The sequence below is a fragment of the Desulfonatronovibrio magnus genome (assembly GCF_000934755.1).
Classification (GTDB): Bacteria; Desulfobacterota; Desulfovibrionia; order Desulfovibrionales; family Desulfonatronovibrionaceae; genus Desulfonatronovibrio; species Desulfonatronovibrio magnus.
In genome coordinates this window covers 1-57,671 of record NZ_JYNP01000039.1, presented here as the reverse complement: position 1 = coordinate 57,671, position 57,671 = coordinate 1, and the positions used below count along the sequence as shown (strand labels likewise).

The window sequence follows — 57,671 nt, the reverse complement described above, 5'->3', positions numbered from 1 at the left end:
CCGACTTGAGGGGATTGAGACTCATGGTGAGTGACCCCCTTGTTAAAAGTTAAAAAAAGTCAGAAACATTGCCCCGACTTGAGGGGATTGTTGAAGAAGGAGCCAGGGGACAGGAATCAGGGATCAGCAAAAAAAAGAGATGCTTGACCTCTATCCACAAGTATATTGATTGAACTATTGTACATGCTGACATTGATCAAAAAAATCCAGACAGGAATAGATATACCGCAAGCAAACTGCTTAGTGCTTTACATGTGGCACTGGAGTTGGCTCTTCTTGGACCTTCTTGCCCCAAAAAGTAAATCATTTTAACAGAAACATGCTCAAATGGATTCCGGATTGCCTGCCCCCTGCTTTCATGTAAAAGGGGCCGAACCTGTGAGTAACTCTCATCAATAATCCAACACCATCTCTCCTTCCCTGATTATCTTCATTCAATCCCCCCCAGATCCCAAAACCCTCACTTCCCCAATACTCATTATCGACAGGGCTAAAATGTTGACTTTATTGTGTTGAACCAAGTAAACAGTAAGCAGGATGTTTGGCAGTTTTAAATTGACGGCCCTATTTGCAATGAGGAATTTTTTATGACGTATTTAAAAGATCGGTATGTGAACTTTTTTACTGACTATGGGTTCAAGAGGCTTTTTGGTGAAGAACATAATAAGGATTTACTGCGGGACTTCTTAAACGAGCTGCTCAAGGATGAACAAGGTGCAATCGTTGATTTGACTTTTTTTTAAGGACAAGCATCTCGGTGCCACAGGTCTTGACCGCAAGGATATTTTTGATCTGTACTGTGAAAATGAGCGCGGCGAAAAATTTATTGTGGAACTGCAAAAGGCCAAACATAATTTTTTCAAGGACCGCAGCATGTTTTACGCTTCTTTTCCCATCCAGCATCAGGCGCAGCGCGGAGACTGGAACTTTGAACTCAAGGCCGTGTACACCATTGGCATTCTTGATTTTATTTTTGACGAGGACAAGAATGATCCGGACAAGTACCGGTACTATATCAAACACCAGAACATTGTCACCAACAAGGTATTCTGCGAAGAACTGACCTTAATCTATATAGCTTTGCCCAAGTTCCGCAAAAATCTTGATCAGTTGGAAACGAGGCTTGATAAATGGCTTTATGCCATCAAGCATCTTGACCGGTTAGACAGGGTTCCTGACGCATTAATGGAACAAATTTTTGAAAAATTTTTCCAGGTGGCTGAAATCGCCAACTTCAGCCGAGATGAGGTTCTGAAATATGAGGGCAGCCTTAAATATTATCGGGATTTGAAAAATGTAATAGATACGGCATGGGAAGAAGGCTGGAAAGAAGGACGCGAAGAAAGACGTAAAGAGGCTTTAAACATGGCGAAAAACCTTCTCGATATTCTGGACGATGAGACCATTGCTTTGAAAACCGGTCTTACCGTTGAAGAAGTTGCTGCTTTGCGCGATTAAGTGCTTCTAAGCGCTGCACCCGGGCGGCCCGGGACCGAACTTGTGAGTAACTTGCACCACTCGTTCCCAGGCTCCAGCCTGGGGAAGTCTTGTTCTTGCGGCTCCAGCCGCTTCTTTGAAATGTGGCTGGAGCCTGGGAACAAGAAAAAACCTGGATTCCGGCTTTCGCCGGAATGACGACAAAGAGTAATAGTTTGCTTTAACCGTCACCCCGGACTTGATCCGGGGTCCAGTCTTTTTGAAGTTACTTGTAAGCGCTAAACAGATACATCAAAAATTTAAGTCAAGGAGTGATCCGGCCAGCAACAAAGTCCTTTGCCCCATAGTCTCCTTGATGATATATTCTTTATCACTGTGATCAAGGTCACCGCATGGTCCAAGACCGTCAAGCACGGGAATGGACATTGCAGCTATAAAATTGGCATCTGATACCCCACCCCTGGTCTCGCTGCCAATGGGCAAACTGTATTTTTCAGCAACTTTCTTGACAAGCACATATAAAGCTTCATTGAGGATGTTGAGTTTCATGGGAGGCCTGTTAGAGACAATATTGTACTTTCCAGTCACACCATGCACCACACTTTGTTCGCAAATCTTATCCACTGCTTCAATAATCTGTTGCTCATCCTGTGGTTTGGCATAACGAATATCTATTAGAAGTTCAGCTTTTTCAGCTATAGCATTGGGAACCATCCCCCCATGCGCTGCTCCCACATTAATTAGAATATCAGGAGGAGAGTTCAAATTCTCCAGTGCGATAATCTTATGAGCTGCCTCAAGCAAGGCGCTTGGCTTGTCAATCCCGGCAGCCCCGGCATGACCGGCTTGCCCGGACAAAACCACTTTAAGACCGATTTTTCCTTTGCGGGCAACAACCACCTCAGACCCAAGGCCTCCACCTTCCAACACAAAAGCAGCCTTACAATCAACAGCTTCCTTTTCAATAATTGCTTTTGAGTAAGGCGATCCAATCTCTTCGTCAGAATTAAAAAAAATTTTAACCGGGATATCCTTTAAAAGCCCCATATCTGAAAGTGCTTTAAGAGCAAAAATCCCAACAACCAGACCTCCCTTCATATCCATGACTCCAGGTCCATAGGCATGGACATCATCTTCCCTGTAAAAATTGAACGGGGAGTCAAAAGGAAATACAGTATCCATATGCCCCACAAGCAAAAAGTGCGGTGCTTCTAAAGCTTTGTCCGTCCAGGCGCTAAGCATGTTGCCACATCCCTGCATGGGCAAAATTTCTGTATTTAAAGAAATACCTGCAAGAATCTTTTCAAGTAAGTCAGCCATGCGGTCAATACCGGACTTGTTGCCAGTACCGCTTTGAATCAGCACCAGTTTTTCCAGCAAAGAGAACATTTCATCCTGTAAACCCTGGATATGGGCAGTCAGATTATTATCCATAAGAACATCCCGAGCATTACTCATTATTTTTTTTCTTAAAATAAGATTCAAAAGCAAATCGCTCATCAGCATACATTTCCGGATCTGCATCAGGATAAAGCACTTCCTCTCCACTCCACGGTTTTTTAAGCAAAACCTCATTATCCTTTCTGTCCACCACATTGGATCGATGCAAAGGAATTTTACCTCCTGCAGTGGCAATATATCTTGGTATGGCATCTCCGGATATATTTCCATACATACTTTCCACTATATCACGGCCCTTTTCCACAGGAACGCGCAGGTGCGTAAACTGAGGATTGCGATAACTGCAGTTAAAGATATAGTAAGGTCTTACATATGCTTCATGTATTGTTTCACACAACTTCCACATCTTGACCTTTGTATCATTGATACCTTTAAGAAGCACAGCCTGGTTCATAACAGCACTGACACATTTGGAAATCTGCTTGAAAGCTTCTTTTGATACTGGAGTTATTTCCTGAGCAGTGTTGATCTGAGTCACTACCCTGACCGGTTTTTTATCATTGCTTTCAGTTAAAATATCCAAAAGTTCCTGGTTTATTCTCTGGGGAGTGGTCACAGGAATCCTGGTACCAAGACGCTTCATTTTGACATGTTCCATATCGTCCAGTTCTCTTAGAATTTTCCTCAGCATATCATTGGGAAGCATAAAGCTGTCACCGCCGGTAATGAGTACATCCCTGATTCTGGTGTCTGATCTGATATAGTCCAGTGCTTCCTGATAGGCATCACGGCTGTAAATGCGGTCTTTTTTTCCAATATGGGCAATTCGCAAACAATGAGTACAATACATGGCGCACATATTTGTTGCTTTTATAGTCACAACTCTAGGGTAGAACTGATCAATAAGCCTTGCAGGTGAATGATCGGCTGCTACAGGAGGAATCTCAATGCCTGCATTGTCCACCATTTCTCCGGTAGGCACAGACTGTAACAGGACCGGATCATTAATGGTCTCGGGTATAATAAGACCAGCATAATAAGGGGTTAATCTCATGCGGTAGTCAGCAGTAACACGGCTGACTTCCTGCATGGCTCTGGCAGAAAGATTTAAAATTTTGCCCAGGGTATCTAAGGATTCGATTGCATAACGTAATTGCCCGGAAAAAGAATTCCAGTCTTCATCAGACATACTCAAAATCTTTCTGATGCGAGAGTGATTTTCCTGGATTCTATCCCAAAGTTCTATTCCACTGGGTGCAATCTCATCTTTCTGCTTAAGATATGAACTGACTCTGGCACCAGCATCCTCCACTATGGTCAATGCCTTATCCACCCTGCCGCCAATGCTGACCTGATGCTCATCAATATCCTGATGTTTTACAGCCAGTTCCATCAGTTCCTGACGGGATATATCAGATGCAAGCGGACTCAATCCGGCTGCATTTCTTATCTTTAACAGCAGCTTGAACAATTTGACAATATTGCCAGTCAAATTTTCCTGTTTGCTTCGTTCCAATAAAACTGCGATCTTGTTTTTACTTTCTAAATCAATACTTCCACTGTCTGATCCGGAAAATAAATGATCTATCAACTCCTTAGTGTAATTATCCAGCAAGTTTAATGTACCCATAATTTATTCCATATTGGTTATAGATTCTTCCAGCATTTGCCTGCCAAACTTGATTTCCCTGTCTAATATCTCCCTGCTTCTGGAAACCGCCACAACTCGCCCCAGAAAGGTTCCAGGCTTTATGGAGCAGCCATGTCCAACATGTTCCAGGATTATCATTTTATGCTCAATACCATTTCTCTTAACCTGACGGAAAAGCTCACGTTCGTCTTCCTCGAGAGGCAGAAAATGTTTGGTAACAACCTCTCTGTCCACCTTGAAGTTATATGTCCTCCAATTCAAGTCTGAAATAGCATCGGATATTTCTACTTTATTGGATGGAAGCCTGTTTTCTGTAACAGCATAATATTCCAGTTCCATCAGTGAAGGAGCATCCTCAGGCAGCAGGTTTTCCAAGGTACAGCACATTTCCATAGTGGTTCCCTGTTTGCGGGCATTGACTTCCACAAAAAAGATATTGCCCTGTTTGTCCACTATATAGTCACACCCGAATATCCCCCTGTACCCGCTTCTCCCCAGAACTTTTCCCACCATGCGGGTATGTTCCTTAATCTCCAGCTGCTCTTTGTAGGACAAAACAGATGGAAAAGTGGAACCACGAAACATGTTGCCGCCCTCTATCTCCTGATCTGCAATGGCTGCAATAAAGACATCATCTTCATTACCCACCACCCCAAGAACAGTTGGGTCATGCACATGGGGCACATAACGGCTTAAGAAATAAGTGGCCTGAGGAAGAGGCAGTCTTTGAGCAAGATCTTCCATGCTATTGACAATAAAGCTGTTGGTTCCGGCTGCGGAATAGGGTTGAGATACAAAAACTCCGTCTGGCCAGTTGGTCAGACTTTCTTCTATGTTTTTAAGCATTTCATTGACTCCGCCGGATATTTTATAGTCAATGACGGGCACAACGTCCTTAAGCATTTGAAGCTGGTAGAGTTTGTTATTCCACATGCCGGCCACCTGGCCATTGGGGCCCAGCAAGGTAACCCCGGGCATTCTGGTAAATGTCAATTCCGGCAATGATTCAAAAACATGAACATACAGATTGCCCTGCCTTTTGATAAGCATGCGTACCAATTGCAAAACTGTCATGGAATAGGAAACCACACCGGCAAAATCGCCCGGGGACATACGGCAGCTGAACTTACGGCTTGTCTGGTGGTAAAGATTGCGGGCCAGAGGATTGATGATTAATATATTGCGATGCGGGTAGGATTCCATTACATCTGGAAGAATGGAAATGTAATCAAATTTTTTATTGTGTATTTTTGAAAGATTCTCCTTGACGAACTCATTGAGTCCATCAGTCTTGAGTTCTCCAATATAAAGAAAATAATCAGTGCCATCTTCAAGCTTTACATCAGAAAACAATACATCATCTTCATCGGAAAACATCACTTACCCCCGGAATTAAAATATCAGAGTCAAAGCCTTCATGCAGCATTAACGTTCAAGCCTTAAGTTTTGGTTTGTCAAAAATACTGTTCTTCGGTGTTTCCAGTGTTTTCTGCTCAGCTTTACTCCACCTTGAACAACTGACAAAAGAACTGATAAATTAATTTTCTACAGGTACACAGGAAAGTCAATGAAATAACTGTGAGTGGTTGCACTCCAGGTAGCCTTGGCGTGGCTTTTTTTCCAGCTCATTATCTCTGCCTGCACTGCGAAATAAAAGCTCAGCGAATATTTGTAACTCACCGCTCCAATCCTGTAACAAAAAACAAAAAAGTTTATATCAGTTTTATTAACCCTGACACATGGGGGTAATAGCCAGGCTCATAACTCTTCTGCCTTCAGCCTTCAGCCTTCAGCCTGAAAAGTACAGTTCTTGCCACAAATTAGCGATCCTTGTTAAATTTGGGTTGTGTGCACATATCGTATCAGCAATATCTCCAAACCATGCATGCCTTTCCTGTAATTTGACAATATCTAATAATCAGTTATAGTATTACCTATGAGTTAGTTTTCATCCATTTTATCAGCAAATACCATCATACAGTTAAGGGGTGTTCATCCTTTAACTCCCGTGTCCCCCTCTTCAGCCATTGCCTGATCTAAGCAAATCCCAGGCTGCTTACACTTTGTTGCAAATATATTTTTATCAAGGAGGAATAATGCGAGCACCAGATTATATTAATGATATCAAAAAAGTAAGTGGAATGTCACCCCAGGAACTTGAAAATCTCAAACCAGTTATGGATAAATTTGAATTCAGGTCCAATGATTACTACCTCTCACTCATCGACTGGAATGATCCATCTGATCCCATCAGAAGAATCATAATCCCATGTCAGGAAGAAATGGATCAGTGGGGTAAGCTGGACCCTTCCAACGAAAAAAAATATTCAGTTTTGCCCGGTCTTCAGCATAAATACAGAAGTACAGCAGTTTTTCTGGCCAGTGACGCTTGTGGTGGCTATTGCAGGTATTGTTTCAGAAAAAGGCTGTTCATCTACCCGGAACAAAGAGAAACCCTGACAGATTTTGAAGCTGCCTTTAATTATGTCCGTGAGCATAAAGAAATCAACAATGTACTGATTACAGGCGGAGATGGTCTCATGCTTTCTTCAGGCAAACTGGAAAACCTGATCAGCAACCTTAGAACTATAGAGCATGTCAAAATCATTCGCATTGGCACTAAACTACTTTCATACAACCCATATCGGGTCATCAATGATCCTGGACTGCTTGATCTGGTCAGGAAGTACAGCAGGCCCGACAGAAGAATTTATTTCATGCTCCACTTTTCCCACCCCAATGAAATCACTGAGGTCAGCTTAGACGCCTGTGACAGGCTGATTAAGGCTGGAGCTGTTTTGTGCAATCAGACGCCGATTCTAAGAGGTGTTAATGATGACCCCAAAGTAATGGGTGAGTTGTTCAACCAAATATCATACATGGGTATTGCCCCGTATTATGTTTTCCTGTGCAGACCAACTGTGGGCAATCTTACATTTGCTGTCCCGGTTGAGGAAGCTTTCCATATTTTTCAGACTGCTCGCGGCATGTGCTCAGGCCTGGGCAAAAGAGCCAAACTGACCATGTCTCACGCGGATGGAAAAATTGAAGTCGTTGCCATGACCGATGATAATATAATATTTCGCATTCACAGGGCAGCAGACCCGTATGACAGTGGAAAGATCTTTATCTGCAAACGAAACTCCAAGGCCTATTGGTTTGATGACTACCAGGAAATATTAGAAGTTATTCATCACCAGAAACTGGAGTATTAATGCGGGCTTTTCCTGCAACCTGCCACATTTTGACGATTTTGCTCATGATTGATGCACATTTGCCAGAAAAGTTCCGTCAAAGATGAGAGCTTTACGCCTGGCACAGCTTCCTGCCCGGAGGCTTACAGCCCGGAGGGGGACTGTCCCTCGCTGTGTAAATTTTATCATTAAAGCAAATTTCTTCCAGGAACCAATGCAGTATCAATCTTTTTTATAGTACCTCGCGGGGACTGTCCCAATTTCCAAATACGGGACTGTTCTTCAATGTGGAGGCGGCTTCCAGCCGCCTGGAATTAAATAGCCTGCAGGATGCAGGCTCCACTTTAAAGACAGTTACTCACAAGTTCGGTCCCGGTCCGCCCAGGTGAAGCGCTTCTAAGATGAACAGCAGGGAGCAGTCACAATTGCCCCCTGCTGATAAATTTGCAACCTTATTTTTTATCCAGAAGCTTATCAATCCTGTCCCGGTTAAATCCACTTACCATAACCCTGTCAACAATAATCAGGGGTGTTCCAGTAAGTCCCATGTCCCGCATTACACTCATTTCCTCGGCAAGCTTGTTTTGGTGTTTGCTTTGCAGATATTCAAAAACATCTTCAGGAGAATCATCAAAAACCTGGAATTGTTCATTAAAAATATCAATAACGGAATGGTCAGCATTGCCTGAAAGCTGACCCCTGTCTATTGTGTAGGCGAATTCCACAACATCCTGAAAATTATCCTCACCCTTGTGCTCCATCATCAGCAATGTCAGGGCGACTGCTCCTGAAGTAGGGCTGATGGGAAAATGAGCTATTTTAAACTTATTAATCCTGCCTTTCTGCTCAATAAGGTAATCATACGCATGCCTGCAGTATGGGCAGAAAGGATCGCTCAAAAAAAGCACATCTATCTCACCCTGACCCTGGAAAAGGACATCCCCTACTTCCATCTCCCTGTCCAGCCTGTTAAGCTCATCCATGGCTTCCTGATGGACTGATGAACCAGTTGCCAGGTCTACAAGAGCACCATCTAACTGAATGGCACCGGTACTGTCTACAATCAGAGTAACATTTTGTTTCATGCCGGATGCTTCATCCTGCAGAGCAACTTTGATGGCATACAGTTCAATATTATGTCCGCTCAAGGTCACCTCAAAAGGAACCTTTTTTTCAATCTCAATACTCTCTGCAGATAGTGAGTCCGCGTTGCCTCCCTGCGCTGCCATTAGAGATTGAAAGCGTTTCAAGACATTGTCCATCAATGCGTCCTGATTTAGCCCTGCCCATGACAGGCAAGGCATTGCAAGCACGCAGAACAGGACAAAAACTGATAATTTTTTCATACTTTCTCCATTTTGTAACAGATTATCCTTTCATTTGCCGCCTGCCTTGTTAAACAAACGTAGTTTCCGTCGCAGACGGGTTTAACTGGGTTACCCTGCAAATGAGAAAACTTCTTTCTTCCATTGCGCCCTCAGCCTGCCCGGTTAAACAACGCTGCAAACGTTCCTGCGCAGCAGGGTTTAACTGGGCGTCTTGAGCTCATCCGGTTGAATAGACCTTCGGTCTAAGGCAAAGCCGTATTAAACTGGGTAAATCTTCGAACGGGCGGTTAAAATCTCTTTTTTAGGTTGCGGGTACAGCCCGCGTTAGACCTGCTGATTTTTTGTATTTTGTATGCCTGACATGGATCACTTTAGTGTCAAAAATAAAAAAGCCCAGCTTCGTATAAACAAAGTGGGCTTTAGATTTTCGATTCTTAACTAAAAATTAGAATCTGGAATCTCTTTTTGGCTTGGCAACATTCACCTTGATACTGCGTCCATCCAAGTCAGATCCGTTTAATGCTTCAATAGCCTCTTCTGAGCCATTCTCCATTTCAACGAACCCAAAACCGCGGGAACGACCGGTTTCACGATCTTCAATAATCTTGGCTGAAGTAACTTCACCATACTGAGCAAAAAGGTCTTTAAGCTGGGTCTCAGTTGTGCTCCACGGCAGATTGCCAACATACAGATTGGTCATAAGAAAAAAACTCCTGAAAAAAAGTAGAAAACCACCAACCCAGGCTGCTACGTTCCAGCCCGTCACTCAAGTTGATGAGTTGTGATTCAAAGAAAATATTCTATCACAAGATAAAAAGCAAGATATTTTTTTACCAAAATTATAATTTGTTTCACTCGATGTTCCTTTGGCAAACTCTTTTGCCTAAAGACTCAACTTAATCAACCTGGAAACATAAACAACCATGGATCAGTCAATGATAATCATGAACATAAACACCGTTATCTAACTGAAGTTGGGGATATCACATATTTTTTAACCCTTTCAGGATCATCCGGCCTGGTAACAAGACTTACTCCTGCAAGCAGCATTACATTTACTGCCAGGCAGTATATCCCTTCATGCACTGGCAGAGGTTTAATTTCAGGGAAAATCAGGAATTTTCCAAGCAGTGGAGACTTTTTGATAGTAATTATTTGGGTTTGTAGAACCTCAGCCGTAAAGCATTGGTTACAACTGAAACTGAACTCATGGCCATGGCTGCACCTGCAAACATGGGGCTTAAGGTTGGCCCTCCAAAAAGTTTCAGTAAACCAGCTGCCACCGGCAAGCCGCAAACATTATAGATAAATGCCCAAAACAGGTTCTGCCTGATATTTCTTACAGTTGCCCTGCTCAAATCCAGCGCGGTTAAAACGCCTGTAAGATCACCGCGCATAAGCACCACATCGCCGGACTCTATGGCCACGTCAATGCCGGTACCCATGGAAATGCCTACGTCAGCCACAGTTAGAGCCGGGGCATCATTTATGCCATCACCAACCATTGCTACCTTATATCCCTGCTGCTGGTAAGCCTGGACCTCACTGGCCTTGTTTTCAGGCAGAACCTGGGCCCTGACATCATCAATACCGGCTTTTTTGGCAATGGCTTCAGCAGTGACAGCATTGTCTCCGGTGAGCATGACCACCTTGATTCCAGCTGACTTTAACTTTTGAATAACCTCGGGGGCCTCTGGCCTTATTTCATCCGCCACACCGAGAGCCATGACTATTTTCTCATCAAGAGAAACCAGCAATGGTGTTTTACCCTGGGCACTCAGGGTCTTTCTGGTTTCCTCAAGGAAAGACAACCTGAGAACCTCAGGCATCAGCTCTTCAAATAAACCAAAGCTGCCCACAATTATTTTACGATTATTAATCCTGGCACTGACCCCTTTCCCTGGAATGGATTGAAAATTGTCCGGTTCAATACCTTCTCCTTGAATCTCATCCTTCAGGCTTTCCACTACAGCTTTAGCCAATGGATGCTCAGACTGATCCTCCACAGCGAACAGGTATCTGAGCAGTTCATCCCGGTTTTCTTTTTCATCTACCAAAATGGTATCAGTTAAAGAAGGCTTGCCCTTAGTCAAGGTCCCGGTTTTATCAAATATTACCACTTGCACACTTTTAGCTGCTTCAAGCACTTCACCGCCTTTAATCAGAACTCCAAGTTGTGCGCCTCTTCCTGTACCCACCATTATTGCTGTTGGAGTGGCCAGTCCCAGTGCACAAGGACAAGCGATAACAAGAACAGCAATAAAAATCCTGAGAGCAAAAGTAAACTCTGCCTGACCGATAAACAGCCATGCAAGTCCTGAAACAAATGCCAGGATGATGACCACCGGAACAAAGTACAGGCTGACACGATCCACCATGGAGGCGATGGGAGCCTTAGATCCTTGAGCATCTTCAATCATCTTAATTATTCTGGCCAGGGCGGTTTCAGAACCTACATTCTCCGCTTTAAACCTGATATTGCCGTTAGTATTCAAGGTGCCACCGTATACCCGGTCTCCCTCTTCCTTGGTCTTGGGTATACTTTCTCCTGTGAGCATGGACTCATCCACAGCCGAACTGCCCCGTACCACAATACCGTCTACAGGTATTCTTTCCCCGGGGCGAACCACCAAAACCTGCCCTTTCTGTATATCTTCTACATTGATAGTTATCTGCTCACCGTTTTCCAGCACCACAGCTTTATCAGGCCGTAGTTTGATGAGTTGTCTTATAGCATCGGATGTTTTGGTTTTGGCCTTTTGTTCAAGGTATTTACCAAGGGAAACCATGGCAATAATGACAGCAGCGGATTCATAATACAGATCCATGGCTCTTTGGTGCGGCATGTGACCCAGAAATATTTCCACAAGATTCCATGTACTGTAGACCAGAGCTGCTCCAGTGCCTATGGCTATCAATGAGTCCATATTGGGAGCACCGTGTATGAGATTTCTGAATCCATACCTGTAGAAATGCCTTCCAGACCAGACAATGGGCAGAGTAAGAAAGAGTTGTGCCAGGGCAAAGTTAAGCGGATTGGCATGGTGACTTATTATTCCAGGTAATGGTATGCCCACCATTTCTCCCATGGAAACCACCATCAGGGGTATGGCAAAAGCCATGGCAAGAATAGCCTTGGAGCGCATTTCATTAAGCCGAACAGATTGATCCTCCTGATAGTCAGGCGATTCATCTTTCATAACATCTATTGGATAACCGGCCTTCTCAGAGGCCTGGGCTATCGATTTCATATTTGCCCGGGAGGTGATCTTCACCGTAGCTGTTTCACCTGCAAGATTTACAAAAGCCTCACGCACACCGGGCTGTTTTTTCAGAAGATTTTCAACTCTTGCCACGCAGGCAGCGCAGGTCATGCCTTTAACTTTTAAACGAACAGTCCGGACATCATCTTCCTGAAGCGTGGCTTCATAGCCAGCTTTCTGAACAGCACCAAGAATTTCTTCAGTATTCAATTCCTGACCGGCCTCAACATGTAAAACTTCCGTAGCCTGATTAATTGATGCTTTTTCTACACCATCAACCCAGGCAGCCGCCCTTTCTACTCTTGCGGCACAAGCTGAACAAGTCATGCCTTTAATTTTGAACTTGTATGTCTGATTGTTCATAAGCCACCTTTAAAAAATATTGTTGCAAGTAAGGACAATCCCTTTTACTATCTATGTTTAATAATTTGGTTCCTGCACATCACTGGTTGTCTTGTTTTCCATGATAACAGATAACTATCCTGCGGGCTCAGGCCTCATTAAGTTTTTACAGAAAAGATATCACTGGAGAAAAGATTATGAAAGAGCGAATTATTCTCAACACAGATGAAATAAAAAAAACCTTGGAACGTATGACTTTTGAAATACTCGAAAAGGTTGATAATTGCAATGATCTTGCCCTGATAGGGATCCAGAGAAGAGGAGTGGACCTTGCTGCAAGGATAAAGGACATAATTAAAAGGAGAACCGGGTACGATACAAGACTGGGTAAACTGGATATCAACCTTTACCGGGATGACTGGACCAACCTTTCTTCCACTCCCACTATAAACAGCACTGAGATTACCTTTTCTATCACAGGAAAGACTCTGATTCTTGTTGATGACGTTCTGTTCACCGGCAGAACCATCAGAAGCGCCTTGGAGGCCCTGCTGGATTTTGGCAGGCCGAAAAATATCAAGCTCCTGGTTCTTATTGATCGGGGGCACAGGGAGCTGCCCATTCATGCCGACTTTGTGGGAAAAAAAGTCAATACGTCTCTTTCTGAAAAGGTGGACGTTCTGACTCAGGAAAGAGATAGTATTGATGAAGTTCTTCTGCTTGAAGCAGAAGATGAATAATGCCTACAAGCAGGCTGAAGACTAAAGGCTAAAGACTGAAGGCTGAAGATTCAGGTCCATGGACATTATTGCCTTTGTCAGTGTCGAAAAAATTTCTTGTTTTTTGCTACAGGATTGAAGCAGTAATCCTGATAGCTATTTATGTATAATCTTAGGACATACCTTAGTTGTGCTTTGGGTGCCGGTAAGCAGCATGGACTGAATAAGTTCATTTTTCATTTTGTTCAGCACCATGCCAACTCCTTCTGTTCCACCCCCGAAAAGACCGGCAATCAGAGGTCTGCCCACCATGACAGCGTCAGCTCCGAGAGCAAGCAGTTTTAATACGTCAGCTCCAAAACGAACTCCACCATCTGCCATGACAATCATCCTGCCTCGAACCAGAGAGCTGATTTCCGACAATACATCGGCGCTGCCTGGAGTATAATCAAGCACCCGACCACCATGGTTGGAAACAACAATGGCACTGACACCGGCTTCCAAGGCACTCAGAGCATCTTCCGGAGTCATGACCCCTTTGAGGATAAATGGCAGAGAGCATTCCTGTACCAGCTCTTTCAGCTCAGCAGTACTTTTGGGGCCCACTGCCTGGCCTTTCAAAGCCATGGTCACCAATCCCGCACCGTCAATGTCCATACCTACAGCTATGGCTCCTGCTTTTTCAGCAGAGCGAATCCGCTTGATAATTTCGTCCTGAGCTCTGGGCTTGATAATGGGAATGCCTGAGCCATTATTTTTTTCTATGGCTTTCAAACCGCTTTCAAACATGGCCGGATCCGCACCATCACCTGACCAGCCAATGGTGCCTGCATCCATGCAGCCTTCAACGATTCCGTCAATAAAGCTTTCCTCAGACATATCCCCACCCATGTTATAGGATACTCCGGTCATGGGTGCGGCCATAATGGGCATGCTCAGAATCTGGCCCCATAAATCAAGCTTTGTATCAGGTTCGCGCACGTCATGAATAGTTTTCATTCTGAGTCTGTAACGGGCTAAGGCATGTAAATTCTCTCTGAAGGCAGTTCCGCTTCCCACGCCGCCCATACCTGGCACCTGTCCAGAGCAGTGTCGACCGTCGCATACAGGGCACACCCTGCAAAAACCCTTGAGACGTTCTCTTGCCTTGGCGTTTATGGTATCAAAATCAAGACTCATAATTATCTTTCCTTGTATCTGTTAAGACGTTTGCAAATGGCACGTGGGCTGATTCTTGCTGAACCTACTTGCCCAGAAAAGTGATTTTCATCTACGTAAATTGGGAAGGTACCTGCGAGGAAGCATTCTTCACCCGGGGGTATCTGGACCAAACCTGTGAGTAACTTATACCCCTCGTTCCCAGGCTCCAGCCTGGGGACATTTTGCTCTTGCGGCTCCAGCCGCTTCTTCAAAATGTGGCTGGAGCCTGGGAACAAGAAAAAACCTGGATTCCGGCTTTCGCCGGAATGACGACAAAGAGTAAAAACTTGCTTTAACAGTCACCCCGGTCCCGGATCGAGTCCGGGATGACGAATCCGGGGTCCAGTTTTTTTGAAACTCCTCACCCGGGCGGCCCGGACCGAACCTGCGAGTAACTCGAAATAGCCTTAATGCGAGATTGCTTCGCTTCGCTCGCAACAAGGATTGCCGCACTCGAAGACTCGCTCGCAATGACACCTGAACTGTAAGGGATGTGGTTGCTGAAAACCTGTCATTGCGAGGGAGCCTAAGCGACCGAAGCAATCTGTATGGTAAAACCATAATATTTTGAATTTATTGATTACACGGTCAAGCTACCTGCAAGCGCCAACCATATACTTTTCCATCAATCAATAACATAGCGCAGAATCAGTGCAATCTTATATAAGCCCTTTATCTTTCAGAACAACCTTGAGCTTCTCCTGATTTTCAGGACGCATGGGGACAAGAGGCAGTCTGAATTCAGGCTGAATTTTACCCATCAAAACCAATGATGTTTTTACTGGTATTGGATTGGTCTCAAAGAACATGGCCCTGCAGAGAGCAGCCATTTCAAAATGAATACGTTTAGCATTATCAAGATCTTTTTCAGCATAGGCCTTGCATAAAGAATGCATCATATTGGGAACAATATTGGAGACAACAGATATTACACCATGACCTCCCACTGACAAAAGCGGCAGAACAGTGAAATCATCTCCAGAAAGAACAACAAAATCAGGTCCGCATTCTTCTACCACATCAGAAACCTGCTTCAAATTACCAGTTGCCTCTTTGATTCCTATTGCCTCAGGCACCTCTTTGACAATCCTGGCTATAGTGTCCGGCATAACATTTAATGAAGTGCGGCCTGGAACATTGTAAATAAAAAATGGGATTGAAACTTCTGCTGCAATGGCCTTGAAATGTTCAACTACTCCATCAGGTGTAGGTTTGTTATAATAAGGAGTAATGAGCAGTGCCGCGTTTGCACCCGCATCCCTGGCATATCTGGTCAGTTCGATGGCTTCCTTGGTGCAATTGGAACCTGCTCCAGCCACAACCGGCACTCTTCCCTTGACCTGATCAACACAAATGCTGATGACTTGTTTATGCTCTTCATGAGAAAGTGTTGCTGACTCTCCTGTTGTTCCACAAGGCACAACTCCATCAATGCCCTGCTCCAGCTGCCATTCTATCAGCTTTCTGTAAGCTTCTTCATCAATTTGATTATTTTTAAATGGAGTAACTAAGGCTGTAAAAGCGCCGCTGAATTGCATATATTCTTCCTCCTTGGAAGCTGTTTTTTCGTAAGACCTCACTTGGATATGTTCTTACTATCCGTCAGGGTATACGTTAGTTCATATTCTGAGAAAATCGGTATCTACCTGTCCTTTGTAGACAATTTGCGCCTTGCCGGAAAGAAAAATATCCTCACCTTCCAGATCAATAATAAGTGTTTCACCGCCAGTGGTAGTTACCTCAACTGAAGACTCCACCAGTTTTTGAACGTTGGCAATGGCTGCTGCTGCAGCAGCACCAGTGCCGCAGGCATGAGTTTCGGCTTCAACCCCGCGTTCATATGTTCTTAACTTTATGGAATTATTGCTTGTTATCTCGATAAAATTGACATTGGTTCCAGCAGGGGCAAACTCTTCATGCATTCGAATGAACCTGCCAAAAGCCGGAACATCAACCTGACTCACATCATCAAAAATAATTACTGCATGAGGTACTCCGGTATTTACAAAAAATACATTGTAAGACTGCCCTTGATAGTCCACAACAATATGCTGCCTCATATCCCTGGCTGGAGTCAGTTGCACTTTGACCAGGCCTGAATCGAGAATACCTGCTTTTACCGGCCCTGCATCCGTGCCAAAGACATGGTTTTTTCCTGCCAGACCGATTTTGAAAGCGAGAAGCGAAGCACAACGAGATCCATTACCGCACATTTCAGCTCTGGAACCATCTGAGTTAAAAAAATGCCAGACGAAATCCAGGTCGGCATCAGGAGAATCTTCAAGAAAAATCATCCCATCCGCACCAACAGCAAAGCCTCTGGGACAAAGTTTCTGTGCAAGGTTGGGCATTTCTTGAGGCGATAAACGCAATTTGTTATTGTCGATAACAATAAAGTCATTGCCGCTACCCTGCATCTTGAAAAAATTTATTTCTGAAACATTGATAGATGGCATAATATAACTTGAGATGAATACCTGAGTTAAAGTTTTTTTAACTATTTAGAAGCGCTTCACCCGGGCGGACCGAGACCGCACTTGTGAGTAACTTATACCACTCGTTCCCTGGCTCCAGCCTGGGGACGTCTTACTCTTGCGGCTCCAGCCGCTTCTTTGAAATGTGGCTTAAGCCACAAAAAAAGAGGTAATAGCCTTAACGCGTTAGAGATTGCCGCGCTCGCCCCAGTTGAATGGCTGCGCCTACACTGCGTGTATTCAACGAGGTAAAAAGACTCGCTCGCAATGACACATGAGGTGTTACAGATGTAGTTGCTCAAAATTTGTCACCGACGAAGGAGCCTAAGCGACCGAAACAATATGTGTGGTAAAACCATAATACTCGGAATTTATTAACAAAACGATTGTAGTTACTTGTAAGCTCTTCACCAGGGCGGTCCGGGACCGATCTTGCGAGTAACTTTACGAGTCTGTCACTTTTCTGGAAATTGGGACAGTCCCCGCGAGGTACTATAAAAAAGATTGATGCTGCACTGGTTCCTGGAAAAATTTGCTTAAATGAAAAAATTTACACAGCGAGGGACAGTCCCCCTCCGGGCTGTAAGCCTCCGGGCAGGAAGCTGTGCCAGGCGTAAAGCTCTCATCTTTGACGGAACTTTTCTGGTAATTGAGAATCAATCATATGTAAAAATCTTAAAATTGTGAAAACTATAACCGTCTGATTTTGTTGATAATTTGATTTTAGTTACTTATAAGCGCTTCACCAGGGGCTTGACTGTAAACGAACTAACACTTCCATATCTGAATAGTAGCTATCAGGAGTTGACATGTTCCTTCAAGTCCTTTCCAGGACGGAAAAAAGGCAACCTCTTGGGAGCAACCTGAACCTTCTCACCAGTCCTCGGGTTTCTGCCTTCATAACCTTCATAATGCTTCATCTGAAAGCTGCCAAAACCTCTTATCTCTATGCGTTCTCCTTTGAGCATGGCCTCTTTTATAGAATCAAAAAAAACCGAGACTATGTCTTTTGCCTCGCTGGGGTGAATATTTAATTCATCAGCCAGAACTTTAATGAGTTCGCTTTTATTCATCTGAGCCCTCCTTCAGTTTTTACCTGGACCTGGCATGCTTACTTGTGTTTAAACAGATACATATATTTATATCCTCAATTTCAGAATAAAATCAAGGTCTTTTTAGAACGTGATAATTATAACAAGAAAGTTAAAACTCTTCACCCGGTCCAGGAACCGAATCTCTTACTCTTCAGCCTTCAGCCTATAGCCTTCAGCCTTCAGCCTACACAGCCTTCAGCCTTCAGCCTTCAGCCTTCAGCCTTCAGCCTACACAGCCTGAAAAGTACGGTTATCGCCCCAATTTACAGATTCTTGTTTAAATTGGGTTGTGGGCACAGCCCGCATTAGCATAAAAATAGCTGTAACTAACAGCGCTTATTTATCAAAACTATCCATTTTGAGCACTGGAGATGAGGAAATGTAATCTAAAGAAAACTTTCTGAGGTCAACAACACGACGGGCGATAGTTGCTATATCTTTGGACGGCAAGGACTTGGGGGCAAAGCGGATAAAAGGCTTCTGGCTTCTTACCGCATCAGGAACTGACTTGTCCTGTCTTACAAATCCAAGGTAATTGACTCTAAGATTCAAAAATTTATCACAGGCAGCTCTCAGCCTTTCAAATCCAGTTTTGGCCTCTTGTTCAGAGCCAACCATATTTACCAGAACATGAAAATTTCTGGCTTTTTTCTGAGTATATAAAACCTTAATAAGGGCGTAACCATCTGTCAGAGATGTCGGTTCTGGAGTTATGACCACAATCTGATGGTGCGTCATGCTCGCGAATGCCTGCACAGTGGGGCTTATTCCTGCCCCAATATCAAGAACGAGACATTTATACCTTTTGAGTATTTTATCAAGTTTATTAATAACATGATCCTGCTGGTCCTCATCAAGTTCAAGAAGATCAGTCACTCCGGAAGCGGCTGGAATAAGATCAAGACCTTTTTCTCCAAGGTTGAACAAAATATCCTCAATTTCCGCATCCCGGCTAAGCAGATCATGCAGACTGCCTTCTGGTGCAATACCCAGCATGACATCAAGATTAGCCAACCCCAGATCACAATCAATAAGCAGGGTATTTGCACCCTCATCATGCAGGGCAAAAGCCAGATTCAGTGCAATATTGGTTTTTCCAACTCCACCCTTTCCACTCATTATGGAAATGCTCAAGGTTTTGGTTTGATTGTCCATACTTATCCTTTTAATAAGAAATTCTTTTCATCATGTCTGACCATGGCAGTATCGTCAGCCACATCCATAACAGATGACATACTTAAACCATCCTTTCCAGAAGACTTCACAGTGTAAAGCTGCCTGTCTGCCAGAGTCATCATTTCTTCGGGATCAATGGGAGATCGACCTCTGTAAGTAATCGCTCCCACAGAGACAGTATAGGCGATTCTGCGCTCTTCCAGCTTGCAGGACAGGGACCTTGTCCTGACCCGGTCAAGAACTCTTTCAAGCAAAGGCTTTGACTGCACCTTGCCGGTACCAGGCAATATCAATGCAAATTCCTCGCCACCTATCCTGGCCGCGTAATCTCCGCTGCGCAGCTCTGACGTAACAATACCTGCCAGGCTTTTGATCACTTCATCACCACAGACATGACCAAATGTATCATTCACCTGTTTAAAGTCATCTATGTCCATTATGGCCAGGGTTAATGGGATCTTGTAACGGTAGGACTTTTCAATTTCACGATGCAGAATCCTCTGGTAAAATCCCCTGTTCTTTAAACCCGTCAATGGATCTAAATCCCTGGCAAATGAAAGACTTTCTATCTTTTTTAAAAGATGCAGCAGAGAGGGAAATTCTTTTCCATTGAGTGACAGTGGTATCCAGGAAGAATCAATACTCAGCTTTTCACTTATTTTTTGCCACTCTTTCTCAGAGATTCCCGGAAAAACCTTTACAAGAGCCATGCTGTCTTCTGCAGTCTCTAAACCATTGTGCTCAGTTTGCTTTGAGGCTTCCCTTTCTAAGCTTTTAAGCTCCTGAAGGATAATGGCGATACTTTCCTTGTTGATTGTAGCTTGCTTACTCATGATTGCTCAACAGATAGCTATGGATCAGGGAATTGAGATTACCATCCAGCACAGAGTCAACATCTCCAACTTCAGCATTGGTTCGATGGTCCTTAACCAGCCGGTAAGGTTGCAGTGTGTAGGTTCTGATTTGACTGCCCCATGCAATGGCATCTTTGGCAGCATATTGCTCCTGTCTTTCCTCCTCAATTTTTTCCATCTCTATATCATATAGTTTGGCTTTGAGGATTTTCATGGCTGATTCCTTGTTGCGACGTTGAGATCTTTCTGTCTGACACTGAACAACAAGTCCTGAAGGAGCATGCGTAATCCTGATGGCTGAACTGGTCTTGTTGACATGTTGGCCTCCAGGACCACTGGCCTTGAAAACGTCAATGCGCAAGTCTTCTTCATTGATTTCAATATTTATATCATCAGAAACCTGGGGATAAACATCTACTGAAGCAAAAGATGTGTGCCGACGCCCAGAAGTATCAAAGGGAGAAATCCGAATCAGGCGATGTATGCCTCTTTCTCCTTTGAGCTGCCCAAAGGCATAATCGCCGGTAATCTGCAAGGTCACACTCTTAATGCCTGCACCATCTCCCTGAATGTAGTCAAGGTACCGGGTTTTGTAGCTGTTATTTTCCGCCCATCTTAAATACATGCGCAAAAGCATTTCCGCCCAGTCCTGAGCTTCAGTTCCACCAGCACCAGGATGAATTTCAAGGATAGCCGCATTTTTATCATCAGGCCCGCTCATGAAGGCCTCCAGTTCTATCTGTTCCTGCATCCTGGAAAAAGCCGAAAGGTTATCCTTTAATGCTTCAAGAATATCCTGGGCAGGATCGTGTTCAGCAAAATCAAGCCACTCAAGTACATCTTCATGGAGTTTTTTAAGCTCTGAAAACTTGGCGACCCGCTCTTCCAGAACACTTTTTTCTTTTAGAACCGGAGTCAGACTTTCAGGGTTGTCCCAAACTCCTGGCCTGGAAAGCTGGTATTCAATTTCCTGCAGTCTTGTCTGTTGGCCTTCCAGGTCAAAGACGCCCCCAGAGTGATTCAAAACGCTCGAGAACTTTGACTGACTGTGTTTTTAGATCTGAATATTGTATCATAGTAAATAAGTTAAAAACGTTTTACCCGGACGTGTCCGGTTGATATATTTCCTGTTGAATGTATAGATTAATGCTGACAAAACGATAAAAACCATTGTAAAATTTATATACCAGTACATATAGTTAAAAACCGTTCGCCCCTCGACTAACCCGGCCTGTTCGTTAATAACAGCATCCTCAAAAATATTCGTTGCAGCATATATATTGCCCTGATTGTCAATAAACGCTGAAATACCTGTGTTGGTCGACCTCAAAACGAATCGGTTCTGCTCAATTGCCCGCAACACACTCAAATGCAGGTGCTGTTCAGGAGCTGAAGTATTGCCGAACCAGGCGTCATTGGAAATGTTAACAAGAATATTGGCCCCTGAAGCCGCCCTTTGCCGGGCCAGTCCCGGGAATATTATTTCATAGCATATGAGCATACCCAGGGCAAGTTCACCATTTTTCAATGGTTCACCGGGTTCTCCCTTGGAAAATTCGAACTCACCATGTACCAGTTTGTCAAGAAAAGGAATATACCTGCCCAAGGGTATATACTCACCAAAAGGTACTAAACGCTGTTTGTCATAGTAATCCAGAACCAGTCCATCCTCAGAAATGAAATACGCCCTGTTATAAAGGGAGTAACTCATTTCATCTTCACTCATTATGTAAGCAGGTGCACCAGTTAGCAGTTTAATCTCATTTTCAATGGCAAAGTTTCTAACCATGAACGACAGTTCTGTAGGCTCCTGAAAATAAAAAGGCATGGCTGTCTCGGGCCAGATAACAAGATCTGGTCTGGCAACCTCCAAACCCCTGCTGGTCAGGTCCATATACTTTTCAACTGTCATATGCTGAACATCCTGCTCCCACTTGATGGTCTGGCTCATGTTGCCCTGCACTATAACAAAGGTTTTTTCCATGTGTGCTTCATTGTGCTGTGGAAAAGTATAGCCATATCCCATTACAACTGCCAGAATCCCTGCCCCTGCAATTCTCCAGATTTTTTTTTCAATGCACATCCAGAGTGTACATGAAGCCATGATCATAGCCAGACCAGTGCTGCCAATATGACGGATAACAGCTATGCTCTCGGGCCATATGGCAAAACTCTGGGCGCTGACAAGCCAGGGAAAACCAGTAAAAGCATACTCCCTGATAAATTCAAGCCCACCCCAGGCACATCCACAAAGTATCCCCAGCAATGCCGGGTTGAAATTGTTCTTTGTAACATGCAGAACAAAAGCATAACAGGCAACAAAAAGGCCGACACAAAACCCAAGAAGCAGTGGACAGAAAATGGCCAGCACCAGGGGCACGCCGCCATACACATTAACCGGAACCACTATCCAGTAAAGGCAGAGAGAATAAGCCAGTCCTGATAGAATCAGGGCTTTTGTAAAGGCTGATAAACCGGAAGATGACCTGAAACCCAGGTGATTCAGTCCAGTTAGAAACAGAAAAAAGAACGGAGGAAAATGAATGACAGGATTGGCAAAACTCAAAAAAAGGCCAGGAATGCACAAAAAAGCTGCCAAAACCACATCCTGAAAATCAGTCTTAACTTTATGGATCATAAGGGCCATCAAATAAATACTGCTGCTGCGAAACAGCACGCCAAATATTTCTAATGCGGGCTGTGCCCGCAACCCAATTTAAACAAGAATAGTTAAGTTTGGGCGATAACCTTACTTCTCAGGCTGAAGGCCGAAGAATAAGGATTTTGGGCATCATTGCTCTTTCAAGGTTAAATAAATTTCTTGTTTTTTTTACAGGATTGAAACGCTAAGTTACTAGGCTTTTTCCGCGACCCTGCGCGGGAAAAGAGGCCCCTTCGGGACAAGAGAGACTGCCCACGGAATACACTGAATTTCACGGAATATGCGTTGCTTCGCAACGCTTGAAAAACACTTCCGTGCCCTTCCGTATGTTCCGTGGGCAAAAACTCCTGGCTTTCTTTGAAAATGAAACAACATTTTGGTTTGAAATTTCCAATAAGCGCCTAAAATAAATCCTTAACCCTGCCAGCATGCAGCGGGCTAAATCAGTAACTAAAAACTATCTGTCAGCTTCATCAATGCTTATCATGTGGACAGGAGTTATAACCAGCCATTGAATGTGTTTGGCATCAGCTTCCCTGACTGTAAATCTGAACCTTCCATCAGAAAACTCTTCCTCTTTTTGTGGCACTTTCCCGGCAATATGACATACATAACCGCCGATGGTTTCAACCTGCTCCGAATGAATCTCAATACCCAGTTCATCCTGCAACTCATCAAGGGATGTTCTTCCGGAAACATAGTAAGAACCATCCTGCTGCACCTGTATTTCCTGTGGCTTTGGAGGGTCATATTCATCTTCTATCTCGCCGACAATTTCCTCAAGCACATCCTCAAGGGTGACAACTCCTGAAGTTCCTCCATATTCATCGAGAATAATGGCCATATGAATTTTTTTAGTCTGAAACTCCAGCAGTACATCTTTAATATTTTTGGTTTCCGGTATAAAATACGGAGGACGCATTATATTGGTCAGAGAAGCATCATTGTCCTCGTCAAGAAAGTACTTTAAAAGATCTTTGGCGTGGACAAGGCCTACCATATGGTCACGATTTTCATGATAAACAGGAATTCTGGAATGGCCGCTTTCTATTATCATCCGGGCCACTTCCTTCATAGACTCATCAACCTCACAACAAACAAGGTCAGTTCTGGGAACCATGATTTCAATGGCCTGCTTCTGACTGAGCCTCAATACGTTCAAAAGCATGAGTACTTCTTCACTCTTTAACTCTCCATCTTCTTTGGCTTCCATAATTATTTCTTCCAAAGGAGATTCGCAGCGTGATCCGAAAACCTTACGCAAAACCGACCATAATTTGCTTTCCGAACCATCTTCCAAAACCGTTGCCTCCTGTTTAGTGTTACAAGTTGATTATTCGGACATTAAAAATCGTTTCAAGGCATTTATCAAGTCAGACCTTTTTCCCGGTAAAGTCTGATATGAGTTTTGACAACCCAGGTTGTGATATCCTCAACTCCCTCTTCCAGCGAGACCTGCTCCCAGTTCGCGATAGCCTGTGTCTCAGGATCAAGCCTTGCTTTATGTGTAAACTGCATGCCGAGAACGTGATTACCCATGCCGTCATAATAATGCTTACGGACCCTGCAAACCACATGAAACAGTTCCAGGTCATCACTTTGGTCTGGATCCTTTATAAACTCCATGGTAATAACCAGGGATGGATTACTTTTGATAAAATCCGCGCCACCTTCCAGCTCCCTGGCATCCACCCTGACCCTCAGGCCTCCCCCGGATATGTCCATAAGGTTGAATACCTGTTTGACAGCTTCAGGGTCGTGTCGCCAGATAACATCTCCAAATTTCTGAACATTCCTGTATAAATGCCCTTTCTCATCAAATGAAAAGGGACGTACTTCAAATTTTTTAATATAACTTAGCGGAACTTCCAGCCTGAGATGTTGCCTTTTCTGCTCCATACGCAGACTGGCAGGAATTTGCAGGGCAATCAGTTGTGAGACGGAAGCAGGGATGATATCTTGAACTGATGACTCAAACTTATAAAACTGAAGTTTCTGGCCGGGGGGTCTGAATTTAAAGAACCCTTCCACCTTGCGGCCAATCCAGTTTCGGGAAGCCTTGACTTTGGCAGGCAACTCCAGAATCAAAAAATTTTTATCAATATCTCTGAACACACAGAATAGTTCCCGGTTGGTGCCTTCCAGTCTGATGTCGAATCTACTGTTTAAGGTCAGTGCTGACTGCAATATTTCGTTAATGTCTTTTCTGGCTCCGACATCAGTCACCCTTGGTGCATTTTTTTCCCTTTGTCTCTGGATGCGCTGATTAATGATATAGTAGACAATCAACCCTGCAATCAGTCCCAGAACAATAAACAGAAAAATAATTCCCTGTGGTGAAAATACAGTTTGGGAGAAGCTGGAGCTGATTTGTGGCCAGAATTGCTGATTCATTAACTTTTGCTATATGCTGGTAGAAATTATGAAAAAAAAATCTTCTGACATTACAGTAACGAGTCGCTGAAATAATGGACAATTTTTCTGCAACTTTCAACAGATATTTATCTTAGCAGGTGGCAGACAGGTATACCTGATAACCGGCCTGCACCATTAAACTTTAAGGGGTTTAATCTAAAATCAATAATTTCTGGCCTTGATATAAACTTCTAAACAAGACAGCGCAGCCGGAGTTACACCGGAGATTCTTCCAGCCTGTCCAAGAGTCAGGGGCCTGATCTTATGTAATTTTTCCACAACTTCAGTGGAAAGTCCCGGGATAGAACTGTAATCCAGATCAAAATCCAGTTTGTAATTCTCAAGATATCTTGATTTGCGGACCAGTTCTTCCTGTCTGCGCAGGTATCCGTCAAACTTAACCTCGATCTGAACCTGATCCAGGATTTCGTCTGCATAATCAAGCAATTGCGAGTTAAAGGCTCCGAGAGACTTAATGTCAAGCTGAGGCTGCCTTAATATTTCTGACAGTCTGACCGCTTTACCGGGAATGGAGGCATTGATGCTTTCCAGCACCTTTCTGGTCTGCTGGTCAGGACGGATGACAGTGGAATCCAGTATATCACGAACCACTCTTTTTTTGTCCTGCTTTTCAGAAAAAACAGCCCATTGCTCATCACCAACCAGGCCGACTCTTCGACCGATGGGGGTCAGTCTCTGGTCTGCGTTATCCTCACGCAGCAAAAGTCTGTACTCTGCCCTTGATGTAAACATTCTGTAAGGCTCCATAGTGCCCTTGGTCACCAGATCATCCACCAGCACGCCCATGTATGCATCACTTCTGCTCAGAATCAGATTTTCTTCACCTCTTATACTCAATACAGCATTTACTGCCGCCCACAGCCCCTGTGCTGCAGCCTCTTCATACCCTGATGTACCATTAATCTGACCTGCTGAGTAAAGCCCTTCCACCATCTTGGTTTCAAGGGTCGGCTTAAGCTGTGTGGGGTAGATATAATCATATTCAATGGCATATCCCGGTCTGACAATAATTGCCTTTTCCAGACCAGGTATGGTGGCAAGCATTCTTTTCTGAATATCAAGGGGCAAACTGGTGGGAATTCCGTTGGGGTATACCTCAAAACTGTCCAGACCTTCAGGCTCCACAAACAGCTGGTGGCGATCCTTTTCTGGAAACCTGGCCACCTTGTCCTCTATGGAAGGACAGTACCTGGCTCCTGTTCCAGTAATTACCCCCTGAAACATGGGAGAACGCTCAAACCCCTCTCTTATTACTTCATGAGTTTTTTCATTGGTGTATGTTATGTGACATGGCAGTTGAGGAAGAAGCTGAGATTCAACTTGAAAACTGAACCTGGGGGGTGGATCATCTCCATGCTGTGTCTCCATGACTGAGTAATCTATGCTTTGCTTCAAAAGTCTGGGAACAGTTCCGGTTTTAAGTCGACCAAGATCAATTCCCATCTGAACAAGAGAGTCGGACAGTCCAATACTGGGTGGATCTCCAAGCCGCCCTCCACCATAATTATCCATGCCGATATGGATAAGTCCGCGAATAAATGTTCCAGTTGTAAGGATAAGCTTTCTGCAAAAAATTGTTTCCCCGATCCTGGTCTTTATACCTGTCACCCTGCCGCCCTGAGTCAAAACAGTCTCTACAGAGGCTTCACGAATATATAGATTATCAAGACCGAACAGAGTCTTTTGGACAACCCCAAGATATCTCTGTCGATCTATCTGGGCTCGAGTGGATCTGACCGCAGGCCCCTTTCTGGTATTAAGACGACGAAACTGGATACCTGCAGCATCAGCCCATATCCCCATGGCCCCGCCGAAAGCATCAATTTCACGAACCATATGCCCTTTGGCCAGGCCGCCAATGGCGGGATTACAGGAAAGATGACCTATGCGATCAATATTGATGGTTAAAAGAAGGGTTTTATGCCCCATGACTGCAGCAGCATGAGCAGCTTCACAGCCGGCATGGCCCGCACCAACTACAATGACGCCAAAGACCTGGGGCGGAGATGACTTGATCATGAACAAATTACCGGGGAGCAATCAGGTGGGCCATCACCCTGGCGTCATTAATGGTATTGACAATGCTTGAACATTCATTGGGCTGATGGGCGGTTCCGTGCAGGGTGGACCAGACTACAGCATTATAGCCTCTGTGCCGGAGAAAAGCAGCCACAGTTCCACCACCTACTCCCTGCGGCACTGCTTCAACTCCCAGCTCGTTCTTAATGGCCCTGGTCAGTTCCGTTACGATCTCACTGGAAGGATCGGTAAAAGGAGCAGACTGTTCTTTCAAGACAGTCTCATAGGTGATGCCAACCTTGTAATCAGACTCAATTCTTGCACCTATCTCTTTGATTTTATTCAAAACTTCATCAATTTGATAATTGGGCAGTATCCTGCAGTCAATGTAAAATACATCATAACCTGGAATAGTGTTAATATTGGGGACATTGGATTCTTTCTTAGTGGGACAGAAAGTTGAGGCAGGCGGACTGAAAAGCTCACTGTAATCACTAAAATAATTATGCAGTTCATCAAGGGCAACAATAAAGGCAGAACTGGCCACCAGGGTGTTAATGCCCTTATCAGGTCTCGAAGCATGACATTGTCTGCCGGAAACCGAAATTTTGACCCAGAGCATACTTTTTTCAGCCACTTCTATCATCTTGGAATCAGATGTGCCAAAATCAGGAACAAGATACAAATCCTGTTGGGAAAAAAGATCCTGCCTCTGCTCCAGAACATGTGGCAAACCATGTTTATTCCCAGTCTCTTCATCTGCAACCATAATAAGACCAAGATTGATTTCAGGTGTGATGTCCAGCTCAATAAAGGCTCTGACAGTTAATATAGAAGAAACCAGGCCCTGGTGATTGTCCTCTACCCCACGACCATAAATTAATTGCCCGTCAACCTTGAGTTCATAAGGATCACTCTCCCAAAGACTCAAGTCTCCAGGCGGTACAATATCAGTGTGGGATATAATCCACAGGGTTCTGCTGGTGTTCTTGCCAGGAATCTTAACTACAACGTTAGGGCGATATCCTCCAGACACCCTGGAGTCAGGAGAGTTGACCTCAATAATATCGTTAATTCCCATTTTTTTAAAATAATCAATCAAAAAGTCAGCTTTCTGCTTCTCACCATCCCCATTGTTGTCAGGGCCTAAGGCAGGTATTGCAACAAGAGCTTTCTGCAAATCAATAACAACATTTTCCTGGTCTTTAAGGTATTCGGATATACGGCTCATTTTCAGCTCTATGACTTTTTTAAAATATTAGTAACTTATTCCTGAAACCCTGTCATAAAAAACAAGAAACTTTGAACCGCAAAGACGCGAAGGACTCAAAGTTAAAGACAATAAAGAAGATGTTTTTTTGAAAACCGAACATAGGTTTTCAAAAAGGCTGGCTTTTCATTTGCCGCCTGCCTTGTTAAACAGACGTAGTCTCCGTCGCAGACGGGTTTAACTGGGTTCCTCGGCAAATGAAAAAAATTCTTTCTTCCTTTGCGCCCTTTGCCTGCCCGGTTAAACAACGCTGAAAGCGTTCCTGCGCAGCAGGGTTTAACTGGGCGTCTTGAGTGAGTCTTTTTACCCAGTTGAATACACGAAGTGTAGGCGCAGCCATTCAACAGGGGCGAACGGGCGGTTAAAATCTCTTTTTTTTGGGTTGCGGCTACAGCCCGCATTAGCAATTCAGCGACATTTTGTGTAAATTATTGTTTCGGCCACCGGGCACAGGCACTTTTGCCAAATTCAAACATCAAATCAGCCGAACATGGGGCAGGATCACCCCGCAGTTATTATTTTTGAAAAACAGACAGGCTGATAAAAATTCGAAAAAAATAACTACGGGGCACCGTCACTTGAAACTTGGAACTAACGTCCTCTTGCTGCTCTCTTGGATGCTTTGAGGGGGTTAATCTTGACCTGTCCTGACTTGTCCACAGTAGCTTGAATATGAGTGGCAAAATTACAGGCCCCGTGATCCCATTTGGCTGCCGGATCAGGATAACTGTTGCAGTAAATTTTGCCTTCAAATTCTCTAACCCTCTGGCATCCTTCACACTTTTCTACTATGGGATAGCATTCTCCGCCATCATAGGAACATCCATTAGAAGACATGAAGGCACAATCAACGCCTTTTTTGATGGTAATACATTTCATCTTAGTAACCTCGTAAAATTAATTTCAAAAAAATTCTGTAACAACTGAAGGTATTTAAACCAAGAAAAACGGCCACGTTCTAAACATGACCGTTTCAAGATGTGAGTTTGCCGGCTGAACAGTCAAAGCTTACAGTGAGTTGGCTCTAAAATAAGCCAGTGACAGAAGGCTATACTGTTAACAGCTCTCAAACAAATGTTTGTGCCATTCAATATAAACCTGGGATACCAGCAGTTGTCTTAAAAGCTGCTCCCATGCTGAAAGTAAATGGACTGACAGATGAGTCAAACAACTATTTAGCAGGAAGTACAGGAAGAACATCCGCTGGGATCTATTTTCAGGCTGGAATTAATAACAAAACCAGCTTCAGTCAGATCCACCTGAATAGGTGCAACTGTATCCATAAGATTTTTGTCCACCAGGAACTGAAAACCTTTTACATCAAAGGCATTATCATTATCTTTTTGCTCATCCAGAGCAAGTGCCAGGCGCGGTCCGCCTCAGCCAGCCGCCATATACACCCTTATGGGCGACTTATCCTGGGTTTCAAAATACTTATCCAATTGGCCTTTTGCAGAATCAGTTAAATCAAACATTAATATATATCCTCCTTATTTGAAAAAAACAACATAAATATGCTTTACCCTTTTGTCAACCTTGTTGGTCATGTCTTGAAAAACTTATTCAACGCTTTTAAACGAATACAACTGGGCTGCAAGCATACCGCCAAGCATCAACATGCATCCGGCAATCTCTCGAGAACCAAGCACCTCACTCAATATGAGCCAGCCTGCGACAACAGCGAAAACCGATTCCAGACTGAGAAGAATGGCTGCATGTCCAGGTGGTGCCTGGCGCTGCGCGACAATCTGCAATGTATATGCAACGCCGGCAGACATAACTCCACCATATAGAATCGGTATGATACCTTCCCATAGTGATCTGAGAACAATTTCTTCAAAAACCAGGGCAGTCATGAGACTGAGAACTGCAGTTATCAGAAACTGAAGGGCGGCCAGCTTTACACAGTCCACCCTGCTTACAAACAGACCAATGGCCAGCACATGAAAGGCAAAAGCTACAGCACAAAGCAGAACCAGAAAATCTCCCTGCTCTATCCTCAAAGTGTCTGTTACACTTAACAGATACAATCCAGTTACAGCCATTGCCGCACCTGCCCAAACCCCCAAGCCCGGGCGCTGCCCCCAAAACAGACCCAGAATGGGAACCAGCACAACATAAAGCCCTGTAATAAAACCTGCTTTACCTGCAGTAGTATAAACTATGCCAACCTGTTGAAGACTGCTGCCTGCAAAAAGCAAAAGACCGGTAACTATACCAGCTTTTATTAGAAAACCGTTACCCTGATCTTGTAAGGCATGATCAATGATTCCTTTTTTTTTCCTGAAGTAGATAACAGGCAGCAGAGTCAGGGCGCCCAGGCCGAAACGAACGGCATTGAAGATAAACGGTCCCATATGTTCCATGCCTGCCCTTTGTGCTACAAAGGCCACCCCCCAGATCAAGGCGGTTAAAAGCAGGAGCATGTCTGCTTTAAGAGTACCAGGCATATAGTTTTTCTTCACTGACTCACCTCTACTATTATAGATACTTGTAAGCGCCTCACCCGGGGGGACCGGGACTGAACCTTGAAGTAACTAAAAAATCAGCCTTAGCGCGAGATTGCTTCGCTTCGCTCGCAACAAGGATTGCCGCGCTCGAAGACTCGCTCGCAATGACACCTGAGCTGTCAGGGATGTGGTTGCTGAAAACCTGTCACCCACGAGGGAGCCTGAGCGACCGAAGCAATCTGTATGGTAAAACCGTAATGCTCCCAATTTATTAAATATGCGATTGAAGCTACTCAGAAGCCATCAATCCAAAAGCTGAGCCAAATACACCTCATGCAAAAATATAGCAACACCGATTTGACAGCTTAGTCCGAATATTTTATCTACTTAAGGTTTTAATGGCTGGTAACAGTTCAGGCCTTTTTTCAATAAATGTTTACCAATAGACTTTGAACTTTCAAATTTACTGATACTTAGTTTCCATCCGCAAAGTCTTTGTTTCCGGATGTTGAAACTATTGGTTTTCTTTGCGGAAACGAGGATTTTTTTTTGGCAAAGAAATCAATCAATTATGAGGAGGCGTATCTTAATACGTGGACGAATAATTGTGCAGGTTGACGCCGATAGAAGGGAAAAGAGCCGTTTCAGAATGAAAACTACTTAATCGATAACATCTTCAGGAGTATTACTTTATGATCAAAATTAACGAGCATTACCTCAAGCTGAAATCATCATATCTTTTCGCAGATATAGCCAAACGCATTGACAGATTTCAAAAAGACAACCCGGACAAGGAGATCATCAAACTGGGGATTGGCGATGTGACCCTTCCCCTGCCCCTGGCCTGCCTCAAAGCCATGCACAAGGCTGTTGATGAAATGGGCGTATCTGAAAGTTTTAAGGGATATGGTCCGGAGCAGGGTTATGGATTTTTGCGTGAGATCATTGCCCAAAATGACTACCAGTCAAGAGGAGCCAGGATTGACTCTGACGAGTTATTCATCAGTGACGGCGCAAAATGTGACACAGGCAATATCCAGGAGATCTTTGATACAAATGTTGTGGTGGCAGTGCCTGACCCGGTTTATCCGGTATATGTAGATACCAATGTCATGGCCGGCAGGACCGGTACTTTCTCTAATGGACGTTATCAGAAACTTGTTTATCTTGAGTCCACCAGAGATAACAATTTCATCCCTGATCTGCCTCAATCTCCTGTTGACCTGATTTACCTCTGCTACCCCAATAATCCCACTGGAGCCACAATCACTAAGGACGAACTGGCAAAGTGGGTTGCATTCGCCAAAGACAATAAGGCTCTTATTCTCTTTGACGCAGCGTATGAAGCTTTTATCCGTGATCCTGAGCTGCCAAAATCAATTTACGAAATAGATGGTGCAGATGAAGTAGCCATAGAATTTCGCAGCTTTTCCAAAACAGCAGGCTTCACCGGCACAAGGTGCGCTTTTACTGTTGTTCCCAAAAAATGCAGAGGCTACAATGCTCAGGGGCAGGAGGTTGAATTGCATGCCCTGTGGAACCGCAGGCAATCAACAAAATTTAACGGTGTTTCCTATCCTGTTCAAAAGGCTGCCGAGGCAGTTTATAGTGATGAGGGCCAGAAACAGGTACGTTCCAGTATTGATTACTATTTAACCAATGCAGGAATCATTAAGGAAAAAATGCAAAAACTCGGCTTTGAGTGCACAGGCGGTGAAAATTCTCCTTACATCTGGATTGACGGTAAAAAAGATTCCTGGAGCTTTTTTGATGATCTTCTCAATAAGGCTGGAATAGTGTGCACTCCAGGTGATGGCTTTGGACTTTGCGGCAAGGGATACATACGCATCAGTGCTTTCAATTCTCTGGAAAATGTTGAAAAAGCTATGGAAAGAATTGAAAAGGCCCTGTAAACGTCTCACCCAGGCGGCCCGGGACCGAACGTGTGAGTAACTGTCTTTAAAGTGGAGCCTGCATCCTGCAGGCAATTTAATTCCAGGCGGCTGGAAGCCGCCTCCACCTTGAAGAACAGTCCCATATCTGGAAATTGGGACAGTCCCCGCGAGGTACTATAAAAAAGATTGATGCTGCATTTGTTCCTGGAGGAAATTTGCTTTAATGATAAAATTTACACAGCGAGGGACAGTCCCTGTGCCAAGCGCAAAGTTCTCATCTTTGACGGAACTTTTCTGGCAAATGTGCATTAATCAAAGCGAAAATCATCAAAATATGAAAATTATAACCGTCTGATTTTATTATCAAAACGATTGTAGTTACTTGTAAGCGCCTCACCAGGGCGGCCCGGGACCGAACGTGTGAGTAACTCATACACCTCGTGCCCAGGCTCCAGCCTGGGGACGTCTTACTCTTGCGGCTCCAGCCGCTTCTTCAAAATGTGGCTGGAGCCACAAAAAAATAGGTGTTCCCAGGCTGGAGCCTGGGAACAAGAGCAAATATACTGAATTTCGTAAGTATTTGATTTTATTTGCAATACGATTCCAGTTACTCGTAAGGAGTTTTACCATGACCCAGAAACTCAGTTCCCAACACCTTTTTTATGCATTCTCTGCCAAACTTGAACCAGCTATGCGGGTGGATCAGGGGCAGGAATTCACTCTGGAAACCCTTGATTGCTTTTCAGGTCAGATCAAAAACCAGGATGACCTTCTGGACCGATTAGACTGGGATAATGTAAATCCTGCCACAGGACCGGTTTATATCAATGGAGCAAAGCCAGGAGATATTCTCGGCATAGATATATTGAACATAACCATAGGGAAAGACTCCAGGGTTGTTGTTGCCCCAGGTGAGGGAGTGCCTGGCAGTCTCATCTCATCCATGGAGACTGTGATCCTGCAGCATAAAGACAATGTGCTGGACTTCAGAGGAATGGCGGAAATTCCGGTCAACCCCATGGTAGGAGTCATTGGTGTAGCACCGAGGGAAAGGGAAATCCCCAACGGAACACCTGAAAAACACGGCGGCAATATGGACTGCAAGGTAATAACCAAAGGTTGCAGGGTCTATTTTGAAGTTGAGGTGGAGGGCGCTTTAATGGGATGCGGAGATCTGCATGCCGCACAAGGTGATGGTGAAATTGGCGTGTCCGGAGCTGAAACATCTGGAGAAGTACTGCTCAAAACATCCGTATATCCCAGATTAAAAGGTCTGCCCACCCCTTTTCTGGAAACACAGGACATGGTGGCCACTGTGTATTCAGCCAAAACAGCTGATGAAGCCGTTACCGGGGCTGTCAATAATATGGTCATGTTTTTAACCAGGTTCCTGCAAATCAGTGAAAATCATGCAGCCATGCTTATGAGTATGGCCGGTGACCTGCGTTTCTGTCAGGTAGTGGATCCGCTCAAAACAGTGCGTTTTGAATTTCCCAAAAAAGTTCTGCCAGCTCTGGATGCCTTGCACTCTTAGCACAAATATCAAGTCGGCAAAACCGTCTTTGGTCTCTTCTCTGAGGGAGCATTAAGCGGGGTGCATTACGCGTTTCTTAAGCCAGGCTGAAAATCTCATTATTCTACGTCACGGTCCTGCCCGGAATCCTCAACATCGGGCAGCACCTTGACCAGAACCTTGTCAACCTGCAAGCCATCCATATCAACGACTTCAAAGCTGTAACCCCCAAGTTCAAACTTATCGCCACTGATGGGGACTTTGCTCATCATACTCATAACCAGGCCAGCCAGTGTGTCATAGTCTTCTCTAACATTAAAAGGGTCTTCCTGTGCATTTTCAGACATATCCAGCACCTCTTTCAGTTCATCAAGGCCAAGTCGTCCATCAAGCAGCATGGATCCATCTTTCCTGTGAATAATCCAGGGTTCCTGGGGCCATTTTGGTGACGGCAACTGTCCGGTTATTGCCTGCAAAACATCATTGATAGTTACCAGCCCAACAACATGACCATCCTTATCATTAACCAGGATCATATGCTCCCTGGATTTTTTGAATTGGTCCATCATATCTAATACATTCATGCCACGCTGAACATAAACTGCAGGCTTTACAAAATCTTTAATGCTGGGGCGATCTCCACAACCGGCAGATAAAAGATCCTTGGCATGAATAGTTCCAAGGATTTCCTCATCTCCCTTTTTCAAAACAGGATAACAGGTATGCCCTGTAACTCTGACCTTGTTCATAATATCATCAAAAGACTCTCCATCCATGAGCTTGACCATGTCCTCAAGCCTTGTCATGAGGCTGCCCACTGTCTGATCATCCAGCTTGAGAACCCTTTCCACCATATTGACTTCATCAGGTTCAAAAGTGCCGCTCCTGGCACCTTGACGAAACATATGTTTAATCTCATCTTCAGAAGGAGGCTCTTCTTCATGGCGTTTAATCCTGAATATGCGCAAAAGACCATTAGTAGAAATGCTTAAAATAAAGACTGCAGGTGCTGCCAGTTTGGACAGGTATACCATGGGAATGGCTATAACAGATGAAATTTTCTCAGGATTAAGCATGGCAATTCGCTTTGGGATCAATTCTCCAAGCACAAGAAGCAGGTAAGTGATAGTTGCCACCACCAGCACATAACTGACTGTTGAGGAGTAGTCTGAAATATATGGGATGTCTTTGATGAGGTGTTCAAGCTGGGAGGCAATAACCGCACCCCCATAAACTCCGCTCAAAATTCCCATCAGCGAAATGCCAATCTGAATTGTGGAAAGAAACCTATTAGGATTTCTCACAAGATGCAAGGCATACTTTGCCCCTCTCTTACCTTTCTTGAGCAATTCTTTAAGACGAATTTTCCGAGATTTGACCAGAGCGATCTCAGACATGGCCAGAACGCCATTAATGGCAACGAGCAGGATAATTACCAAAATCTCAATGGCAATGCCGGTTGTTTCCTGTTCTTCTATCATTTAAGTGCACTCCTGGCCTTGAAAGATTAGCAGATTGAGATTCTCAGCAGTATAAGAGTCAGTCCCAGGGCACAATGCATAAATGTCGCTGCAGTGCTAACGTTTAAACCCAATAGTTCTGATCAGCTCTTCAATGATATCTTCCTGTTCCGTAGTCACATCAACAAACTGCATGCCTGTAACATAGTAGGCAGGATTGATATCCTGATTGGACCAGCATACTGTAGCCTTGAGTTTCAGGTCACGTGGAGTGCTGCTGACAGCATCTTCTTCTATGGGAATATGCAAATCAAAAGCAATGTCCTGCTCATATTTTGTTTTGCTGATGAGTAAAAGCCCTGCCACATGAATATCGACCAGACGTCCGATTTCCGCTTTGGAGCTTTGATCTAATACCTGCAAATAATAATAAAGAGAGCGACGTTTGTGCCTGCGGTTATCCTTGCCTGCTATGGGCATAATCTTCTCCTTGAATTCAAACCGGGCCTGCATGAAACAGGTCCGGGTACCCAATTGAAAAAAAAGGCGCTCAAATATAGAGCGCCTTATATCAGTATAGCTTGAGAGTTCAAAGTTGCTGATTTTTTGTTCCGGGTTGGAAGAAATAAAGTCTATGGTAAGTGTCTATCACTGTTTGTGAAAAGCCTGGGAAAGGAACTCTTGCCGTGCAAAAATTTGCAAGAGCCTGACAATCTCAGCGGCCAAAGAGCCCTTCCCCGACGACCATTATATAAACTTAATTTAATCTTTATTATCGAAAATCAAATACTTTACAGTCTGAACTTAGCCATGAGCTCCTTGAGCTTTTCAGCAAGGCGTGAAAGTTCATCAGAGCTTTGCCTTACCTGAGCGCTGGAATTACTCATCTCTGTGGCATTGGAGCTTACCTCTGTTATATCCTGGGCAACTTCCTGGGCCACTGTGGAGCTTTGAGCCACATTTTCATTAACTTCCTGGATTCCTGTGGCTGCCTGACCAACATTTTCAGCAATATCCCTTGTGGTTACACTTTGTTCTTCCACTGCCGCGGCTATAGTGGCAATTATTGAGTCAATATCATTAATGATCTGACTGATTTCCTGAATTTCAGTAACGGTCATACCAGTAGCTTCCTGAATGCCATCAATCTTTTCCTTAATCTCGTCAGTTGCTTTGGCAGTCTGCTGGGCAAGCTCTTTAATCTCATTGGCAACAACAGCAAATCCTTTGCCCGCCTCACCTGCTCTTGCCGCCTCAATGGTGGCATTAAGTGCTAAGAGATTGGTCTGAGATGAAATGGCCATAATGGTTTCAGTGACTTTACTGATTTCACTTGCTGCCCTGCCGAGATCATCCACTCTTTCAGAGCTTTCTTTTGCCTTGGTAACAGCATTACTGGTTATTTCTTTAGCCTTTTCAGAATTTTGTGCAATTTCTGAAATAGTCGCGCTCATTTCCTCAGAAGCAGTGGCAACAGTATTAACGTTTGTAGCTGCCTGCTCCATGGCCGCAGCCACAGAACTCATATTGGAGCTCATTTCCTCAGCAGCCGTAGCAACTGTACTGGATTTGCCAGCTGTCTGATCAGATCTGGTGGCCATATCATCGGCAATGGAGTTAAGTTCAGTAGATGATGAAGCCAGTGTGCCTACTCCACTGTTAATGTCCTTAAACCTGCTGCTTAAACTTTCCACCATTTCATTTAGTGCTGCAGCAAGCTGGCCGACTTCATCCTTCTGATTAATATCCAGCTTTTTGGACAAATCACCATCAGCCATGGCCTTGGCAAACTCAACACCCTGGAATATTGGTCTGGTGATTCCCAAAGTTAAAAATATGCCGATAAAAATGGCGATTAATGTTCCGACCACCATGCCGATAATAACCATAAGCTGAATGCTGTCAGCGCTGCGCTCTGCTTCAACTACAGCTTCTGAAGCCAGGCTTGAATTTAGCTCGACAATCTGGTCCAGCAGCTCCGTTGCTTCCTGAGACGCCTGATAAGCATTCTGCAGGGCAAATCTGCTCATGTCCTGAAACAGCACTTCGGATGCTTCAGCTATTTCCAGCATCTGATCAAAGTATGAAAAAACCTCATCTGCTCTCGGAGCCATTTCCGTGCGAAGAATTTCTCTGGCCTGATCCTGTGCTCCATCAGCCACCAATTGCCTGATCCTGGGCACAAAACCATGAAAATCATTATGAGGAGCAACCATACGCCTTATCAAATCCCTTAGATCTGCATTTTCGGTTTCAAATCCGTCCAGCCACCTGCCAAAATTACAGGCTGTGGGGTCGTCTCCGCCCTCAAAAGTCTGTCCAAAATCAATGAGATTACGTACTCTGTTTAAAAGACCATAATGATCAGCTGTAAATTGATTGATATTATTCATGTATAGCATAGGATTAAGTATGCCCGAATTTTCAACATCCCTGGACATACTGACGACCTGATTATTAGCGTCTCTCAGGCGGTTAAACACAGGCACAAATTCGTTCCACAATGCTTCTTCCTGACGGGTCTGGGGAAGTGGTTCGTATATATCCCATGCTTCCTGTAATCCACTCCTTGCTTCCTCAATCACTGAGTATTGTCGTCTTCTATCTTCTGTTGTGAGGTTTGGAGAGAGAAGTGTTCTGATACTAACCTGAATGTCTTGAGTTTCTTCCTGAATTCTGAGCAATGACTCCACGCTGGGCAATCGAACAAGTCCTACTTCATTAATCTGCTGATCAAGATTAATGGCACCCCGCCACCCAACTACTCCTACAATCATGGTTATGATTGCTACGGCAAGAAACCCGCCGATCAACTTTACACTAAGCTTGATGTTTTTCATCCCTTCCTCCGGAAATATTGAACACTATGTTTAAAAAATATATATAAATTATCTATTTAGATCTGTATTAGGTTCACAACTAGACGGTAAAACAAGAACTTACAAGTAACTAAAGCCAAATTAGTAATAAATTCAAAGCATGATGGTTTTACCATACAGATTGCTTCGGTCACTTAGGCTCCCTCGTGGGTGACAGGTTTTCAGCAACCACATCCCTGACAGCTCAGGTGTCATTGCGAGCGAGTCTTTTTACCTCGTTGAATACACGCAGTGTAGGCGCAGCCATTCAACTGGGGCGTGCGCGGCAATCCTTGTTGCGAGCGAAGCGAAGCAATCTCGTGTTAAGGCTGATTTTTTAGTTACTCAGAAGCTCCTCACCCGGGCGGCCCGGGACCGAACCTGTGAGTAACTGTCTTTAAAGTGGAGCCTGCATCCTGCAGGCTATTTAATTCCAGGCGGCTGGAAGCCGCCTCCACCTTGAAGAACAGTCCCATATTTGGAAATTGGGACAGTCCCCGCGAGATACTATAAAAAAGATTGATACTGCATTGGTTCCTGGTAGAGATTTGTTTTAATGGAAAAATTTACACAGCGAGGGACAGTCCCCCTCCGGGCTGTAAGCCTCCGGGCAGGAAGCTGTGCCAGGCGCAAAGTTCCCATCTTTGACGGAATTTTTCAGGCAAATGTGCATCAATCATAAGCAAAAATCGTCAAAACATGAAAATTATAACCATCTGATTTTATTATCAAAACGATTGTAGTTACTTGTAAGTTCGGTCCCGGTCCGCCCAAGTGAGGAGCTTACAAGTAACTTCAAACAAACTGGACCCCGGATCAAAACCTGTCCCGGGCCTTGATCCGGGGTGACGGTTAAACCAGGTTTTTACTCTTTACCGTCATTCCGGCGAAAGCCGGAATCCAGGTTTTATCTTGTTCCCGGACCCAAACCTGGGAACGAAGGGTAATCTCTGCCCTCTGACTTCTGACCTCTGACCCATCAAGCTGCCTTCTTATTCAAGAAATTGAAAATACTCTGCATGAGCTTTTCTTTATCTAACTTAATCTGATAGTCATCTATACCCACCTGTTTACCTCTGTTTACATCTTCCTCACCTGCAAGGGAAGTCAAGGCCAGAACAGGTAAATGTCTGAACCGGTCATCATTTTTTATAAGTTCTGTCAGTTCGAATCCATCCATTACCGGCATTTCCAGGTCAGTAACCACCAAGCTGATGTCCCCGAGATTCTCATTAAGATAGTCCCAGGCAACTTGTCCATCTTCAGCTGCTTTGACTACTTCATAACCTTCATCCTCAATAAATTTTTTGACCTGGGCTCGAAAAAAATCTGAATCTTCTACAAGAAGAATTTTATTACTCGGTTCATGATTATCCTCACCAGCAGGCTGATGCACCTCACGCTTGGCAAACCAGTGAGGATTAAGAGTTTCCATAAACTCAAAAATATCCACAATAAGAGTTGTTTTGCCATTAAGAACCATGGAACCTGAAATACCTGGCTGTTTAAGGGTAAAATCATCAATCTTGAATTTGGTTTCGATGGCGTCCACAGGAGGAGCTGCCAGCAGACCTATCTCATGGCCTGCCATGAAAAAGACAATAACTACAAGCTCGCCTTCAAGCTCGAGATGGTTGACATTGGCAACCTCTTCAAGAGCAAATATGGGCAGATTTCCCCCACGGTACTGGATAACCTTTTTGCCTCCAGCAATCTCAATCTGATCAGCTTTAATAAGCTCAACTCTGGCCACCAGATCCAAGGGAACTGCGCAGTATTCTTTAGGTCCATTGTTGAATAAAAACAGCGACTGACGATCTTCTACTTCTTTTTCCTCCTCTTTCTGCCTGGCAAGTTCCTTGGCCTTTTCAGTTCCAGCCATGGTGGAAAGCTCAGCCAGTCTGGCCAGACCAATCACATCAAGAATAAGAGCTACCCGGCCATCACCCATTATAGTAGCTCCAGCATAACCATCACAGCCTTTTAAATGTCTGCCAAGGGGCTTAACCACAATTTCCACGGAATCGTGGAGCTCGTCCACGACCAGACCATATTTGAAAGAACCGGCCGAAACCACTACTATGTCAACATCACCTGTTATCTGTTTAATTTCATGATTCTTAGTTGGTTGGGAAGATCCTTCCACCTGTGGCTCTGTGACGTCTGATTGCTTTTCCGGCTTGCCCTTGGATTTGCCTTTACTGATATGAGTCACTTTGGATGAAGACCCTACAATGTCCTGACCATTTTTTAAATGCAGAACATCAGATAAGGTCATCAAAGGTATAAGTTCGCCGCGCAGAATGAGAACCTGAGCATCGCCAACCTTTTCAATCCTTTCACCAACAAGATTAGCCGGAATCTGGATCAGCTCATCAACATTAACCTGGGGGATGGCAAATCTGTCATCGCCCACGGAAATCAGAAGACTGGGAATAATGGCCAGGGTTAGAGGCAACTTGATCCTGATGGATGTTCCCTTACCCTCTTCTGTTTCAATATCCACCTGACCACCGAGACGATCAAGATTGCTCTTGACAACATCCATGCCCACGCCCCGTCCTGAAACGTCGGACACCTGATCTGCAGTGGAAAGTCCAGGCAAAAATATCAGATTGGTCTTGTCCTTATCAGACATGGACTTGACCTGCTCTTCAGTGATGAGTCCCTTGCTCAGGGCTTTGCTGATAATTTTATCTACAGGTATTCCTTTACCATCATCAATAATTTCTATATTGACCTGGCCGGCAGCATGGAAGGCTTTGAGAATAATTTTTCCCTGTGGTTTTTTACCTGCTGCTACTCTTGCGTCGGGCATCTCCACACCATGGTCAGCGGAGTTTCTGACCAAGTGAGTCAAAGGATCAGACAGTCCCTCGATAATAGTCTTATCCAGCTCAACATCCTTGCCTTCAAGAATAAGATCAATATCTTTTCCCAGGTCCTGGGACAGATCTCGTACCACTCTGGGAAATTTATTAAAAATGTTGGCCACCGGCTGCATTCTGGTAAGCATGATGGCTTCCTGCAGCTCTGAAGTAACCAGATCTATGCGTTGCCCGGCAAGGCCCATGGAATGATCATCTTTAGTGGAAATAGCCTGCATGAGCTGATTGCGACTTAACACCAGCTCTCCAGCAAGATTCATTAGATTTTCCAGAAGACTTACATGCACCCGTAAAGATTCAGGCATGGCTGCAGCCTGTGCCCGAGCTGCAGCGGGCTTGGCCGGCTTTGCGGCCCTGGGTTTTACGGATTTGGCTGATATGGGAGCAGTTTTTTGGTCTTTTGGGGGAGCTTTGGGGGGCTTTTCCTCTGCTTTGGGAGGCTGAGGCTTTTGGTCTGCCGCTTGAACTTTTTCACTTTCTTTTATGGCAATTTCATCATCATCTTGAGCAAAGGACTGAATATCCTCTGCGGTTATAATGGATTCTTCGGTTTCTTCGTCTTGATCTTCAAGGTCATGTTCATCCATATTTTCTACTCTGGACCTGACCTGCTCAAACTCATCTATTGATTCAGGCTCATCCAAAGTATCATCTTCAGTCTCCACGTGATTTTCTTCAGCAGAAGCCTGAGGCGAGGTAGTCTGTTCGTCCACTACAATGACCATGTCCGGCTCAAGATCAAACAGTGTATTAACAATATCAGGCTCAATTATTGATGAAAAAAGAATAAACAATGGGATACGATTGGAAAATTCATCATCATCCAGCGTACCCACTCCTTCAATATCCACCTTCAAATCAAGAATAGATCCAGTAGACTGCATGTCCTTGATCAAATCCAAAGGCTTTTTGTCTTTTCGATGAACATCTCTGATTAAATCAAACTCAAGCAGGTAGACAATTTTTCCACCCTTGCGGGCCTGATTCAGATCAAACTCAGAAACATCAAAAATCTTGCGACCTCTTGAGTCCTTGATTTCCAGTTCATTAACTATGGAATCCTTTTCAGAATCAGGCATGGTATCCGTTGCCACGCCTGTCAGAGCTACAACATGCTCTGTAATATCCATATCATCGCTTTGTGCAATGTTTTCAATCAGCTCACTAAGGCGATCAAAGGCCAGCAAAATAATGTTGACTATTTCAGGGTTGGGTACGATTTCATTGTTCCTGATCATATCCAGAACATTTTCAATCTTGTGAGCAAGTTCCTTGACATTATTCAGACCAAGAAAGCCCGCACCACCCTTCATGGAATGAGCCGCACGAAAAACCTTGTTGACCAGGTCAATATTTATATCATCTCCATCAGCCTCAATGGTCAGCAGATCATTTTCAATATCTTCGAGATGCTCTCTGGACTCCTCCACATACATTTGCAAGGTTTCGTCATCCATACCCTTATCCTTTTGCTATACTTAAATAAATTCTCATCCAAAATCAGCCCTTTTCAAAGGTAATGGGACAGTTCCCACGATCAACCCTTAAAAGCTCCTCACCCGGGCGGCCCGGGACCGAACTTGTGAGTAACTGTCTTAAAAGTGGAGCCTGCATCCTGCAGGCTATTTAATTCCAGGCGGCTGGAAGCCGCCTCCACATTGAAGAACAGTCCCATATTTGAAAATTGGGACAGTCCCCGCGAGGTACTATAAAAAAGATTGATACTGCATTGGTTCCTGGAAGAAACTTGCTTTAATGATAAAATTTTCACAGCGAGGGACAGTCCCTGTGCCAAGCGCAAAGTTCCCATCTTTGACGGAATTTTCAGGCAAATGTGCATCAATCATAAGCAAAAATCGAAAAAACATGAAAATTGTAACCATCTGATTTTGTTGGCAATTTTGTTTTAGTTACTTGTAATAAATTGTTATCAGTTAATAGTTGAAGAACAAAAGCCTGAATTCACTGCCTTACCCTGATAACAATTAACAAATAACAGACAACTGGGTTCTGGGCAAAGCTCGCATTAGAATAATTTAAGCTTCTTTTACTTCAATTTCAAAATGCTTGTTAAGCCTCATAACCTGAAAGAGATCATAAATTTTTTCATCAACACCTGTAATTTTAAAGCCCTTGCCTTTTTTCTTCAAGGAATTGAATGTCGCAATTAGAACACCCATCCCAACAGAGTCAACCTGATCAACCTTGTTAAAGTCCAGAACAAGAGAATCCATGTCATCAGTGATGGCATCCTTGAGTTTGGATTTTATATCCCCGGCATTTGCGGCAACTATGTCAATGTCAAGAGTCAAAAGGACATTGGAGTCATTTCCACCCATGTTTATAGACCTCCTGAAAAATTATCTCAAAAAAATGATAAATGTAATAGTTCAAGTTTATAAAATAGCAGTAAATTCAAGGCTTTGCACGAGAAATTATGACTGTCCAGCAATAAAATAAAATACCCTGAACCAGCAGGCCACACCGGCTCGGTTGCAGCGCTTAGCAAATCTTTACAGCTATATTCAAGAAAACTTAAAATACCATGCTTTAGTTAATCGTCCTTATATCTGTTTTCTTTAACTTCATCAACAATAATTTTAAACGGTGCTCTCATAAAATGACTGCGGCAATCCAGTCAGACAGTCTCAAAGACGTTCAGCCCCGCGCCAAATACCATAAACTCTCGCATGCACCAAAAAAACGAATAATTTTAACTTGGCAAAGCTTGCCATATCTTATAGCGTGAAAACAACTTTTTTAGTTCAACTTTAGTTCAACTTAGCCTGGTACTGTCAGCAAGCTTTTATTCATCTTTTTCTAAGCAGTTAGATTCGTAATCCAGACTCCTGTTGCAATCAGACACTTGAATGAAATTGTTCACCAAATTCGCCATATGATTATTCATTTATCCTGGATTCCGACTTTCGCCTGATTGATGGAAAAAGGTAGCTATCTGCTTTAACCGTCACTTTGATCCCGGATCGGGTCCGGGATGACGGAGCCTTGGGCCAGGTCTTTTTTTATTAGATCTTGCTGAATAGTTATACTTGAATTACCTTTAGAACCTTTAAGCTTTGGAGTGAGCAAATGAGCTGGAGCACAATAAGCGTAAAATTTAAAATTTTAATCATCGCCCTGGCAGGTCCGATTATAGTAGCTTTGATATTTGCCTTTCTGCAGCTGAGCCAGGTCAGGGATAACGCTCACCAGTCAATCATAGACACCAGTAGAGCCATCGTAGTCATGGCTGAAGCAACGAGAGAAAACATGGCCAACAAATTATCAGTTGGCGTAATGCGTCCTTTTGAAGAGCTTGAAACCAGAGCACAAATTCTGGAAGCTGTACCAATAGTAACTGCCATGCGCGTTGCCCAGGAAAACGCTGAAGAGGCCGGTTATACTTTTCGAGTTCCCAAAATCAGCCCTCGAAACCCGGATAATGAACCGGATGAACTGGAAAGAGAAATTCTTAGAGGGTTCCAGCGCCAGTATCAGGATGAAAAGATAATCGTAACTCAGGACGAAATCAGATACTTCAGACCCATACAGCTGACCCAGGACTGCATGTATTGCCACGGCGATCCGCGAGGCGAGCCTGACCCTGTAGGAGGAATCAAGGAAGGCTGGAAAGTCGGTGAAGTACATGGAGCCTTTCAGATTATTACCTCTCTTGATGAAACAAACGCATCCATTCAAAGCGCACAACTGCAATTAGGCTTTCTTACCATGGGAATCCTTGTCCTTATCAGCTCCATCGTGCTTATTTCTGTAAACAGAAGTCTGGTAGCACCAATAAAAATGGCAGGTGATTTTCTCAAGAAGATGACTGGTGGAGACTTGAGCCAGGAAATCAAAGCAACCCAGAAAGATGAACTGGGCATAATGATCCAGGACCTTGGAGATATGAGCTCCAATCTGCGCCGGATGCTTGTGAACATTTCAGATAAATCACAGGATCTGCTTTCATCTGCCAGAAATCTGGATGAAGTTTCAGGCAGCTTGAATTCCGAATCCCGGGATATGTCCAGCAGAACCAGTACAGTTGCGGCATCTTCAGAAGAAATGAGCTCCAACATGAATTCTGTAGCTGCAGCCATGGAACAGGCATCAATTAATGTATCTACTGTAGCTACAGCCGCAGAAGAGATGAGCTCCACCATAGGAGAGATCTCAGGCAGCGCAGATCAGGCCAGAAAAATTACAGATAAGGCAGTTGTACAGGCTAAAAATGCTTCTGATAGAGTTAACATGCTGGGCAAAGCTGCTCAAGAAATCGGAAAAGTTTCTGAGACAATTACTGATATTTCCACCCAGACCAACCTGCTGGCCTTGAATGCAACAATAGAAGCGGCAAGGGCTGGAGAAGCAGGAAAAGGTTTTGCGGTTGTTGCCAATGAAATCAAAGAACTGGCTAATCAGACTTCCCAGTCAACTGAAGAAATTAAGCAGAAAGTTGAGGATATTCAGCAGTCCACCAACAGCACCATTGAAGAAATTACCCTTGTTATGAAGGTCATTAATGAAGTCAATGAGTTCGTAGGCACTATTGCTGCGGCCATGGAAGAACAAAGCGTTACCACCCGGGATATTGCGGAAAATGTATCTCAGGCTTCATCAGGCATTCAGGAGGTTAACGAAAATGTGGCTCAGGCATCAACTGTCACAGCTGATATGACACAGGACATAGTCAAACTTACTGATTCGTCCAGTTCCATTAACCAGAGCAGCGAACTTATCAAGACCAGCTCGGAGAGTTTGACCTCCCTTGCCAAGGAACTTGAAACTCTTGTCAAGAAATTCAAAGTAAGGTAGAAAGACACTCATAGATTGTTTTTGTGAGCTTGATTGCCTGAACGGGACCATTACGCGTTTTTGAAAACTTTAAATCTGAGTTTTATGTCATAACTATTTTGGGGTTAAAACCCGATTGTGACAGCTTGGCTCGGCTTCCTGCCCGGAGGCTTACAGCCCGGAGGGGGGCTGTCCCTTACAGTTATCGGTCGCTTAGGCTCCCTCGTGGGTGACAGATTTTGAGCAACTACATCCCTGACAGCTCATGTGTCATTGCGAGCGAGTCTTTTGACCCCGATGAATAGACGCAGTGCAGGCGCAGCCGTTCAACTGGGGCGAGCGCGGCAATCCTTAGTTGCGAGCAGAGCGAAGCAATCTCGTGCCAGGGCTGTGTTTAGTTCCTCGCAGGTCCGGTCCCGGCCTCACCCGGGTGAGACACTCACAACTTAATTTTACAGCACCTTAAACTAAAGCAATCCAAATGGAAGACAATAAACCCAACATCCTGATTGTAGACGACGAACTCATCAACCGCTCCATGCTAAAGCGGTTTCTTAAGTCCACAGCTGAGCTTACTGAAGCCGAGGACGGTTATCAGGCTTTGGAAAGAATATCGACTGAAACCGATCTGGTACTGCTGGATCTGATGATGGAAGGCATTGACGGAATAGAAGTTTGCAAGCGACTGAAAGACAATCCTGAAACTGCAGAAATTCCAGTCATATTCATTTCAGCCATCGATGATCCCAAGGTCAAGGCCCGTGGACTTGAAGCCGGTGGAGTGGATTTTGTCAGCAAGCCATTTGATCGCGCAGAACTTCTTTCAAGAATAAATACCCACCTTACCATGCGCCTGCAGGCCCTTAAAATAAGGCATTACACTCAAGAGCTTGAAAAAACTGTTGAAGAGAGAACCAGGGAACTTAAAGATTCTGAAAAACGTTACAGAACCATCTTTGAAGCCAGTAAAAGCGCCATGGTTATTGTCAATTCCATTAATGGCAAAATTGGCATGGTTAACAAGGAATTTTGTGATCTCAGCGGATATGACCGGGATGAAATTGAAAACAAAATGTTTTTTTCTGACTTTCTGCACAGTGATGATCAGTCAGCAATTCTCTCATATTTTGATGACAACACACAGGCCATGGAAAATACACCCAATGAGTATGAACTGACGGGTGTCACCAAAAACAATGAAAAAATCATTATCTTTGCCAAACTTGCTCCTATTCCTGAATGGGACTCTTTTGTAGTATCCCTGTTTGATCTGACAGACAAGCGTCGAGTAGAAGAAGAACTGAGACAAAGGACTTTTTACAGCAAATTGACCGGTCTGCCCAACAGCGAACTTTTCAACAATCGTCTCGAAAAAGCCATTCAAACTCTGCAGGAAGATTCAAAATACTTTTTTGCGGTCATCTTCATTGATCTTGACCGCTTCAAGATAATCAATGATTCACTTGGTTTGCGCAAAGGTGACCAGCTTATTAAAATGGTATCCCAAAGACTTGAGCAAAGTATTAGAAAAAAAGACACTGTGGCACATTTCGGCGGTGATGACTTTGCCCTGCTCATTGAAGTGGACGATCTGCCTGAAGCTGCTTTGAGGGCCGAAAAAATCAAGGATCAATTTATCGAGCCATTCATCATTGATGATAATGAAATTTTTACCACCTGTTCCATGGGTATTGTTGTAGGTTCCAGCAACTACACCGAACCGGAGCAACTTTTCCGCGATGCAGATACTGCCCTGCACAAGGCCAAATCTACAGCACCCGGAAGCTATATTGTTTTTGACCCCATAATGCATGCCCAGGTTACAGAGCTGTTGACCATTGAAACAGAAATGCGCAAAGCCATAGCCCACGAAGAGTTTGTGCTTTATTACCAGCCAATTATTAATCTGCTTGACGGGCGCATCACCGGGGTAGAGGCCCTGATCCGCTGGATCCATCCTGATAAAGGCATGATACCTCCTAATGTTTTCATTCCAGTAGCTGAAGAAACCGAACTTATTATCCCCATTGGTGAATGGGTTATCCTGACTGCCTGCAAGCAGCTGCACACCTGGAACAGTCAAGGCATGGACCTGACCATTAATATCAATCTTTCAGGAGTTCAGTTCAGGGACAAAAACCTGCTCAATACCTTAGAGAAAAATTTTGCCAAGGCAAAGGTTAGTGTTCAGGACATCAATCTTGAGCTTACAGAAAGCGTGGTAATGGATAACGCACAAAGTTCCATTGCCGCCATGAATAAAATCAAGAAACTTGGCGCCAAGCTTTCCGTGGATGACTTCGGCACCGGATACTCATCCCTTAACTATCTGCAGCAACTGCCTATTGATGCTCTCAAAATCGACCGGTCCTTCATCAACATGCTGTCCACTGAGAGCGGAATGGCCTTAGTGAAAGCTATCCTGGCCATGACCCACAGCCTGGGGATAAAGGCTGTGGCTGAAGGCATTGAAACAGCCCAGCAAATGCACAGCTTAAGGGCCCTCAACTGCAACTTTGCCCAGGGCTACTACTTTGCCAGACCCATGCCCGCTAATGAAGCCACTGATTTTATTTTGAAAAATCCATACATACAGGAATTAAAATAAATATTATATCATGACTATGATCAAGACATTAGTAATAACTGGATACGGTACAAACTGCCATAATGAAACCGCCCATGCAGCATCCATGGCAGGATCAAATCAGGTTGATATCTGTTTTTTCTCCGATTTGACCGCTGGCAAAACCAGCCTTGCCCCCTATAACTTAATTATATTTCCTGGCGGATTTCTTGATGGAGATGACCTGGGGGCTGCACAGGCTGCTGCTTTGCGCTGGAAGTACTCTACAACAAAAGACGGAGCCCGACTCCTGGATCAGTTGAGCAGCTTTTATGATTCCGGCAAACTTATCCTTGGGATTTGTAATGGTTTTCAGCTTCTGGTCAAGCTTGGTCTTTTACCTGCAGCCAACAACAGGGTGTTTGAGCGCCAGGTCAGTCTCACCCATAATGATTCAGCCAGATTTGAAGACCGCTGGGTACACCTCAAAGTTAATGCCCTGTCTCCCTGCGTCTTTACAAGAGGGTTAGATACCATTCAGCTGCCTGTCAGGCATGGCGAAGGCAAACTTGTTGCCATAAATGATGATTTACTCAAAACCCTGCAAGACGACAATCTCATTGCTTTTCAATACATTCATCCAGAAACCGGTCAACCCACAGACCAGTACCCATACAATCCCAACGGTTCACCTCTGGCCATAGCTGGTCTGACTGATCCCACAGGAAGAGTGCTGGGACTAATGCCCCACCCGGAAGCATTTAACCATCCCACCAACCATCCCGCCTGGACCAGAGGGGTACAAGTCACTTCTGGAACTGAACTTATTGCCGGTGGCATTCGCTATCTACGTGAGTCATGATCAGCACAGTGCCTTCAAAAACTGGCACCAGCTTATGCAAGTCGCCATTGATGAAGCGAAACTCGCTGCCCGGGAAGGCGAAACACCAGTGGGTGCTGTACTTGTTGACCATTCTTCTAAAGAGGTTATTTCCCAGGCACACAACGAATGTGTGAGCAAACATGATCCCACCGCCCACGCCGAAATTGTTGCTTTGCGTAAGGCTGCGCAGCACCGCCGTAATTATAGATTGAAAGATACTGTTCTTATTGTTACACTTGAACCATGCATTATGTGCCTTGGAGCGATCTTTCACGCCAGAATTTCAGGATTGATTTTTGGAGCAAGAGACCACAAGGCCGGCGCTGTCATCTCCCGTCTTGACATAAATGATCTGCATTGGATAAATCATAGAATATGGTACATGGATGGAATTCTTGCCCATGAGTGTTCTGAATTGCTGTCCTCATTTTTTATGGAAAAACGGTTTTAGCAAAATACATTTAACCTTATGGAGAGGTACCGAAGTCAGGTCGTAACGGGGGCGACTCGAAATCGCCTTGGCGGTTAACCCCGCCACGTGGGTTCGAATCCCACCCTCTCCGCCAATTCACATTTTTACTTGTGAGCTCCTCACCCGGGCTGGCCCGGGACCGAACCTGTGAGTAAATAAAAATCAGCCTTAACGAGTTAGAGATTGCCGCGCTCGCCCCAGTTGAATGGCTGCGCCTACACTGCGTGTATTCAACGGGGTCAAAAGACTCGCTCGCAATGACACCTGAGTTGTCAGGGATGTGGTAGCTGAAAACCTGTCACCCACGAGGAAGCCTAAGCGACCGAAGCAATCTGTATCGTAAAACCGTAATGCTCTGAATTTATTGCATATACGTTTGTAGTTACTTAAAAGTTATCAATTAATAGTTAATAGTTAACTGTAAAAGAACAAAAGCCTGAATTCACAGCCTTAACCTGATAACAGATAACAAATAACAAATAACAAATAACAAATAATTGATGCTCGATAATTCTTGACTGTCCAATTTTTTAGTAACAAGGAGTTTAATATGAAAGACGGCTTACTGCTTTTTCTTAAAATAATGGCTCTTCCTATCGTAGCCATTATCGTGGTGCTGGTGCTTATCTTCAGCAATTAATGCCATTGGGTAACTTTCATTTGCTATCCGAACCCTGGTTCGCCGCCATAGCCTGCTTTAAAGTTTGGAACCTCAAAACCACCGCATGTCATCTCCCCTTGCCAAAACATATCTTCTCAGGGCATAATCATATCACAGGGGGAAATGAATGCAGCCACTGCTGGAAATCAATAATCTCACCACCACTTTCTACCTTAAGGCAGGACCTGTCCAGGCGGTAAACAATGTATCCCTGACTCTTAATCAGGGCCAGAGTCTGGCCCTTGTGGGAGAATCAGGATGCGGAAAAACCATGCTGGCATTGTCCATTCTGGGGCTTGTTCCTTCACCACCCGGTAAAATCACTCATGGCAGTGTGATATTTCAGGGACAAGATCTGACTCAGATGTCCGAAAGTCAGCTCCGGACCATTAGAGGCAACAAAATCTCCATGATTTTTCAGGAGCCCATGTCTGCCTTGAATCCGGTATTTCGGGTAGGTGCCCAGATAAGTGAGTCCCTGGTTTTTCATAAAAATATGTCCAGCAAAGAGGCCTGGCAGAAAGGGATTGAAATGATGAAGCTGGTTGGTATTCCGGCTCCATCAGAGCGCTGCAATGACTTTCCGCACCAGCTAAGCGGAGGAATGCGTCAAAGAATTATCATTGCCATGGCCCTGGCCTGCTCTCCAGACATTATCCTGGCTGATGAACCTACCACAGCCTTAGATGTAACCATCCAGGCCCAGATACTTGAACTTTTGCGCGGACTGCAGGAACAAGGTAAAACCTCAACCATTGTTATTACTCATGATTTGGGTGTAGTAGCGCAACTCTGCAACGAAATGGCAGTTATGTATGCTGGACAAATAGTTGAACAGGGCAGCGTTGAACGAGTCCTGGATGATCCTGGACACCCTTACACAAAAGGACTGCTCAACTCACTTCCGCGCTTGGATTCCGACGAAAAACTCATGCCCATACCAGGAACCGTACCGGAAATATCAGCTCTGCCTTCAGGATGTTCTTTTCATCCAAGATGCCCCAGGAAGATGGATATCTGCTCTCAGCAGGAGCCACCGGCTATTCAAAGAAAGTCTTTAATCAGATGCTGGTTGTATCATGAGTAGAGCTTATCTTTCCCTGGAAAATATCACTAAATCTTATGCTGTCAAAACCGGAAGCTGGTTTAAGACAACAAACCTGATTAAAGCTGTGCATAATGTTTCCATGTCAGTGCAAAAAGGAGAAACCCTTGGTCTTGTGGGTGAGTCAGGTTGTGGCAAGTCAACTCTGGGCAAGATTGCGTGCGGATTGGAGGTACCCACATCCGGAGAAGTATTTTTAGACGGTCAGCGAATCAGTACATCCAGTGATCTTTTGAAAAGTAAGAAAATTCAGATGATTTTCCAGGATCCCTTTTCTTCCCTGAATCCCAGACAAAAAATCAAAAATATCATTTCTGAGCCTCTAAAAATTCACAAGGTCGGCACATATAAAGAGATAATGGATAAAACCCGGCACATTATGGACACAGTGGGCCTTTCCGCAAGCTTTATGAACCGCTATCCTCATGAATTCAGCGGCGGGCAAAGACAGAGAATCGCCATTGCCAGGGCCATCAGCCTTGATCCAGACATGGTCATCTGTGATGAACCTGTTTCCGCCTTAGATGTATCTGTTCAAGCCCAGATACTCAACCTTTTGCAAACCCTGCAGCATGAACTCAACCTGTCTTATCTATTCATTTCCCATGATCTTTCTGTGGTCAAATATTTGTGCACCAGAATCCTGGTCATGTATTTTGGCCAGTTGATGGAGGAAGCTGACAAGGATGATCTCTATAAAAATCCTTGTCATCCCTATACCCAGGCCCTGCTTGGTGCAGTGCCCGTGCCTGTGCCCGGCAAAAAAATCAAAAGCATGATGATCCAGGCTGATCCACCCAACCCTCTTAAGCCCCCGAGTGGCTGTCCCTTTCATCCCCGATGCCCAAAGCGCATTGACATCTGCTCTCAACATGATCCGGGTTGGACCAGAATATCATCTCACCACGCTGTAAGATGTTTTTTGTTCAAATCCACACCAGATCATAAGCAGGAAAAATCAATGCCATGACGGAAATTCTTCTCAATGCGGTTCTGAATCTGTTTGCTGTTCAGGCATCCTGTCTGCCTGAAGACAGGCGTGAAACAGTTAAAAAAAGCCTTGAACTCTACCTTCGCACACACCTGAAAATATGGAATATTGATGATTACGCATCTCTGTTCCAGGAAGCACTTGCTCTACAGGAATTAAGTGATCATTCCCAAAAAATTAAGCTGGCTCAAAGTATATCCTCTGGCATTGCCTCAAAAATGCCTCTTTTAGAACAGTATATCTTTCTTACCTGCTTTCTGCATCCAACCAGCCCTGACTTGGATGATCTTGAGGCTCAGTCCGTGAACAAAGCGGTGGCGGACAGTTTGAGTGTCAACAGGCAGCACGCAGATTTTATAAGCCTGCTGTATTCTTTTGGGCCGCCTGTTACATTTCTTCCATCCTGCCTGATAATCAAAGATGACAGTGATGATCTGATGGATGGTGCATCATCTCTTAAGATCACACGCCCCGATTTTCTGGGCTCTTTTACCTGCCTTTACCTTCAAGATGTGGACACAATATTTGTTTCGGCCCGACCAGGACCTTCCATAACTCTTGATTCCCGGCCCCTTCACCCTGACAGACCTCAAGTGCTAAGCTCGGGCGCTATATTGAGTGATTCCAGAGGCAATCGCATTTACTCCGGTGAGTTGCTGGCCCTTGTCAAAAACAGGGATCAAAATAATCAGCTGCACAAGCTCTGCTTTCAGGGACGTCAAATTAATTTTCGCTACCCAGGAAGCCAGAACGGTCTGCATAATTTCAGCTTTGATCTTACTGATGGAATGCTTGTGGGGGTCATGGGGGTCAGTGGTGCGGGTAAATCAACTCTGTTAAGTATCCTCAACGGACAGCTTAAGCCGGATTCAGGACAGTTGACAGTCAACGGAATTAATATGTCCCTGTCATCCCGGAAAATAGAAGGCGTTATGGGTTTTGTGCCTCAGGATGATCTGTTGTTTGAAGAACTGAGTGTGTTTGATAATTTATACTACAGCGCTTCATTATGTATGGCCAACTTGTCTGATAATGAGCGGAAAGCCACAGTGGACAATTTACTTGAAGAAATGCAACAGAGTGAAATTCGTGACCTCAAGGTTGGATCTCCTCTGGAAAAATCTATAAGCGGCGGTCAGCGCAAAAGGCTGAACATTGCTCTGGAACTTATTCGCGAACCCTCAGTTCTTCTTGTAGATGAACCTACTTCAGGTCTTTCCTCATCAGATTCAGAAAATGTCATGGCTTTGCTCAAGGCTCAAGCAGCCAAAGGCAAGCTGGTCATTGTTGTTATCCATCAGCCTTCTTCAAGAATATTCAGGCTGCTGGACAGACTATGGCTGCTGGACAAAGGCGGCAGGCCCATCTTCGATGGTAACCCTCTGGAAGCCATAGTCCATTTCCGTTCTCAGATTTTTCAGGCTGGAATGGATGAATATTCGTGTCCATCATGCGGCAATGTTAACCCCGAACAGATATTTGAGATAATTGAAGCCAGAAAGGTAGGCATGGATGGTCTGTATACCGAGGACCGCCTCGTAAAACCTGAGCAATGGCATGAACGCTACCTTCAGCATCAAAGGTCAAAAGCCAGTAATTTGCCCCCTGATCATAAACCTGAGTGCAATACAGTGGAACCGCGTCTCTGGCGTCCCGGATGGCTGGGACAGGCTAAAATATTTTTCATACGCACCCTTAAAGGACGTCTGGCCAACAGACAATATCTTCTGGTGAATGTTCTGGAACCCCCTGTGCTGGCCCTTCTTGCTGGTCTCATATCTTATGGAGCCTGGGGAGCTGATTATTCATTCATGGATAATCAAAACATTTCAACTTATTTTTTCATCAGCATAATCGTAGCCCTTTTTCTTGGCATGAGCGTCAGTGCCCAGGAAATTAATCGCGACCGTAAAATTCTAAAGCGCGAAGAGTTTCTGCATCTCAATTGGTCTGCCTATATATCGGCTAAAAGCGTTTATCTCCTCGCTGTAGCTGCTCTGCAGATGGCTTTATTCGTTTTGACAGGCAATACTCTGCTCAAAATTCCAGACATGCACCTTTCTACATGGCTGGTGCTATTCAGCTGTGCTGTGCCAGCCTGTATTCTTGGTTTAAATATATCTTCAGCTTTTAAATCAGTGGTTACCATTTATATTCTTATACCCTTGCTGCTGGTGCCCCAGATGATGCTTGGCGGAGCGGTCATTCCTCTTGACGATCTGCTGCATCGTAATGCCGGGCACCGCAATACCCCTCTCGTAGCCGATATGATGCCTTCTCGCTGGGGCTATGAAGCCCTTATTGTACGACAATACTTGAATAATGACTATATTTCACGATTCATGCCCTGGAGGCTGCAGGAAAGGCAGTTGCGCTATATCATTGACTATCACATCCCGGAAATGCGCGGTCTTATAGACTATCCCCTGCTCGAAGTGAATCAGGACAACCCTGATGAAATCAGGCAGCGTCTGACAGTCTTGGGCAGTGAAATTAAAGTTCTGGAACAGAAGGCTAACCTGGCTTCTCAAGTAGAGATTAAAGATCTTGAACCTGAAGTGTATAATGCTGAAACAGCAAATAAAGTCAGAACCTGGCTGCAGGAGGTATCCCAAATCCTTCGCAGAGATTTATCCCTGATCTGGGATAAGAGAATGGCCGTTGAAGAAGAACTGAGGCAGGAACTTGGAGAAAAAGGCCTTGATCTGCTCAAAACACAGAATTTTAACCGGGAAATTGCCGATCTTGTTAAAAACGTCAAATCCTTTGAGCAAGTTCGGCTCTCAGGAGAACGCCTTGTACAAGTGGCTGCTCCCATAGCCAAAATGCCGGATTCCAGTCTGGGGAAAGCTCATTTTTATTCTGGATGGAAACGCCTGGGACCAATAGAAATCTCAAGCTATGTATTTAATATTGCTGTTCTATGGATTATGGGGCTTGCACTGTTTATGGCACTTTATTATAAGATTTTTGCCAGAGTTGTTTCACTTCGCCTTTCTGGCTAAGAGATCATTACGCGTTTCTGAAAACTGTTGTTTGAGTAACTTACCGTTTCAACCTGTAGAAAAAACAAGAAATTGTTATCAGTTAATAGTTAATTGTTAATTGTTGAAGAACAAAAGCCTGAATTAACTGCCTTACACTGATAACAGATAACAAATAACAGATAACAGATAACTGGGTTGTGGGCACAGCCCGCATTAGTAATTTGTTACTACCTCAACATTAAATTAAGGAGCTAATATGAAACCATTCGTTGTGTCTGCCTTTATCTTTATACTTTTAGCATCCCCGGTCGTGCACTCGGCTGAATACCAGTCAGAGCTAAGCTACATTTCCAATCAGATCATCTCAAGAGTTGACGACGGAGATATCACTGAAATTCTTCAGCAATTTGATTTGTACAAGGAAGCAGGCCTTTCTTTTCAACCCGGGCTGACTGTCCCTAAATCAGTCAGAAACAAAGACAATGAAGAACTCGCGGTTCTGCTGGGTATGATTATGTTTGATGCCAATTACGCCATGGTTTTTGGCCGCATGGGAAATTCCATTGACAACAGAATGTTTGTCCGCACTGATTTATTACCCCGCCTGGATCAGGGCAGCAGGCTTGACCTTAACCCTGTCAGACAGGATCTACTTGAAAGACTCACTCGCGATCCCCAGGATGAAGAAGCCAGAAGACTGGTGAACGAGCATGTGGCCTCTCAGATTAGAAGCAATGCCGAGATTGCCGAAAACGACCTGGAAGTTATGCAGGTGCTTGTTTTTGCATATTATGGAGCTATTATTCAAGGTTTATACGTTGCCACCTCGCTGTCCATGAATCTGCCTGTAACCCCGGAAATTGAGGAACTTTTTGAATATCAGCTTATCAGGCTGCAATACCTTGATGAGCTCATTCATAACCTGCAGCACAGCCAGATTCGAGATGTTCTGGGTCAGGAAAAAATCTGTTCCATCATTGATCCCATCATTGAACGACTAATGGTAGCTCGTGGAGAACTCACTCCAGAGCTTATCAAGGATCTCAATGAGATTGCCACTCAGGCAAGATCCGAATATGTAGGGCATTAAAGGCTAAGTCTACAAATTTTCAAGTAACTACAATCGTTTTGCTAATAAAATCAGACAGTTACAATTTTCATATTTTTACTATTTTTGCTTACAAGTAACTAAAATCGAATATGTAATTAATTCAGAGTACTACGGAATTACCATAAAGATTGCTTCGGTCGCTTAGGCACCCTCGTGGTTGACAGATTTACAGCAACCACATCCCTGACAGCTCAGGTGTCATTGCGAGCGAGTCTTTTGACCCCGTTGAATACACGCAGTGAGGCGCAGCCATTCAACTGGGGCGAGCGCGGCAATCCTTGTTGCGAGCGAAGCGAAGCAATCTCGTGTTAAGGCTGTTTCAAGTTTTTAAGATTTTTACATATGATTGATTCTCAATTACCAGAAAAGTTCCGTCAAAGATGGGAACTTTGCGCCTGGCACAGCTTTCTGCCCGGAAGCTTACAGCCCGGAGGGGGACTGTCCCTCGCTGTGTAAATTTTTCCATTAAAACAAATCTCTACCAGGAACCAATGCAGTATCAATCTTTTTTATAGTA

The 57,671-nt window shown here is 44.3% G+C and carries 39 protein-coding genes, 1 tRNA gene, 1 pseudogene and 1 CRISPR repeat array (1 of these 42 running past the window's edge); of the genes and pseudogenes, 15 read left to right on the top strand and 26 right to left on the bottom strand.

The window, feature by feature from the left end:
• Positions 1 to 94: a CRISPR direct-repeat array (repeat unit 36 nt) (it extends 232 nt beyond the left edge of the window).
• Positions 95 to 587: 493 nt separating this feature from the next.
• Together LZ23_RS25295 and LZ23_RS05640 are read left to right on the top strand one after the other, a co-directional pair.
• Positions 588 to 743, top strand: a complete 156-nt coding sequence (locus tag LZ23_RS25295) for a PD-(D/E)XK nuclease family transposase (RefSeq protein ID WP_198145912.1) — start codon at positions 588 to 590, stop codon at positions 741 to 743.
• Positions 744 to 753: 10 nt separating this feature from the next.
• A pseudogene (locus tag LZ23_RS05640) lies at positions 754 to 1,458 on the top strand (Rpn family recombination-promoting nuclease/putative transposase); the annotation flags it as partial.
• Positions 1,459 to 1,728: 270 nt separating this feature from the next.
• On the opposite strand, the gene LZ23_RS05635 reads toward LZ23_RS05640, so the two are convergent.
• Genes LZ23_RS05635 through LZ23_RS05625 form a run of 3 tightly spaced genes read right to left on the bottom strand, consistent with a single transcriptional unit; the run spans position 1,729 to position 5,866 of the window.
• Entirely contained in the window at positions 1,729 to 2,871 is a 1,143-nt protein-coding gene (locus LZ23_RS05635; protein WP_198145911.1) for a M20/M25/M40 family metallo-hydrolase, read from the bottom strand.
• A 16-nt stretch (positions 2,872 to 2,887) separates the two neighbouring features.
• Positions 2,888 to 4,468: a KamA family radical SAM protein gene (locus LZ23_RS05630; RefSeq protein ID WP_045212343.1), complete on the bottom strand. Its 1,581-nt coding sequence runs from the start codon at positions 4,466 to 4,468 to the stop codon at positions 2,888 to 2,890.
• 3 nt (positions 4,469 to 4,471) lie between these two features.
• On the bottom strand, positions 4,472 to 5,866 hold the full coding sequence (locus LZ23_RS05625; protein WP_045212341.1) for an ATP-grasp domain-containing protein: 1,395 nt from the start codon (positions 5,864 to 5,866) through the stop codon (positions 4,472 to 4,474).
• Positions 5,867 to 6,585: 719 nt separating this feature from the next.
• On the opposite strand from LZ23_RS05625, the gene LZ23_RS05620 reads away from it, so the two are divergent.
• Positions 6,586 to 7,704, top strand: coding sequence for a KamA family radical SAM protein (locus LZ23_RS05620; protein ID WP_045212339.1), 1,119 nt, complete (start codon positions 6,586 to 6,588; stop codon positions 7,702 to 7,704).
• Between the two features lie 431 nt (positions 7,705 to 8,135).
• Here the strand turns inward: LZ23_RS05620 and LZ23_RS05615 are convergent, their stop codons facing one another.
• From LZ23_RS05615 to LZ23_RS05605, 3 genes are all read right to left on the bottom strand, one after another.
• Complete coding sequence (locus LZ23_RS05615; protein ID WP_045212337.1) at positions 8,136 to 9,029, bottom strand: DsbA family protein; 894 nt, start codon at positions 9,027 to 9,029, stop codon at positions 8,136 to 8,138.
• Between the two features lie 427 nt (positions 9,030 to 9,456).
• Positions 9,457 to 9,711 carry an RNA-binding regulator gene (gene rbp / locus LZ23_RS05610; protein ID WP_045212335.1) on the bottom strand — a complete coding sequence of 85 codons (255 nt, stop codon included), beginning with the start codon at positions 9,709 to 9,711 and terminating at the stop codon, positions 9,457 to 9,459.
• Between the two features lie 451 nt (positions 9,712 to 10,162).
• On the bottom strand, positions 10,163 to 12,637 hold the full coding sequence (locus tag LZ23_RS05605; RefSeq protein WP_045212334.1) for a heavy metal translocating P-type ATPase: 2,475 nt from the start codon (positions 12,635 to 12,637) through the stop codon (positions 10,163 to 10,165).
• 176 nt (positions 12,638 to 12,813) lie between these two features.
• Between LZ23_RS05605 and pyrR the strand changes: the two genes are divergently transcribed.
• Entirely contained in the window at positions 12,814 to 13,356 is a 543-nt protein-coding gene (gene pyrR / locus LZ23_RS05600) for a bifunctional pyr operon transcriptional regulator/uracil phosphoribosyltransferase PyrR (RefSeq protein ID WP_045212332.1), read from the top strand.
• 135 nt (positions 13,357 to 13,491) lie between these two features.
• Here pyrR and LZ23_RS05595 read toward each other — a convergent pair whose 3' ends face one another.
• The 15 genes from LZ23_RS05595 to LZ23_RS05515 all read right to left on the bottom strand — a co-directional run bounded on the left by LZ23_RS05595 (position 13,492) and on the right by LZ23_RS05515 (position 30,985).
• On the bottom strand, positions 13,492 to 14,514 hold the full coding sequence (locus LZ23_RS05595) for an alpha-hydroxy-acid oxidizing protein (protein ID WP_045212330.1): 1,023 nt from the start codon (positions 14,512 to 14,514) through the stop codon (positions 13,492 to 13,494).
• A gap of 680 nt (positions 14,515 to 15,194) precedes the next feature.
• Positions 15,195 to 16,073, bottom strand: coding sequence for a 4-hydroxy-tetrahydrodipicolinate synthase (dapA, locus tag LZ23_RS05585; RefSeq protein WP_045212326.1), 879 nt, complete (start codon positions 16,071 to 16,073; stop codon positions 15,195 to 15,197).
• Positions 16,074 to 16,154: 81 nt separating this feature from the next.
• Positions 16,155 to 16,991, bottom strand: coding sequence for a diaminopimelate epimerase (gene dapF, locus LZ23_RS05580; RefSeq protein ID WP_045212324.1), 837 nt, complete (start codon positions 16,989 to 16,991; stop codon positions 16,155 to 16,157).
• Positions 16,992 to 17,806: 815 nt separating this feature from the next.
• Entirely contained in the window at positions 17,807 to 18,082 is a 276-nt protein-coding gene (locus tag LZ23_RS05575; RefSeq protein ID WP_045212322.1) for an HU family DNA-binding protein, read from the bottom strand.
• Positions 18,083 to 18,439: 357 nt separating this feature from the next.
• Positions 18,440 to 19,258 (bottom strand): MinD/ParA family protein, encoded by an 819-nt coding sequence (locus LZ23_RS05570; RefSeq protein WP_045212321.1) that lies wholly within the window; start codon positions 19,256 to 19,258, stop codon positions 18,440 to 18,442.
• A 2-nt stretch (positions 19,259 to 19,260) separates the two neighbouring features.
• Entirely contained in the window at positions 19,261 to 20,112 is an 852-nt protein-coding gene (locus tag LZ23_RS05565; protein WP_045212319.1) for a GGDEF domain-containing protein, read from the bottom strand.
• Positions 20,105 to 21,209, bottom strand: a protein-coding gene (gene prfB, locus LZ23_RS05560) for a peptide chain release factor 2 (protein ID WP_198145910.1) whose coding sequence is annotated in 2 segments (ribosomal slippage) — positions 20,105 to 21,133 and positions 21,135 to 21,209 — 1,104 coding nt in all. Because the reading frame shifts where the segments join, the coding sequence is not laid out codon by codon here. Before prfB ends, LZ23_RS05565 begins: the two co-directional genes overlap by 8 nt.
• On the bottom strand, positions 21,206 to 22,771 hold the full coding sequence (gene lnt / locus LZ23_RS05555; protein ID WP_045212352.1) for an apolipoprotein N-acyltransferase: 1,566 nt from the start codon (positions 22,769 to 22,771) through the stop codon (positions 21,206 to 21,208). Before lnt ends, prfB begins: the two co-directional genes overlap by 4 nt.
• A gap of 481 nt (positions 22,772 to 23,252) precedes the next feature.
• Entirely contained in the window at positions 23,253 to 24,095 is an 843-nt protein-coding gene (locus LZ23_RS05550) for a hemolysin family protein (protein ID WP_045212316.1), read from the bottom strand.
• Positions 24,096 to 24,163: 68 nt separating this feature from the next.
• Positions 24,164 to 25,189, bottom strand: coding sequence for a PilZ domain-containing protein (locus tag LZ23_RS05545; RefSeq protein WP_045212314.1), 1,026 nt, complete (start codon positions 25,187 to 25,189; stop codon positions 24,164 to 24,166).
• Positions 25,190 to 25,372: 183 nt separating this feature from the next.
• Positions 25,373 to 27,250, bottom strand: a complete 1,878-nt coding sequence (mnmG, locus tag LZ23_RS05540; RefSeq protein ID WP_045212312.1) for a tRNA uridine-5-carboxymethylaminomethyl(34) synthesis enzyme MnmG — start codon at positions 27,248 to 27,250, stop codon at positions 25,373 to 25,375.
• A gap of 7 nt (positions 27,251 to 27,257) precedes the next feature.
• Positions 27,258 to 28,481 (bottom strand): M20 family metallo-hydrolase, encoded by a 1,224-nt coding sequence (locus LZ23_RS05535; protein ID WP_045212311.1) that lies wholly within the window; start codon positions 28,479 to 28,481, stop codon positions 27,258 to 27,260.
• Positions 28,482 to 29,111: 630 nt separating this feature from the next.
• On the bottom strand, positions 29,112 to 29,399 hold the full coding sequence (locus LZ23_RS05525) for a PxxKW family cysteine-rich protein (RefSeq protein ID WP_045212307.1): 288 nt from the start codon (positions 29,397 to 29,399) through the stop codon (positions 29,112 to 29,114).
• Between the two features lie 296 nt (positions 29,400 to 29,695).
• Entirely contained in the window at positions 29,696 to 29,995 is a 300-nt protein-coding gene (locus tag LZ23_RS24940) for an IscA/HesB family protein (RefSeq protein WP_084590903.1), read from the bottom strand.
• 84 nt (positions 29,996 to 30,079) lie between these two features.
• Positions 30,080 to 30,985, bottom strand: coding sequence for a DMT family transporter (locus tag LZ23_RS05515; protein WP_332308263.1), 906 nt, complete (start codon positions 30,983 to 30,985; stop codon positions 30,080 to 30,082).
• A 677-nt stretch (positions 30,986 to 31,662) separates the two neighbouring features.
• Between LZ23_RS05515 and LZ23_RS05510 the strand changes: the two genes are divergently transcribed.
• Together LZ23_RS05510 and LZ23_RS05500 are read left to right on the top strand one after the other, a co-directional pair.
• The gene (locus LZ23_RS05510; RefSeq protein ID WP_045212304.1) at positions 31,663 to 32,883 is read left to right on the top strand and encodes an LL-diaminopimelate aminotransferase; all 1,221 of its coding nucleotides are present in this window, start codon (positions 31,663 to 31,665) and stop codon (positions 32,881 to 32,883) included.
• A gap of 610 nt (positions 32,884 to 33,493) precedes the next feature.
• Positions 33,494 to 34,399, top strand: a complete 906-nt coding sequence (locus LZ23_RS05500) for an acetamidase/formamidase family protein (protein WP_045212301.1) — start codon at positions 33,494 to 33,496, stop codon at positions 34,397 to 34,399.
• Positions 34,400 to 34,497: 98 nt separating this feature from the next.
• On the opposite strand, the gene LZ23_RS05495 is transcribed toward LZ23_RS05500, so the two are convergent.
• From LZ23_RS05495 to LZ23_RS05475, 5 genes are all read right to left on the bottom strand, one after another.
• Positions 34,498 to 35,859 (bottom strand): hemolysin family protein, encoded by a 1,362-nt coding sequence (locus LZ23_RS05495; protein ID WP_045212299.1) that lies wholly within the window; start codon positions 35,857 to 35,859, stop codon positions 34,498 to 34,500.
• A 96-nt stretch (positions 35,860 to 35,955) separates the two neighbouring features.
• Positions 35,956 to 36,318 (bottom strand): PilZ domain-containing protein, encoded by a 363-nt coding sequence (locus LZ23_RS05490; RefSeq protein WP_198145909.1) that lies wholly within the window; start codon positions 36,316 to 36,318, stop codon positions 35,956 to 35,958.
• A 311-nt stretch (positions 36,319 to 36,629) separates the two neighbouring features.
• Complete coding sequence (locus LZ23_RS22355; protein WP_052507141.1) at positions 36,630 to 38,678, bottom strand: methyl-accepting chemotaxis protein; 2,049 nt, start codon at positions 38,676 to 38,678, stop codon at positions 36,630 to 36,632.
• 997 nt (positions 38,679 to 39,675) lie between these two features.
• Positions 39,676 to 43,041: a hybrid sensor histidine kinase/response regulator gene (locus LZ23_RS05480; RefSeq protein WP_045212296.1), complete on the bottom strand. Its 3,366-nt coding sequence runs from the start codon at positions 43,039 to 43,041 to the stop codon at positions 39,676 to 39,678.
• Positions 43,042 to 43,620: 579 nt separating this feature from the next.
• On the bottom strand, positions 43,621 to 43,923 hold the full coding sequence (locus LZ23_RS05475; protein WP_045212294.1) for an STAS domain-containing protein: 303 nt from the start codon (positions 43,921 to 43,923) through the stop codon (positions 43,621 to 43,623).
• A 751-nt stretch (positions 43,924 to 44,674) separates the two neighbouring features.
• Here LZ23_RS05475 and LZ23_RS05470 point away from each other — a divergent pair.
• From LZ23_RS05470 to LZ23_RS05430, 9 genes are all read left to right on the top strand, one after another.
• Positions 44,675 to 46,399, top strand: a complete 1,725-nt coding sequence (locus tag LZ23_RS05470) for a methyl-accepting chemotaxis protein (protein WP_045212293.1) — start codon at positions 44,675 to 44,677, stop codon at positions 46,397 to 46,399.
• A gap of 460 nt (positions 46,400 to 46,859) precedes the next feature.
• Positions 46,860 to 48,986, top strand: a complete 2,127-nt coding sequence (locus tag LZ23_RS05465; RefSeq protein ID WP_045212291.1) for a two-component system response regulator — start codon at positions 46,860 to 46,862, stop codon at positions 48,984 to 48,986.
• Positions 48,987 to 48,996: 10 nt separating this feature from the next.
• On the top strand, positions 48,997 to 49,806 hold the full coding sequence (locus LZ23_RS05460; RefSeq protein ID WP_045212290.1) for a phosphoribosylformylglycinamidine synthase subunit PurQ: 810 nt from the start codon (positions 48,997 to 48,999) through the stop codon (positions 49,804 to 49,806).
• A complete protein-coding gene (gene tadA, locus LZ23_RS05455; RefSeq protein ID WP_332308264.1) occupies positions 49,778 to 50,278 on the top strand; it encodes a tRNA adenosine(34) deaminase TadA in 501 nt (166 codons plus the stop codon). Before LZ23_RS05460 ends, tadA begins: the two co-directional genes overlap by 29 nt.
• A gap of 20 nt (positions 50,279 to 50,298) precedes the next feature.
• Positions 50,299 to 50,393, top strand: a tRNA-Ser gene (locus tag LZ23_RS05450).
• Between the two features lie 694 nt (positions 50,394 to 51,087).
• Positions 51,088 to 52,047, top strand: a complete 960-nt coding sequence (locus LZ23_RS05445; protein ID WP_045212288.1) for an ABC transporter ATP-binding protein — start codon at positions 51,088 to 51,090, stop codon at positions 52,045 to 52,047.
• Complete coding sequence (locus tag LZ23_RS05440) at positions 52,040 to 53,035, top strand: ABC transporter ATP-binding protein (protein ID WP_045212287.1); 996 nt, start codon at positions 52,040 to 52,042, stop codon at positions 53,033 to 53,035. The genes LZ23_RS05445 and LZ23_RS05440 overlap by 8 nt, the downstream gene beginning before the upstream one ends.
• Entirely contained in the window at positions 53,032 to 56,061 is a 3,030-nt protein-coding gene (locus LZ23_RS05435; RefSeq protein WP_052507140.1) for an ATP-binding cassette domain-containing protein, read from the top strand. Before LZ23_RS05440 ends, LZ23_RS05435 begins: the two co-directional genes overlap by 4 nt.
• A 238-nt stretch (positions 56,062 to 56,299) precedes the next feature.
• Entirely contained in the window at positions 56,300 to 57,133 is an 834-nt protein-coding gene (locus tag LZ23_RS05430; protein ID WP_045212285.1) for a hypothetical protein, read from the top strand.
• The last annotated feature ends 538 nt before the right edge of the window (positions 57,134 to 57,671 follow it).

Bases quoted from the DNA above. Each gene is read 5' to 3' on its own strand.
- LZ23_RS05460 (WP_045212290.1), top strand. From the start codon at position 48,997: ATGACTATGATCAAGACATTAGTAATAACTGGATACGGTACAAACTGC.
- LZ23_RS05605 (WP_045212334.1), bottom strand. From the start codon at position 12,637: ATGAACAATCAGACATACAAGTTCAAAATTAAAGGCATGACTTGTTCA.
- LZ23_RS05470 (WP_045212293.1), top strand. From the start codon at position 44,675: ATGAGCTGGAGCACAATAAGCGTAAAATTTAAAATTTTAATCATCGCC.
- LZ23_RS05430 (WP_045212285.1), top strand. From the start codon at position 56,300: ATGAAACCATTCGTTGTGTCTGCCTTTATCTTTATACTTTTAGCATCC.
- LZ23_RS05620 (WP_045212339.1), top strand. From the start codon at position 6,586: ATGCGAGCACCAGATTATATTAATGATATCAAAAAAGTAAGTGGAATG.
- LZ23_RS05495 (WP_045212299.1), bottom strand. From the start codon at position 35,859: ATGATAGAAGAACAGGAAACAACCGGCATTGCCATTGAGATTTTGGTA.
- LZ23_RS05615 (WP_045212337.1), bottom strand. From the start codon at position 9,029: ATGAAAAAATTATCAGTTTTTGTCCTGTTCTGCGTGCTTGCAATGCCT.
- LZ23_RS05440 (WP_045212287.1), top strand. From the start codon at position 52,040: ATGAGTAGAGCTTATCTTTCCCTGGAAAATATCACTAAATCTTATGCT.
- LZ23_RS05565 (WP_045212319.1), bottom strand. From the start codon at position 20,112: ATGAGTAAGCAAGCTACAATCAACAAGGAAAGTATCGCCATTATCCTT.
- LZ23_RS05575 (WP_045212322.1), bottom strand. From the start codon at position 18,082: ATGAATAAAAGCGAACTCATTAAAGTTCTGGCTGATGAATTAAATATT.
- dapF (WP_045212324.1), bottom strand. From the start codon at position 16,991: ATGCCATCTATCAATGTTTCAGAAATAAATTTTTTCAAGATGCAGGGT.
- LZ23_RS05475 (WP_045212294.1), bottom strand. From the start codon at position 43,923: ATGGGTGGAAATGACTCCAATGTCCTTTTGACTCTTGACATTGACATA.
- mnmG (WP_045212312.1), bottom strand. From the start codon at position 27,250: ATGATCAAGTCATCTCCGCCCCAGGTCTTTGGCGTCATTGTAGTTGGT.
- LZ23_RS05595 (WP_045212330.1), bottom strand. From the start codon at position 14,514: ATGAGTCTTGATTTTGATACCATAAACGCCAAGGCAAGAGAACGTCTC.
- LZ23_RS05570 (WP_045212321.1), bottom strand. From the start codon at position 19,258: ATGGACAATCAAACCAAAACCTTGAGCATTTCCATAATGAGTGGAAAG.
- LZ23_RS05465 (WP_045212291.1), top strand. From the start codon at position 46,860: ATGGAAGACAATAAACCCAACATCCTGATTGTAGACGACGAACTCATC.
- LZ23_RS05480 (WP_045212296.1), bottom strand. From the start codon at position 43,041: ATGGATGACGAAACCTTGCAAATGTATGTGGAGGAGTCCAGAGAGCAT.
- LZ23_RS05630 (WP_045212343.1), bottom strand. From the start codon at position 4,468: ATGGGTACATTAAACTTGCTGGATAATTACACTAAGGAGTTGATAGAT.
- lnt (WP_045212352.1), bottom strand. From the start codon at position 22,771: ATGATCCATAAAGTTAAGACTGATTTTCAGGATGTGGTTTTGGCAGCT.
- LZ23_RS05535 (WP_045212311.1), bottom strand. From the start codon at position 28,481: ATGAGCCGTATATCCGAATACCTTAAAGACCAGGAAAATGTTGTTATT.
- LZ23_RS05545 (WP_045212314.1), bottom strand. From the start codon at position 25,189: ATGAATCAGCAATTCTGGCCACAAATCAGCTCCAGCTTCTCCCAAACT.
- LZ23_RS05510 (WP_045212304.1), top strand. From the start codon at position 31,663: ATGATCAAAATTAACGAGCATTACCTCAAGCTGAAATCATCATATCTT.
- LZ23_RS05635 (WP_198145911.1), bottom strand. From the start codon at position 2,871: ATGGATAATAATCTGACTGCCCATATCCAGGGTTTACAGGATGAAATG.
- LZ23_RS05625 (WP_045212341.1), bottom strand. From the start codon at position 5,866: ATGTTTTCCGATGAAGATGATGTATTGTTTTCTGATGTAAAGCTTGAA.
- rbp (WP_045212335.1), bottom strand. From the start codon at position 9,711: ATGACCAATCTGTATGTTGGCAATCTGCCGTGGAGCACAACTGAGACC.
- LZ23_RS05525 (WP_045212307.1), bottom strand. From the start codon at position 29,399: ATGAAATGTATTACCATCAAAAAAGGCGTTGATTGTGCCTTCATGTCT.
- LZ23_RS05445 (WP_045212288.1), top strand. From the start codon at position 51,088: ATGCAGCCACTGCTGGAAATCAATAATCTCACCACCACTTTCTACCTT.
- dapA (WP_045212326.1), bottom strand. From the start codon at position 16,073: ATGCAATTCAGCGGCGCTTTTACAGCCTTAGTTACTCCATTTAAAAAT.
- LZ23_RS22355 (WP_052507141.1), bottom strand. From the start codon at position 38,678: ATGAAAAACATCAAGCTTAGTGTAAAGTTGATCGGCGGGTTTCTTGCC.
- LZ23_RS05500 (WP_045212301.1), top strand. From the start codon at position 33,494: ATGACCCAGAAACTCAGTTCCCAACACCTTTTTTATGCATTCTCTGCC.
- LZ23_RS05435 (WP_052507140.1), top strand. From the start codon at position 53,032: ATGACGGAAATTCTTCTCAATGCGGTTCTGAATCTGTTTGCTGTTCAG.
- LZ23_RS25295 (WP_198145912.1), top strand. From the start codon at position 588: ATGACGTATTTAAAAGATCGGTATGTGAACTTTTTTACTGACTATGGG.
- pyrR (WP_045212332.1), top strand. From the start codon at position 12,814: ATGAAAGAGCGAATTATTCTCAACACAGATGAAATAAAAAAAACCTTG.
- LZ23_RS05490 (WP_198145909.1), bottom strand. From the start codon at position 36,318: ATGCCCATAGCAGGCAAGGATAACCGCAGGCACAAACGTCGCTCTCTT.